This window comes from Flaviflagellibacter deserti, from assembly GCF_042652085.1.
In the GTDB taxonomy this organism is placed as follows: Bacteria; Pseudomonadota; Alphaproteobacteria; order Rhizobiales; family Methylopilaceae; genus Flaviflagellibacter; species Flaviflagellibacter deserti.
Window position 1 is genome coordinate 256,411 of record NZ_JBHSJF010000008.1, and the last position, 55,897, is coordinate 312,307.

Sequence of the window (55,897 nt, forward strand, 5' to 3'; positions counted from 1 at the left end):
ACATAGACGACGGCGTTCTTGTACGAGGGATCGATCTTCACGGCCGTATGAACCCGGCTTGTCGTGGCTCCGCCGATCAGGAGCGGCAGGTCCATGCCGAGCCGCTGCATCTCCGAGGCGACATAGACCATCTCGTCGAGCGAGGGGGTGATCAGGCCCGAGAGGCCGATCACGTCGCACTTCTCGGTCTTGGCGGTTTCGAGAATCTTCGCCGCGGGCACCATGACCCCAAGATCGACGACGTCGTAATTGTTGCACTGCAGAACGACGCCGACGATGTTCTTGCCGATGTCGTGCACGTCGCCCTTCACGGTGGCCATCAGGATTTTGCCCTTGGCCTGCTGCTCCTCGCCGGAGTTCAGCTTCTCCTCCTCGATGAACGGCAGCAGATAGCCGACCGCCTTCTTCATCACGCGCGCCGACTTCACCACCTGCGGCAGGAACATCTTGCCCGCGCCGAACAGGTCGCCGACGACGTTCATGCCGTCCATCAGCGGACCTTCAATGACGTCGAGTGGCCGGGGCGAAAGCTTCCGAGCTTCCTCGGTGTCCTCATCGATGAATTCGGTGATGCCGTGGACCAGTGCATGGCTGATGCGCTCGCGAACCGGCTTTTCGCGCCAGGAGAGATCGACCGTATCCTTCGCCGCGCCCGCCTTGAACTGGTCGGCGGCTTCGAGCAGGCGGTCGGTCGCGTCAGGACGGCGGTTCAGGACGACGTCCTCGACCAGTTCGCGCAGATTGGCCGGGATATCGTCGTAAGGCGTCAGGGCACCGGCGTTGACGATGCCCATGTCCATGCCGGCGCGGATCGCGTGATAGAGGAACACGCTGTGAATCGCGGCGCGGAGCGGTTCGTTGCCCCGGAACGAGAACGAGACGTTCGAGACGCCGCCCGAGACATGGGCGTAGGGCAGAAGCTGGCGGATGCGCCGCGTGCCCTCGATGAACTCGATCGCGTAATTGTTGTGCTCCTCGATGCCGGTCGCGATCGCGAAGATATTGGGATCGAAGATGATGTCTTCCGGCGGAAAGCCGACGACGTCGGTCAGCAGCTTGTAGGAGCGTTCGCAGATCTCGACCTTGCGGTTGGCGATGTCTGCCTGCCCCTGCTCGTCGAAGGCCATGACCACGACCGCCGCGCCATAGCGCAGGATCTTGCGGGCATGTTCGAGGAATATCTCCTCGCCTTCCTTGAGGCTGATCGAATTGACGATCGACTTGCCCTGGACGCATTTCAGGCCGGCCTCGATGACCGACCATTTGGATGAGTCGATCATCACCGGCACGCGGCTGATGTCCGGCTCGGCGGCGAGCAGGTTCAGGAAGCGGACCATCGCCGCCTCCGAATCCAGCATCGCCTCGTCCATGTTGATGTCGATGACCTGCGCGCCGCTCTCCACCTGCTGGCGGGCGACCTGCAGCGCGGCGTCGAAATCGCCGTTCAGGATCAGCTTCTTGAACCTCGCCGAGCCGGTGACGTTGGTCCGCTCGCCGATATTGATGAAACTCGCGGTCTGCTCGCTCACGCCTGGGCCTCGAATGCTTCCAGTCCGGACAGGCGAAGCTTTTTGTCACGCACCGGGATTTCGCGCGGCGACAGGCCATGGACGCGCTCGGCGATGGCGCGGATATGGCCGGGCGTCGTGCCGCAGCAGCCGCCGACGATATTGACGAGGCCGTCCTTGCCCCAATTGTGCAGATGGCCGCCGGTCGTCTCCGGCTCCTCGTCGTACTGGCCGAATTCGTTCGGTAGGCCGGCGTTCGGATAGGCCGAGACCAGCGTGTCGGCGACGCGGGACAGCTCTGCCACGTAAGGCCGCATCTGGTCCGCTCCGAAGGCGCAGTTCAGGCCGATCGAAAACGGCTTCACATGCTTCACGGAATTCCAGAATGCTTCCGTCGTCTGGCCGGAAAGTGTGCGCCCGGAGAGGTCGGTGATCGTGCCGGAGATCATAATCGGCAATTCGACACCGAGCTCGTCGAACAATTCCTGCACGCCGAACAAGCCGGCCTTGGCGTTCAGCGTGTCGAAGATCGTTTCGACGATGAGGATGTCCGAGCCGCCTTCGATGAGGCCTCGCGCAGCCTCTCGATAGGCTTCGCGCAGCTCGTCGAACGTGACGTTGCGATATCCGGGATTGTTGACGTCGGGCGAGATCGAGGCAGTGCGGCTGGTCGGGCCGATCGCGCCGGCAACGAAGCGCGGAGAGCCGGTCTCTTCCGCCACCTCGTCTGCGGCCTCGCGGGCCAGGCGCGCGCCTTCGAAGTTCAGCTCGTAGGCGAGGTGTTCGAGCTTGTATTCGGCCTGCGAGATTGTGGTCGAGTTGAAGGTGTTGGTCTCGATGATATCGGCGCCGGCTTCGAGATACTGGCGGTGGATGCCCTTGATGACGTCCGGCCGGGTGATCGTCAGCAGGTCGTTATTACCCTGCAGATCGATCTCATGATCGACGAAGCGTGTGCCGCGGAAATCCTTCTCGGTCAGCTTGTGTCGCTGGATCATCGTGCCCATCGCGCCATCGAGAATGATCACGCGGGTGCGGGCCAGTTCGTCCAGAAGGGCTCGGCGCTGTTCACGTAAAGACATAAAGATTTCCGCATATGCTGCGACGCGAGGCCGCAAAATGGCGTTTCTTCGCCTGTGCCGCAAGGGTTTGGCCTCAATAAGTCCGAGGATCAAGTCCGGCGGGCCGATTAACGCGGCGTTTGCATCTGTGGCGAAATTGTGAATTCTTGGGCCTGACGGTTCCCTTCGGGGATCAATAGGGAATGCGGTGTGGGTTCGCCCGAAGCCGCGGCTGCCCCCGCAACTGTAAGCGGCTGGGTCTCGCCACATGCCACTGGGCTCGCCCGGGAAGGCGGCGCGATCTTTCAACCCGCGAGCCAGGAGACCTGCCGTCAGCATGGTCATGCGCGAGAGCGTCGGACGGGGTGTGCCGATGGTTGTCTGACCGCTTCCGCTCGTTCGAGCGGCGGCCCAGGCTTCGCTCGCGGTGATGCACCATTTGGCGCCGCCGCCCGAGGTCTTGATGTCCCGCGTTGTCCTGCTTGCATCCGTCGCCTGTCTTGCGACCGTTTCTGCCGTTTCCGCACAAACGATTCCCGAACCCGCGAAGCCGATCGAGCTCGAGCCGATCGTCGTCACGGCGAACCGAACGGACACGCCTGCCAAAGAGGTGGGTAGTGCGGTTACTGTGATCACGCGCGAGGAGTTGGAGCAGAAGCAGATCCGCCTTGTGTCGGACGCGCTCAGAAGCATGCCGGGCGTCGCGGTGAATCGGGTCGGACCGGCTGGCGGACTGACACAGGTCCGCATACGCGGCTCGGAAGGCAATCAGACCCTCGTCCTGATCGACGGCATGGAGGTCAACGATCCGGCTGGCGGCAGCGAGTTCAACTTCGCCCATCTTTTGGCCCAGGACATCGATCGCATCGAAGTCCTGCGTGGCCCGCAAAGCGCACTCTATGGTTCGGATGCGATCGGCGGCGTTATCAACATCATCACCCGTCGGGGCGACGGTCCACCGCGCGGTTCGGTCTTCGTCGAAGCCGGCAGCCGGGGCACGGTCGAGGGCGGCGGCTCGATCAGCGGCAGCACCGACCGGGTCGATTATCTGATCGGCGGCGTCGGCCTGCGCACCGACGGCTTCTCGGCCGCTTCCGAATGGCGGGGCAATACCGAGAAGGATGGTTACGATAACGGGACCGTTTTCGGGAAGTTCGGCTTTCAGGCGACCGACAATCTCCGGTTCGACGTGGTCGGCCGCGCCGTCGATTATTACTCCGAAGGCGACGACGAGGCGTTCGGCAGCGGCGCCTACGACTTCAAGAACGATGTCGACGGCGATGAATTCTACGGCCGGGCGCAGGCGAAGCTCGATCTGTTCGAAGGACGCTGGCAGCAGATCGTCGGCGCGCTCCGTACCGGTCATAGCTACGACTATCTGTACGACAGCTTCCCGCCGACGAAGTTCGACGGCTTGAAGACCAAGTTCGACTACCAGAGCAACGTCTTTGCCGAGACGGGCGAGCTTTCGCACACCTTCACCTTCGCCGCCGATCACGAGAAGGACGAGGCGACGACCGAGAGCAGCTTTTCGAGCTTCGACAAGTCGCTGGAGCAGACCGGCCTCGTCGGTGAATACAAGCTCGGCGCATGGGACCAGTTCTTCGTCACCGGCAGCGTCCGTCACGACTTCAACGACGGCTTTGAGGATGCGACCACCTTCCGCATCACCAGCGCCTATATCGTCGAACAAACGGGGACAAAGCTCCGCGCTTCCTACGGAACCGGCGTCAAGAACCCGACCCTGTTCGAACTCTACGGCCAGACGCCGACCTTCATCCCCAATCCGAATCTGAAGCCGGAGGGCGCGAAGGGCTGGGATGTCGGCTTCGACCAGCCGGTGTTCGGCAACGACCTTGTCGTCAACGTGACCTATTTCGACCAGCGGATCGACGATCTGATCCAGCTTCAGGGCCTCACCGTCGTCAATCTGCCGGGTGAATCAAAGATTCACGGCGTAGAGTTCGGCCTGTCGGCAACGCCGATCGACAATCTCACGCTGCGCGCGTCGTACACCTGGCTTCAGGGCGAGGACGCCCAGGGCGTGGAACTGATCCGCCGCCCGTCCAACTCGGCGAGCTTCGATGCGAACTACGCCTTCCTCGATGGTCGCGCGAACGTCAATTTGGGTGTCGTCTACAACGGCACGCAGGACGACCTGCCGTTCTGGCGTCCGGTCGTAGAACTCGACGACTTCGTCCTCGTGAATCTGCGTGGTGGCTACAAAATCGACGAGCACACGGAGGTCTATGCCCGGGTCGAGAACTTGCTCGATGAGGAATACGAGGAGGTCTACACGTTCGGTGGGACTGGCCGCACCGCGATTGCCGGCGTGAGGGTCAGCTTCTGACGCCGCGACGATGGGTCCGATGCCGCGAATCCTGTCGTCGGTGTCACTTCGAAAGGCGAGGCGGACGGTTCCGGGCTGCGATACAGTCCGGAACGCCGCCTCGGCCCCAGTGTGCGTAAGAGCGTGAAATGAAGATTTATACGAAGGGTGGCGACGCCGGACAGACGTCGCTGTTCTCCGGCCGGAGGGCGGGGAAGGACGATCCGCTGGTCGCCGCCGTCGGAGATCTCGACGAATTGTCGTCGAGCATCGGACTGGCGGTTCTGGCGAACCCGGAAATGCGGCCGAAGCTGCGGGCGATGCAGAAGGCGCTCTATACGATCAGCGCCATCCTGAGCTCGGAAGGCACCCGCTCCAATCTGTCTCTCGATCCCGCCGAGACCTTCGCGCTCGAGAAATATATCGACGAGCTGTCCGAGCGCCTGCCGCCTCTGCACGACTTCATCTATCCCGGCGATTCCGAAGCCAGCGCGCGACTGCACATGGCCCGCGCCGTTGCCCGGCGCGCCGAGCGGGCCGTCAGCGTCCTGCAGGATCCGGCGGCGCCCGGCGATGTGCTGGCCTATCTGAACCGGATGAGCGATGCTTTGTTCGTGATGGCGCGCTGGGCTGATTTCGCCGGCGGCCTCGAAGACCTGATGTTCAAGTCGCCTGACGCGGAGAAGTAGATGTCGATCGAGCACTGGCTGGCATTCGTCGCGGCAGCCTCGGTGCTTCTCGTCATCCCGGGTCCGACGATCCTGCTGGTGATCTCCTATGCGCTCGGCCATGGCCGCAAGGTCGCCGCCGCGAGCGTGGCCGGCGTGGCTTTGGGCGACTTCACCGCGATGACCGCCTCGATGCTGGGTCTCGGCGCATTGCTCGCGACCTCGGCGACGATCTTCACCGTCCTCAAATGGATCGGTGGCGCCTATCTCGTCTTTCTCGGGATCAGGCTGTGGCGCACTCCGGTCGCCGACTCGTCTGCGGGAGGCGTGCCGGAAACGCCGGCCGAGAAGCCGCTCCGCATCTTCCTGCATACTTACGTCGTCACAGCGCTGAACCCGAAGAGCATCCTGTTCTTCGTGGCGTTCCTGCCTCAGTTCCTAAACCTGACGAAGCCGATCGTCGTGCAGATGGCGATCTTCGAGACGACGTTCCTCGTCCTCGCTACGCTGAATGCGGCGCTCTATGCCCTGCTTGCCTCGAAGGCGCGCCACGCCATCCGCAAGCCCTCCGTCCAGCGCGCGGTCAACCGGACCGGCGGTTCGCTGATGATCGGCGCGGGCATTCTCGCCGCCGGATGGAAAAAGGCGGCCGCCTGACGAACAGGCGACCGCCTCTTGGTCCCCACCCCCCGTGGAGATCAGTGAAGGATCTGGCTGAGGAACAGCTTGGTCCGCTCGTGCTGCGGGTTCGAGAAGAATTCCTTCGGCTCGTTCTGCTCGACGATCTGGCCGCGGTCCATGAAGATGACGCGATGCGCGACCTGACGCGCGAAGCCCATCTCGTGGGTCACGCAGAGCATGGTCATCCCGGACTCGGCCAGGCTGATCATGACATCCAGCACTTCCTTGACCATTTCCGGATCGAGAGCCGACGTTGGCTCGTCGAACAGCATGATCTTCGGGTTCATGCAGAGCGAGCGGGCGATCGCGACGCGCTGCTGCTGACCGCCGGAGAGCTGGCCCGGATATTTGTTCGCCTGCTCGGGAATGCGGACCTTGCGGAGATACTCCATCGCGATGTCCTCGGCCTCCTTCTTGGGTATTTTCTTCACCCAGATCGGAGCGAGCGTGCAGTTCTCGAGGATGGTCAGGTGCGGGAAGAGGTTAAAGTGCTGGAACACCATTCCGACCTCGCGGCGCACCTCTTCGATCATCTTCAGGTCGCGAGTCAGCTCGATGCCGTCGACGAAGATGTTGCCGACCTGATGTTCTTCGAGCCGGTTGATGCAGCGGATCATCGTCGATTTGCCGGAACCCGACGGCCCGCAGATGACGATGCGTTCGCCGCGCGTCACTTCGAGGTTGATGTCACGCAGCACGTGGAACTCGCCATACCATTTGCCGACGCCGACCAGTTCGACGGCGAGGCCGGCCCGGCGGGGTTCGATCTGTGCTGCTGCGGCAGGCATTGCGTTCATACTCTTGGCTCCGTGACCGTCAGCGGTGGCCGGTGTTCAGCCGGCGCTCCATGAAAACCGAATAGCGGGACATCGAAAAACAGAAGACCCAGTAGATCGCGGCGGCGAAGGCAAAGCCCGTCGCCGGCGTGACCGGGGTCGCCCAGTTCGGGTCCGAGAAGTTCTGCTGGATGATGCCGAGCAGGTCGAACAGGCCGATGATCAGGACCAGACTGGTGTCCTTGAACAGGCTGATGAACGAGTTGACGATGCCCGGAATCACGATGCGCAGCGCCTGCGGCAGAATGATCAGCCGCATGGCCGGCCAATAGGTCAGGCCCATCGCCGCGGCACCCTCATACTGGCCCTTCGGGATCGCCTGCAGGCCGCCGCGAATGACCTCGGCCATGTACGCGGCCGAGAACAATGCGACACCGATCAGCGCGCGCATCAGCTTGTCGAAGTTGACGCCGGCCGGCAGGAACAGCGGCAGCATCACGCTCGCCATGAACAACACGGTGATTAGCGGCACGCCGCGCCAGAATTCGATGAAAGCGATTGAGAGCGTCTTCACCACGGGCAGGTCCGACTTTCGGCCGAGCGCGAGAAGGATGCCGAGCGGCAGCGACGCGACGATGCCGACGACAGCGATCACCATGGTCAGCATCAGGCCGCCCCAGAGCGGGGTCTCGACATGAGCAAGGCCGAAATCGATGGTGACGATCGCATAGGCGATCAGCATCGCCGCCGGGATGGTCAGCACGGTACCGATCATGCCCCATCCGCCGGCGCTGGCGTTCCTCATCGTCGAAATGACACCGAGCACGACGGCGGCTATCGAGGCCAATGCCAGAGCGAGCGAGCCAAGCGGGAATTCGCGCGGGCCGCTGCCGAGGTCCATGCGTATGGCAGGCGTCGGGATGATGAACGACGCGATGATGCCGAGGATGAACAGGGCGACGCCGACAAGGAGAATCTTCAGGGCAAGACTCGACAAACCCGTCAGCCCGGCGGGCGAACGAGTGGCGATCGACAGCAAGAGCGCGCCGGCGAGGAAGGCGGCCAAGATCGAGTTCGTCGTGCGCGAGAAATCGAGATCGCCGCCTGTCAGCAGGACAAGCGTAAGGATCGGGAATATCCCGAGCAGGAAGAGGGCGTTCGCACGCTTGTAGGGCACCTTCGGGATCGCGAGCGGGATCAGTCCCGCGGCGAACAGGAAGAAGACGAGGTCGACACGCCACCGTTCGTCGAGGGGATAGCGCCCATAGATGAACTGGCCGAGCTTCGCCTTGACGAATGCCCAGCAGGCGGCGCCATGACCCCCGCCCGGAACGAGGCAGGCGTCACGATTCGTGCCTTCCCAGACGGCGTCGAAGAACAGCCAATTGACGAGCGGCGGCACCGCCCAGGCAACGAAGATCATCGCCGTGATGGTGATGAGCGAATTCATCGGCGTCGAGAACAGGTTGTTACGGATCCAGGCCGCAGCGCCGACCGCCTGGTTCGGCGGTGGCGAGGGCGGGATCTCGGCCTGGCTGACGTAAGCGAGGGGTTGAGCCATGGATTACCGCTCCACCAAAGCCATGCGGAGATTGAACCAGTTCATCAGCGCTGAGGTCAGCAGGCTCATCGTCAGGTAGACGAGCATGGTGATGGCGATGACCTCAATCGCCTGGCCGGTCTGATTGAGGACAGTTCCGGCGAACACCGCGACGAGATCCGGATAACCTATCGCAACCGCGAGCGAGGAGTTCTTGGTCAGGTTGAGATATTGGTTGGTCAGCGGCGGAATGATCACGCGCATCGCCTGCGGAACGATCACGAGCCTGAGCATCTGTGTGCGGGTCAGGCCGAGTGAACCGGCGGCTTCGGTCTGGCCCTTGCTGACAGCCAGGATGCCGCCGCGGACGATCTCGGCGATAAAGGCGCCGGTATAGACGGAGAGGCCGAGCAGCAGCGCCATGAATTCCGGAGCAACAACCATGCCGCCGCGAAAATTGAAGCCCTGAAGGACGGGCACATCCATCGTGAACGGCCCGCCCATGATCACGAAGGCGAGACATGGCAGGCCGAAGAGAAGGGCGAGAACGACCTTTACCGTCGGGAAGGTTGCACCTGTCAGGACACGCCGCTGCGTCGCCCAGCGGCTTACGAAGATCGCAGCAATGATCGCCAGCACGGCGGCCGCGAAGACTATGCCGGCTCCGGCTTCGGCTACTGGCTTGGGCAGGATGAGGCCGCGATTGTTGAGGAAGATGTCGCCCGGCAGGACGAAACCCGCGCGCGGGCTCGGCAGCAGAGCCAGGACCGCCTTGTACCAGAACAGCAGCTGGAGCAGCGGCGGGATGTTGCGGAAGAACTCGACGTAGATGGTCGCGATCGAGCGCAGGAGGAAGTTCGGCGACAGGCGGGCGATGCCGACCGTGAAGCCGATGATGGTCGCCAGGATGATGCCGATCACCGACACATACGCCGTGTTGAGAAGGCCGACGAAGAAGGCGCGGCCATAGCTCTCATTGGCGCTGAACGGGATCAGCGAGAACAGGATCTCGAAACCAGCCCGGCCAGACAGGAAGTCGAAGCCGGAGGCGATGTTCGCCCGGCGCAGGTTTTCGATGACGTTTCCGGTGATCCACCAGCCGAACGCAATGACGAAAATGGCAAGGACCAGCTGGTAGCCGATCGCGCGGACTTTCGGGTCGTTCAGGGCGGATGGCTGTGTTGGACCGGCCAGTCTGGCGGTCTCCGATGGCGTATGGGTAACGATGCCCGTGTCAGCCGTCATATCGCGATGTCTCTAAAAACTAGGTGAGGCCAGGCGGGAGTCGCCTGGCCTCCTTTGTGCGATCAGCGAATCGGCGGGGAGTATTGCAGGCCGCCCTTGCTCCAGAGCGCGTTGAGGCCACGCTCGATCTTGAGCGGCGAACCGGCGCCGACGTTACGGTCGAAGATTTCGCCGTAATTGCCCATCTGCTTGATGAGCGTATAGGCCCAGGTGTTCGGGACGCCCATCGCCTCGCCGAACTTGCTGTCGTCGGCGGCGAGGATGCGCTTCACGTTCGGATTGGTCGACGACTTCTTGAGCTCGTCGACGTTCTTCGAGGTGATGCCGTACTCCTCGGCCTCGAGCAGCGCGTCATGCGTCCACTTGACGATGTTGAGCCACTGCACGTCGCCGGCACGGACCACCGGGCCGAGCGGCTCCTTCGAGATGATCTCCGGTAGGACGATATGGGCGTCGGGCTGCTGGAAGGTGAGACGATAGGCGTAGAGGCCAGACGCGTCGGTCGTCATCGCGTCGCAGCGACCGGCTTCGTAAGCGGCGTTCACTTCGTCGACCTTCTCGAAGACGACCGGAGTGAACTTGATGTTGTTCCCCGCGAAGTAGTCGGCGAGGTTGAGTTCCGTCGTGGTGCCGGACTGCACGCAGATCGAGGCGCCGTCGAGCTTGAGGGCGGAGTCGACCCCAAGGGCCTTCTTCACGATGAAGCCCTGGCCGTCATAATAGTTCACGCCCGCGAAGGTCAGTCCCATCTGGGTGTCGCGCGACATCGTCCAGGTGGTGTTACGCGAGAGCATGTCGATCTCGCCCGACTGGAGCGCGGTGAAGCGGTCCTTCGCCGAGAGCGGGGTGAACTTCACCTTTGTGGAATCGCCGAATACGACTGCGGCGACTGCCTTGCAGTAGTCGACGTCAAGGCCGGTCCAATTGCCCTTGTCATCCGGAGCGGCGAAGCCTGGAAGCCCGGTGTTCACGCCGCACTGCACGAAACCTTTAGCCTTGACGCTGTCGAGCGTCGCAGCGCTCGCTACGCCGGCCGTCATCGCTGCGCCAGCCAATCCCAGGATTACGGGAAGGAGATGTTTTTTCATTGTTCGCCTCTGCATGGGTACGCATGTCGCCCGAAAGCGCACGAGTCATTGCCGTGCCCCGTTACGTTTCGGGGCGACCCGCGGTGACGATTACAGGCCGGGCCATCGGCGGCGTCAAGAAAGATTGCATTCACTACGCAAATTCGACAGAAACGTCGCCGCGAATGCTCTCGAAAAGCTCATTTGAACATTTCGCAGACAGCGAACCCCCCAAAAATTGTGCAGTATATGTACCGATTTATCCGTGAAACAACTCTGAAACACGGTAAATGCCGAGCGGTCTGCCCGCGACCTCTTTCCGGGTTGATCAGTCGCCTTCGGATGCCCGACAGTTGGTCGATGACCCCGCCGAGCGCCTCATCTTTCCATGACTGACGGAACATCCTGGCGCGTGGGCGTGCTGTTTTCCCAGACCGGCGTCACATCGGGCGTCGAGATCGCGCAATTGCGCTCGACCTTGCTTGCGATCGACGAGATCAACACGGGCGGTGGCGTGCTCGGCCGGCCCGTCGAGGCGGTGGTCTACGATCCGGCGTCGGATCCGAAACAGTTTCGTCAATATGCAACCGAGCTGCTGACGCGGGACGGCGTGCGGCTGATCTTCGGCTGCTACATGTCGAGCACCCGCAAGACGGTGCTGCCCGTCGTCGAGGAGCGCGGCGGACTGCTGTTCTACCCGACTCTCTACGAGGGCTTCGAGTATTCCGCCTCCTGCATCTACACCGGCGCGGCGCCGAACCAGAACTCGCTGCAGCTCGCGAAATATCTGCTTGCGACCTACGGCAATCGCTTCCTGCTCGTCGGCTCCAACTACGTCTATCCTTATTCCTCGAACCGCATCATGAGCGATCTGCTCGTTCAGTCTGGCGGGTCGGTCGTCGACGAGCTCTATGTGCCGCTCGATGCAGACGGCGAGCACTTCGACCGCGCGATCAAGACAATGGCGAGGAATAAGCCGGACGTCGTCTTCTCCACGGTCGTGGGTCGATCCACAGCGCGCTTCTACGAGGCCTATCGCAAGGCCGGCTTCGACTCGGCGGTCATGCCAATCGCGAGCCTCACGACGAGCGAGGCGGAACTCGTCGAAATGAGCGCCGAAATATCGGAGGGGCACATCACCGCCGCCCCGTTCTTCGAGACCCTGAACACCGCGGCGGCCCGCCGCTTCGTTCAGGCTTTCAAGGAAAGATATGGCGACGACGCTCCGGTGCCTGCGGCTGCCGAGGCCGCGTACTTCCAGGTCCATGCGGCGGCCGATGCATTGGGGCGCGCTGGCTCCGACGAACCGCAGGCATTGCTGCCGGAATTGCGCGAAAGGGAGTTCGAGGCCCCGCAGGGACGAGTCCGGATCAGCGGCGAGAACAATCACACCCATCTCTGGCCGCGCGTGGCCAAAGTCGACGCGCAAGGGCGGTTTCAGACGGTTTGGAACCCCGGTGTACGCGTCAGGCCGGATCCGTTCGGCATGATCCAGGCGCTCGACGACTGGTCGGCCGACGGCCTGTCGGTCGCGCAGTAGGCCGCGCGATGGCGATCCAGATACTCAAAGACCTGCGCGGGCTGAAGGTCACCGTCATCCATCCGCACGATGCGGAAGGCGTCGATCTTATCGAACATCTGAAGCGCATCGGCTGCACGGTCGAGGCGCTGTGGCCGATACCCGCCGCATTTCCGGCCGCCGCGGATGTCGTCATCCTGGCGATCGACCACGAGAACCGTGAGACGCTGCAAAAGCTGCTCAAGGAACAGGACGAGCGCGGGCCGACGTTGATTGCGGTCGTCGGCTACGAGGATCCCGCGACGCTGCAAATTGTCATCGAGAGCGGCGCACTTGCCATCGTTCAGCGGCCGATCCGGCCCTTTGGACTGCTGACCAACCTTCTTCTCGCGCGCAGCCTATGGCTCGAGCGCAGCGAGGCGGAACGGAAGATCCGCAAGCTCGAGCGCAAGATCGGCGGGATGCAGAAGACGCAGAAGGCGAAGACCATCTTGATGTCGAGTCAGGGCCTGACCGAGGACGCCGCTTACGAGACGATGCGCCGACAGGCAATGTCCAAGAGAGTATCGGTCGAGGAAATCGCGGTGGCGATCATCAACGCCTACGAACTCTTGAACGGTCCGGTCAAAGGTGCTTAGACTATAGGCATGCCTGCGGATTGAGCATGTCTCCCGCGGCGCCGCCGTGCCACCGATGATGCTGGCCCGGCCCCAGGCGATGAAGCCCGAACGGTTCCGACAGGACCGCGCGGGTTTTTTTATGCCTCCGCCTGCCGACAGGGCTGTCGGCAAATCCCTGAAATCGCGCTCCACGGCTCAGGCCAGCGGAGCTTTGCGTCCGGAGACACTCAATGCTGCATGGCGACATTTCTTCCAGCAACGACACCGTCGGCGTGGCGGTCGTGAACTACAAGATGCCGAGTCTTCACACGAAGGCGGAGGTCATCGCGAATGCCAAGGCCATCGCCAAGATGATGGTCGGCATGAAGCGCGGCCTGCCGGGCATGGACCTCTGCATCTTCCCGGAATATTCGACCCACGGGATCATGTACGATTCCGCCGAGATGTACGCGACGGCCTCGACGATCCCCGGCGAGGAGACCGAGATCTTCGCGGAAGCATGCCGCGAGGCGAAGTGCTGGGGCGTGTTCTCGCTGACCGGTGAGCAGCACGAAGAGCACCCGAATAAGGCGCCCTACAACACGCTGATCCTGATGAACGACAAGGGCGAGATCGTTCAGAAGTACCGCAAGATCATGCCGTGGGTGCCGATCGAGGGCTGGTATCCGGGCAATTGCACCTACGTCTCGGAAGGCCCGAAGGGGCTCAAGGTCAGCCTCATCATCTGCGACGACGGCAATTACCCGGAAATCTGGCGCGACTGCGCGATGAAGGGTGCCGAGCTGATCGTCCGCTGCCAGGGTTACATGTACCCGGCCAAGGAGCAGCAGATCATCATGGCCAAGGCCATGGCGTTCGCGAACAATTCCTACGTAGCGGTATCGAATGCGACCGGCTTCGACGGCGTCTATTCGTATTTCGGCCACTCGGCGATCATCGGCTTCGACGGCCGCACGCTCGGCGAATGCGGCGAGGAGGAGATGGGCGTGCAGTATGCCGCGCTGTCGAAGAGCCTCATCCGCGATGCTCGCCGCAACATGCAGTCGGAAAACCACCTCTTCAAACTGCTCCATCGTGGCTACACCGGGATGATCAATTCCGGCGATGGCGACCGCGGCGAGATGGCCTGCCCGTACGATTTCTACTCGAAGTGGATCAAGGATCCGGAGGGCGCGCGCGAGATGGTGGAATCGTTCACCCGCACGACGGTCGGCACGGATGAATGCGCCATCGAGGGTATTCCGAACCAGTCGACGGTACATCGCTGACACACGCGACCCTCATGCCCGGGCTCGACCCGGGCATCCAGGGGCAAGCAAAGGCGCTGCTGCTGGATTGCCGGGTCAAGCCCGGCAATGAGGGAGTGTGTAGTGGGGGAGCCGGATTACCGCCTCGCCAGCCTGAAATAGAGATCGGAGAGCCGGCGCGGCAGGTCCGCGACCCGGCTCACCGGCATGTGGCGGGCGCGGCCGAATACTGCGTCGCCCGAATCCTCGCCGGCGCCCTGCAGCGTGACGCCGAACACGTCGATTCCCTTCAGTTTCAACCCCTTGATCGCGTGCCGCGCGTCGGCGACGAGGTCGAGCGGGTCGGGAACGTCGATGTCGGATGGCTCGCCATCGGTCAAGACGAGGAGCAGCTTCCGGTGCGTGCGGAGCGGCGCGAGTTCCATGCCGGCATGGCGGATCGCGGCGCCGAGACGCGTCGACAGGCCGGGTGTCAGGCCGGCGAGACGCGCCTTTACCGTCGGATCGTAGTTCTCGCCGAAACCCTTCATCCGCGTGACGCGGACATCATCGCGGCCGGAGGAGGTGAAGGCCTGCATCGCGAACGGGTCGCCGAGGCGGCTCAGCGCGTCGGCGAGAAGACCGAGCGCGAGGCGCTCGACATCGAGCACGGAGACGGTGCTGTTCGGGAGGCGGTCGGCGGTTGAGCGCGACACGTCGATCAGGACCATGACGCCGAGATCGCGCTGCACCTGCTCGGTTCGCCGGAAGACACGGTCGTCGGGAAGAAGGCCGCCGCGCAGCGAGATGCCGGCGTCGATCGCGGCCTCGGCGTCGAGTTCCGGGCCATCGTTCTGACGGCGAAGACGGCTGGGGCGGCCTAGCTTCGACGCGCGGACGAGGCGGGAGATCCGGGAGCGCAGCGCCCCTTCGCGGTCGATCTGGCGGTCGACCAGCGACGGGTCGCCGAGGACAGGCGTGATCTCGCGCACGGAGGTCCAGTCCGGACGCTCGATGGAGGCGATACGATCCCATTCGGGATAGGTCGCGACGATCGGATCGGATTGGGGAGCAACGACAGAGTGGGCTCGTACGGTCGGTTCTGTCTCCGGGTCGGGCTCGTTCCGCTGGTCGCCATCCGTCTGTTCAGCTTCGGTGACGTGCGCGGCGTCGACTTCCATCTCAACGCTTTCTCCCTGCTGGGACTGCCAGTCGCCGAAATCCCAGAGGCCGAGATTGTTGTCGCGATAGATCGGCTCGACGACATAGTCCTTGGCGTTGAATTGGATGCGCATCTGCCCGAGATCGTTGCCGAGTCGGTTGCCGATATCGCGGCTGATCGCGGGATCGTGGATGCGGTCGGCGGCTTCGCGGAAGAGGCGCAACCCCTTCTGGATCCAGCCGTCAGGATCCTCGAAAGTCTCGTCGAACAGCGCGCGGGCGAGGCGAGCCATCAGCGATGGTGCGGTCGCGGCTCCGGCTGAACGTGCGATGTGAAACTGGCCCCACACATGACGCAGCCCCGGCAGTTCGCGCATCGCCAAAGTCTCGACGCGCGCATCTTCGACCAGCGAGACGAGGGCGATCTGGAGTGGCTTGAGCTGACCGATCGGGAAGCGACCCTTACCATATCGACGATGTGCTCCGGCATGGGCCAGCGTGGCGCGATAGAGGAGCGGTGCGGTCTCGCGCGGGACGCCGGCATAGATTTCCGGGACGCGGGTCATCGGGCCCGAGAGGGCGGTGCGGCGGAAGGGCGGATCGCCACCCGTCGGGACCGCGCGGACATCCTGCGGAGGAGTCCAGAGGGCGGTGGCGAATGCGCGGCTGGCGCGCTCGACGTCAGAGAAGGTGATCGCTCCGGAAGACCGGGCGAGAAGCTGCCCAGCTCTCGGATCTTCGAGGGAAAAGAAGGCTGCCTGGCGAGAGGCCTGGCCGCCGCTTGCTCGGAGACCGGCGGCGACGAACTCTCCGAAGCTGGCGATGGCCGTTCCGGCGAGGATGCGCGGCGTGTTCTCGGCCGCGAGGACGACGCTTTTCGGCGCCTGGACCGCAAGAGATAGAAGGGCTTCCAGCCAGGTGATCAAACCCTGGGCACGGGCGGCGATCGGAATTTGGGCAGTGACGGCGATTGCGGCTTTGGAGCCGGATTCGCGGCAGATCTTGGCGAGAAGATAGCCTGCTGCACTCATCTCCGATGTGCCCTGGGATGAGAACGATTGTGCACTCATGCGCCAGTATGTGCCCATCACTTCCGCGCCCGCGTTCACGGCGATGAGCGCCAGCCCGGCTTCGGCCCAGTCGTCGAGCTCGGCAGGAGTCGAACGGGGTGCGAGGACCGCGATGGTCTGGCGAAGGACGGGCGATAGGCCGCGCTGGGCGGCATAGCGCTCCAGCGATTTGAGCGGTTCTTCCTCGGCGCGGGCCAGCATCACGGCAGGCAGGCCGCGACGGCTCCGGTCAGGGCGTCGCGCATTTCGAGGTCGTCGGTGATCGGCAGGACGATGCTCGACTGGGTGGCGGACCTGATGTCCACGCCGGCCGCGACGAGGCGGCCGGCGTGAATCAGCATGCGCGTCGAGGCGCCTTCCTCGAGGCCGTGGCCGCGAAGGTTTCGGGATCGCTCGCCGATGGCGACGAGGAGGCTCGCCGTCTTCTCGTCGACGCCCGCTTCCCTGACGACGATCGCCGCTTCGGTCGCGGCGTCGGGATAGGAGAATTCGATCGCGACGAAACGCTGCTTGGTCGATTCCTTCAGGTCCTTCACGGCGCTCTGGTAGCCGGGATTGTAGGAGATGGTCAGCGCGAAATCGGGATGCGCAGGGACGAGCTCGTTCTTCTTGTCGAGCGGCAGGATGCGGCGGGCATCTGTCAGAGGGTGGATGACGACGGTCGTGTCCTGACGAGCCTCGACGATCTCGTCGAGATAGCAGATCGCGCCTTGGCGGACGGCCATGGTCAGCGGCCCGTCGTGCCAGACGGTGCCTTCCGGAGCGAGAAGGAAGCGGCCGGCGAGATCAGATGCCGTCATATCCTCGTGGCAGGCGACGGTGATCAGCGCGCGGCCGAGCTTCCACGCCATGTGCTCGACGAAGCGGGTCTTTCCGCATCCGGTCGGGCCCTTGAGCATGACCGGCAGACGATCGCTATAGGCTGCCGCAAACAGCTCGATCTCGTTGCCGACCGGCCGGTAATACGGCTCGTCGGCGATGCGGTAAGCATCGAGGTTCATCACCAATTTCCCTGGGCTGAAAACAAAAAAGGACGCCGCGCCCCCATCGAGGGGTGCCGGGCGTCCTTGCCGGGTTCGGTCGTCGGCGACATTGGCGCGACCGGGGAGCTGTCAGGCTCTTTGTTATTCAGCCGCAAGAGGAGCGGCGGCGCAAGCCCATGGCCCGCGCCGCCGTAACATCACGCTTCGGAAGCGGGTGCCGAGACCGGCGGAGCTTCCGGCTCGATTTTCGGCGCGCGGGTGCCACGGACCCAAGCGACGGCCTGGCCGATCAGCGGCATGAACAGGACCAGGAGGGCTATGATCGTGATCGTGCCGACGAGTCCGTTCGAGAAGAACACAGTCATGCTGCCGCGCGCCCCGATCATCGCCTGCCGGAATGCGTCTTCGGCCTTGTCACCGAGGACCAAAGCCAGCGTTAGGGGAGCCAGCGGGTAGCCGAGCTTCTTGAAGACGTAACCAACAACGCCGAACGCCAGCATGAGCCAGATGTCGAAGACGGCATTCTGGACCGCGAAGGCACCGACGGCGCATGAGACCAGGATCATCGGCGCGATGGTCGGGAACGGGACGCGCAGCACCGAGGCGAACAGCGGCACGGTTGCGAGCACGACGATGAGGCCGACGATATTGCCGAGATACATCGAGGCGATCAGGCCCCAGACGAAGTCCTTCTGCTCGACGAACAGGAGCGGGCCCGGCTGGAGACCCCACACCATCAGGCCACCAAGGAGGACGGCCGCGGTGCCCGAGCCCGGAATGCCGAGCGCGAGCATCGGCAGCAGAGCGGACGTGCCGGCGGCGTGGGCGGCGGTCTCGGGCGCGAGCACGCCGTCGATGCGGCCCTGGCCGAAGCTTTCCTTATCCTTCGCGACGCGCTTGGCGATGTTGTAGCCCATGAAGGACGCGGCGATCGCGCCGCCCGGCGTGATGCCGAGCCAGCAGCCGATGGCGGACGAGCGGAGCAGCGTCAGCCAGTATTTCGGCAGCGTCGCCCAGGTGCGGAAGACGACAGTCGGGCTGATCACGGCCTTCTTGCCCCGGAACGCGAAGCTCTCCTCCATCGTCAGCAGGATCTCGCCGACACCGAACAGGCCGATGACCGCGACGAGGAAGTCAAAGCCGCGCAGAAGCTCGACCGAGCCGAAGGTCATGCGGAGCTGGCCGGACACCGTGTCCATGCCGACGGCGGTCAGAAGGAAGCCGATGACCAGCGAGATGACGATCTTGTGCTTGTCCTCACGGCCGAGGCCGACGAAGGAGCAGAAGGTCAGAAGATAGACCGCGAAGAATTCCGGAGGTCCGAACCTGATGGCGAAACCCGCGACGAGCGGCGCCAGGAAGGTGATGAGGACGACGGCGAGAAACGAGCCGACGAACGATGCCGTGAATGCGGCCGTCAGCGCTTCGGCCGCCTGGCCCTTCTGGGCCATCGGATAACCGTCGAACGTGGTCGCGACCGACCACGCCTCACCTGGAATGTTGAACAGGATCGCGGTGATCGCGCCACCGAACAGCGCGCCCCAATAGATGCACGACAACAGCACGATGGCCGAGGTCGGATCCATGCTGAAGGTCAGCGGCAGGAGGATTGCGACGCCGTTCGGACCGCCGAGGCCAGGCAGCACGCCGACGAAGATGCCGAGCACGATGCCGAACAGCATCAATGCCATGTTCTGCCAGGTGAGGAGAACGTCGAAGCCGTGAATGAGCGAGCTGAGTGCTTCCATGACGCTGACTCTTCCTCAGTAAAGCAGTGCGCGTTCGATCGGGCCTTTCGGCAGCAGCACGGTGAACTGCTTTTCGAACACGTAGAACATGAAGACGACGAAGATCACGGGCGTCACGAGAGACGCCAGGATCGAGCTCTTGCCGAGGAAGCGCATGAAGCCGGCGATGAGCAGGAAGCTCGAGACGTAGATGCCGAGCCACTGGATGCCGGCGACGAAGGCGAGCGACGGGATCGCGACCTGCAGCACGCGCTTGAACTGGTCGCGCCCGACGAAGCTCGCATCCGAGCGCGAGATCACGCCCTTCACGATGCCGATCAGGCTGGCGATGCCGAGCAGCACGCAGAGATAGAACGGGAAATAGCCCGCCTCCGGTCCGTCCGGCGCCCAGCCGGCTCCGATCTGCCAATTGGTCCAGCCGAGAATGATCGAGGCCAGGAACAGCAATACGGAGACGACGAGGTCGACGGATCGGTAGGAGACGACCGAGCGATCCTCGGTTTCTTCGTCTTGTATGCTCATTGCAGCCTCACGAACAAAAAGCCGCCCCGGCGATGGGCGCACCGGGGCGGAGTGGGGGGCAAAAAATGGGTTACTTGGCCAGGAAGCCGGCGTCGCCCATCAACTTCTTGTGCAGCGCCTCATCTTCAGTGAGGAACTTGGTCATGTCGTCGCCCGAGATGAACACGGCCTTCAGGGCCTGCGATTCCGCATAGGCCTTGAACTCCGGCGTGTCAGTGATCTTCTTGAACAGGTCCTGGTAGTAGGCGACCTGGTCCGGCGTGACACCCGACGGCAGGAAGATGCCGCGCAGCATGGTGTAGTCGAAGTCGATGCCTTCGCTGCGGCAGGTCGGGATGTCGGCCCAGGACTGATCGGCCGTGACCTTGGTCGTGTAGGTGCTCTTCTCCTTGTCGAAGATGCAGAGCGCACGGACCTGGCCGGCGCGCCAGACGGCGACGTTCTCGGACGGGTTGTTGACGTTCGCCTCGGTGTGCTTGCCGACGAGCTGGGTCGCGGCCTCGCCGCCCGACTTGTATGGAATGTAGGCGAATTTGGTGCCGCCGACCTTCTCGACCGCGGCCGAGATGATGTGGTCTTCGCGCTTGGAGCCCGTGCCGCCCATGCGGAAGCCCTGCTCGCCGGCCGCTTTTGCGGCGGTCATGAAGTCCTTCGCCGTCTTGTAGGGCGCTTCCGAATTCACCCAGAGGACGAATTCGTCCATCGCGATGATTGCGACGGGGGTCATGTCCTTCCAGTTGAACGGCAGATTGGTGGAGAAGGGCAGGGTGTAGATCGACGACTGCGCGATGATGAACTTGTTGGCGTTGCCAGGGCTGGCCTTCATGTCCATGAGGCCTTCGCCGCCCGAGGCGCCGCCCTTGAGGAGGACTGCCGTCGGCTGCTTCATCAGATTGTGTTTCTGAATGACCGACTGGAGCATGCGGGCCATCTGGTCGGTCGCGCCGCCGGCACCGGCCGGAACCACGATTTCGACCGGCTGCGTCGGCTCCCATGCGGCATTGGCGGCGCCGGCAAGGCACATCATGGCGACGCCGGCGAGAGCCGCGGCTTGCTTCGGCATACTAAACCTCCCTTGAACCCTGCTATTGCCGCATGGCTGCTATCGGCAATTTGCATTCATTATTCATTTTTCGTCGAAGGTGACAAGACGCGAACTGAACCTCTTTTGAGCAAAATCAATATGTCGCGACTTGCGACAGACCTATTACGTCAGATCACGCAGCCGCGCGCATCCACAGGCCAGACATGCTCGACGCGGCCGTTGCGGACTGCGACCATCCAGTCGAACTGGTTGACGGTCGGATCGCAGTGGGAGGGGACGAGGAGGAGCCGTTCGCCGAGCTTCGGAGCCTGCCCCTTGGTCGCGATTTCAACGCGGCCCTGTTCGTCGCTGGCCTTCGTAAAAGCGAGGTCCGTCCGCTCGTGGACGCCGGGCATGCCGCTGTCGAGATTGAGCGATTTGACGCCGGCATCGACGTAGACGACCCGCTTTTCGGGGACACGGATGACCGAGGCCAGCACGAACAGGCTCTGCCGGAAAACTTCGCTTGGGCCGTCTTCGTTGCGGCCGTAATCCATGTCCATGAAGACGTAGGAGCCGGGCTGGATCTCGGTGAAGGCCTGCTCCGAGAGATCGTAGTCGAACGAGCCGGTACCGCCCCCGGTGATCGTCTCGCAGGAGAGCCCGAGCGCGAGGATAGCATCGCGCGCCTCCAGCGCGATCTCGGCGGAAGCGAGCGCCGCGTCGGCGCGCTCTTCGGGGTCGCGGATGTGCTGGAACGGGCCGGTATACGCCTGTAGCCCGCGGAACCTGAGCCCCGGTGCCTTGTCGATTGCCTGCGCCAGCGGGCCGACCTGGTTGAGGTTCTGCAGGCCCATGCGGGCGTCGCCGGCGTCGATCTCGATCAGGATCTCGATCTCGGCGCCGTTCCTCGCCGCGGCTTGGGAGAGCATGGCGACATGCGCGGCGTCGGAAGTCAGCGTGGTGACGCGAACGTGCTTCGCGATCCCGCAGAGGCGGTCGAGCTTCGCTTCCCCAAGGATGTGGTTGGAGATGAGGACGTCCTTCACACCGGAGCCCAACAGGGCTTCGGCCTCGGAGACCTTCTGGGCGCAGATGCCGATCGCGCCGGCTGCGAGTTGAAGCTTCGCGATCTCGGCCGATTTGTGCGTCTTGGCGTGTGGGCGGAGCGCCATGCCGCCCGCCTTGGCGCGCGAAGCCATGGCGGCAATGTTCGCTTCCAGCGCATCGAGATCGACGACGAGCGCCGGCGTCTCGACACGGTCCAGCGTGTCGCCGGGAGATGCGGGCCTCGGCGCGGTCAAGACTATTCGGCTGCCTTGTCCGAGGTCTCGAGCGATTCATGGACCATCGCCGCCTTGTGACGGAGATGCACCTTCAACAGGCCTGACAGCTTGGCGCCGTCGCGCTTTTCGAGGGCGTCCATCATCTCGACATGGTCGGCGACGGCCTCGTCCCAGCGCGCTTCCGACTTCTTGGCGGTGAAGCGCACGGCGTGAGTGCGGACCATCAGCGTGTGATAGAGCTGGGTCAGTTCGTTATTGCCGGCGGCGGCGAAGATCGCCTCGTGGATGTCGCGGTTGAGCTTGAGGTATTTGGAGGCTTCCTTGCGCTCGTAATGGCGCAGCATCGCCTCGTGGAGCTTGCGGATCTGGGCGACGGACGCGTCGGTGATGCGGGCGCAGGCGAGTTCGCCTGCGAGCGCCTCAAGCGCTCCCATGATCGGGAACAGCTCGTTGACCTCTTCCGGCGAGATGCGCGCGACGCTCGCGCCCCTGTTCGGCGACAGGATGACGAGACCGCCCGAGGCGAGGACTTTCAGCGCTTCGCGGAGCGGGGTGCGGGACACGCCGAACCGGGCGCAGAGCGCCTGTTCGTTGATCTTGTCGCCGGGGCGGAGCTCGCCTTCGAGCACCATGTCGTGAAGCAGGTCGACGAGTTCGCCGTGAAGACTTCTGCGCGAAATCAGGCCTTGTTCCGACACGGTGCTCTCCTTGAGCGGAGCGCTACTCCGCCGCGATTCTCGCTTCATTACGTGCCTGGCCGACGAGGAAGTCCATCGCCGCCTGCACGCCGCCCTTACGATGTGGAATACCGCTCAATTCCAGGCCCATTTCAACACCCGTGAGCGCGCCGAGGATCGTCAGGTCGTTGGTGTCCCCAAGATGGCCGATGCGGAACACCTTGCCGGTGAGCTTGGTGAGGCCGGTTCCGAGAGACATATCAAAGGCTTCGAGCGTCTTGGCGCGGAAGTCGTCGGCGTTGAAGCCCTCGGGCACCATGACCGCCGTCAGCGACGACGAATAGTGCTCCGGAACCCGGCAGAGGATTTCGAGGCCCCAGGCGCGGACGGCACGGCGGGTCGCCTCGGCATGGCGGTCGTGGCGGGCGAAGACGTTATCGAGCCCTTCCTCGTTGAGCATGTCGATCGCGGCGTCGAGGCCGTAAAGGAGGTTCGTGCCCGGCGTATAGGGGAAGAAGCCCTTGTCGTTGTGCGGGATCATCTCCTCCCACGACCAGAACAGCTTCGGCGTCTTCGCGTTCTTCGACGCGGCGAGCGCTTTGTCGCTGACGGCGTTGAACGAGAGGCCCGGCGGCAGCATCAGGCCCTTCTGCGAGCCCGAGACCGTGACGTCGACGCCCCACTCGTCGTGATGGAAGTCGATCGAGGCAAGCGAGGAGATGGTGTCGACGAGGAAGAGGGCCGGGTGGCCGGCATCGTCGATGGCCTTGCGGACGGCGGCGATCGGCGAGACGCAACCGGTCGAGGTCTCGTTATGGACGACGCAGACCGCCTTGATCTCGTGGTTCTTGTCCTCGCGCAGACGCGCGCCGATGGCCTCCGGCTCGGCACCCGTGCGCCAGTCGGACGCGATGAATTCCGGCTCGAGGCCGAGCTTGATCGCCATGTTCTTCCAGAGCGTGGCAAAATGCCCCGTCTCGAACATCAGCACCTTGTCGCCCGGCGAGAGCACATTGGCGAGCGCGGCTTCCCAGGCGCCGGTACCCGACGCCGGATAGATGAACACGCGGTTCTTGGTCTTGAACACGCCCTTGATGTTCTCGAGAACGCGGCGGCCGAGACGCTGGAATTCCGGACCGCGATGGTCGAGGACCGGCATGTCCATGGCGCGGAGAATCCGGTCCGGAACGGGGGTCGGACCTGGAATCTGAAGGAAGTGTCGGCCCGCGACTCGGGCGGCGTTAGTGCGCATCAATGAACTCCGGGCTGCCGGGGCGACATGCCCCAAATCTGCTTTCCTTGTTGCAGAACTGAATTATGAATGCAAAATCCAGTCAAGGCACCGGGCGGGATTTTGAGGTCGGATGGCGGGTTCAGCGCGTAGTTCTTTCGAGGACAGACTGAGGTCAGAGGTTACTGGCGATGTGTGGTTCGACGCCTTCAATCGCGGCCGTTATGCCACCGACGCCTCTGTCTACCAGCAGATGCCGGCGGCCGTCGTCGTGCCGAAAACGGTCGACGAGGCCGAGCGCGCGATCGCGCTCGCGCGCCAGGAAGGCGTGCCGGTCACCGCTCGGGGCGGCGGTACGTCGCAGTGCGGCCAGACCATCAATACCGGGCTGATCGTCGACTGCTCAAGGCATCTGAACAGAATCCTCGAACTCGATGTCGCCGGCGGACGGGCGTTGGTCGAACCGGGCATCGTGCTCGACGAACTGAACCGGCAGCTCAAGCCGCACGGCGTCTGGTTCCCGGTCGACGTGTCGACGGCATCGCGTTGCACGATCGGCGGGATGACCGGCAACAACAGCTGCGGCGGGCGTTCGCTCCGCTACGGCACGATGCGGGACAATGTGTTTTCGGTCGATGCGGTGCTGGCCAGTGGCGACAAGGCGCATTTCGGACCCGTCTCCGCCGATCTCTCCGATGTCTCAAATGATTCGCCGCTGAAGCCGCTGGCACGCCGGCTGTTCGCCATCGGCGATCGCGAGGCGGACGAGATCGAGGCGCGTTTCCCGAAGGTGCAGCGGCGCGTCGGCGGCTACAATCTCGATGCGCTCGTGCCGCGCGCGACGAACGATCTGAACCTCGCTCACATCCTCGTCGGCTCGGAGGGCACGCTCGGCTTTTCCACCCAGGTCGAGATCAAGCTCTGGCCGCTTCTCGGCAAGAAGGCGATCGGCGCCTGCCATTTCGGCAGCTTCTACGAGGCGATGGATGCCTCGCAGCATCTGGTGAAGCTTGGTCCGATCGCGGTCGAGCTGGTCGATTCCACATTGCTGAAGCTCGCTCGCGAAATCCCGATGTTCCGGCCGACGCTCGACCAGTTCGTACAGGGCGATCCGGACGCGATCCTGCTCGTCGAATTCGCCGAGGAGCCGGACGAGAACGTCCGCCGCATGGCGATGCTGCACGACCTGATGGGCGAGCTCGGCTTCGGCTGGGACAAGAGCGGCGCCAAATGGGGCGGCGTGGTCGACATCCACGAGCCCGGCCTGCAGGCGGCGATCGCCGATGTGCGGACCTCTGGCCTCAACATCATGATGTCGATGAAGGACCAAGGTAAGCCGATCTCCTTCGTCGAGGACTGTGCGGTGCCGTTGGAGCACCTCGCCGACTACACGGCGCGGCTGACGCAGGTGTTTGAGAAGCACGGCACGCGCGGCACCTGGTACGCGCACGCCTCCGTCGGCTGCCTCCATGTCCGGCCGGTGCTGAATCTTCGGCAGGACCTCGATGTCAGGAAGATGCGCGCGATCGCTGAGGAGGCGTTCGCGATGGTGCGCGAATACAAGGGCTCGCATTCCGGCGAGCACGGCGACGGCATCGTCCGCTCGGAATTCCACGAACAGATGTTCGGAACCCGCCTCGTCCGTGCCTTCGAGGAGGTGAAGGACATCTTCGATCCGAAGGGCACCTACAATCCCGGCAAGATCGTCCGCGCGCCGAAATTCGACGACAAGAACCTGTTCCGCTACGGACCGCATTACCAGCCAATCGAGGTCGACGCGAAACTCGACTGGTCGGCCTTCACCGGGAAGGGCCGCGGCCTGCAGGGCGCGGTCGAGATGTGCAACAACAACGGCGCCTGCCGGAAACTGGCCGGCGGCACGATGTGCCCGTCCTACCGCGTCACCCGCGAGGAGAAGGACGTCACCCGCGGCCGCGCCAACACGCTGCGCCTCGCGATCTCAGGCCAGCTCGGTCCGGATGCGCTGACCTCCGACGAGATGATGGAGACGCTGAAGCTCTGCGTTTCCTGCAAGGGCTGTCGCCGCGAATGCCCGACCGGCGTCGACATGGCGCGAATGAAGATCGAAGTGCTGGCGGCGCGGGCGAAGAAGTACGGCCATTCGCTGCGCGACCGGCTGGTCGGCTGGCTGCCGCGCTATGCGCCCTATGCCGCCAAGGTGCCGTGGCTGCTCAATCTGCGCGACAAGCTGCCGGGAGCGGCCAAGCTCGCCGAGGGAGTGACCGGGTTCAGCGCCGCGCGGACTTTGCCGAAATGGCGCGGCGACGTGTTCTCGGACGACGTCCCGGCGTTCGGGCCGAAAGAAGGCTCGCCGGTCGTCCTCTTCGTCGACACCTTCAACCGCTATTTCGAGCGCGAGACGGTCGATGCGGCGATCGAGGTCCTGGTTGCCGGTGGCTATCGCGTCCATATCGCGGTGCCGAACGACGGCGATGACCGCCCCCTCTGCTGCGGCCGCACCTTCCTGTCGGTGGGCCGTGTCGACGAAGCGAAACGCGAGGCCGAACGTGCGCTCGATGCGCTGTCTCCCTATATCGACGCCGAAGTGCCGATGCTGGGCCTTGAGCCGAGCTGTCTGTTCTCCTTCCGCGACGAGGTTCCCGCGATGATCGGCGATCCGCGCGCGGCCAGACTCGCAAAGAGCGCAATGATGATTGAGGAATTCATCGCCAAGGAAGCGGCCGCGGGGCGGCTCGATCTCCCGCTTGCGCCTGTCGGCGGCAAGGCGTTGCTGCATGGTCATTGCCATCAGAAGAGTTTCGCGGCGATGGGAGCGGTCGAGAAGACGCTACGCCTCGTGCCAGGCCTCGAAGTCTCGGTGGTCGAATCGAGCTGCTGCGGCATGGCCGGCGCGTTCGGCTACGGGACGGACACCATCCAAGTGTCTAAGGCGATGGGAGAATTATCGCTCTTGCCTGCGGTGCGCGCAGCGGAACAGGATACGATCATCGTCGCCGACGGCACGTCCTGCCGTCATCAGATCCACGACGGCGCAAGCCGCGAGGCCATGCATGTCATGCGGGTCCTCGCCGCGAGCGTCGCAAAGGCGCAAACTGGTACGTCTAGTCCACTGCGCGAAGCCGCAGAGTAATGAGGGGGAAGCGAACAATGCTGATCGACACGATTGCTGAAGCGATCTGGAGCGAGCACGCCAAGCAGAGCGGGCAAACCGCTTCTCCATGGAACGAGGTCGACGGCGCGACGCACGAGCGCTTCACCGGCTATGCGAGGGCGGCGCTTGAGGCGATCTCGCATCCGACGCCGGAAATGCTGAGCATGGGCAACCGCGCGCTGCAGGCCTGGGACGATTCCGAGCACTATCGCAGTCCCATCACCGGCATCTACCGCGCCATGATCGGCGCCGAATTGCCTGCGGAGCCGGCCAAGGGGCCACGCGACAGTTTCGACGAGCTCTGAGGGGGCTCCTCCCCAGCATGGGGAGGGCGGACTCGCGCAGCGAGCCGGGTGGGGTCTCAGCCCATCCAAGCGTGAGTGCACTTCGAGGATTGTGACCCCACCCCGGTTCGCGCTGGCGCGCGACTCGGCCCTCCCCGTGCCGGGGAGGGAGGGCACCCCATTTCTCGCTTAGCCATCTAGCCGAATAGGGTTTCGATGTCGGAGATGCGGTCGAGCACCGCATCCGGTGCGCAGGCGGCGAGGACGGCCGGCGAGGCGTAACCCCAGTTGACGGCGGCGAAGCGGAGACCGGCCTTCCGGGCCGCCGCGGCATCGCGGGTCTCGTCGCCGATATAGATTGCCTCGCTGGCGGGAATCTCCGTTGCGCGGATCACCTCGCGAAGTTTGCCTGCTTTACCGAACAGGGATGCGCCGCAGCGATAGTGGCTGATGAATCGTGCCGTCTCGCCGAGCGCTCGGCGGATGCTGTCCTCATTGTCGGAACTGACGATCGCAAGCGTAGTGTCACGCCGGTGCAGCACCTCCAGCATGGCGGCCGCGCCGTCGAAGAGGCCGAGCCCGGCATTCAGCTTCATCGCCCGCATGTCGCGCGCAATCGCCGGCACTTTCCAGATCGGCACTTCGAGGTCGCGGAGGATACCTCGCGTGTCGAGGCCGCGCATCCGCTCGATGTCGGCCGCGGTCTCGATCTTGCGGAAGTCGTGGCGTTCGGCGACCTCGTTCAGGACCGAGCAGAACCAGCCGAAACTGTCGACGAGAGTGCCGTCGATGTCGAAAATCGCAAGACGAAAACGCACGCTCAGCCCTCGACGATCTTGAGCCGATCCTGGGCGGAAGCGTCCAGCTCGGCCCAATCGAGCTCCTCTTCGAGACGATAGAACGCCTCGTCGGAAATCTCGCCCTTCTGGCGTATGTCGAGGAGCACTTTGCGCTGGGCGGCGATGGCGCGAAGCCGAAGCTGGTCCTGTTCGGTGACGCCCTGCGGGTCGTCCGGATCCTGGGCGATCTTGCGCTTGGCCTGATATTCGTGGCGGACCGCTTCGGCGGAAGGGCCGGCCTTCCCGTCGAGAGCCCGCAGCGCCGCATCGAGCATGAGGACGCGGCCTCGCGAGACATCGACCGAAGTGTCGTCGCCCGCGAGCCCCAGTTTGCGGATCAGGAAGTCGACCGTCAGGCCCTGGATGACAAGGGTCCCGATGACGACGGTGAAGGCAGTCAGCACGATCAAGTCGCGCCCGGGGAAATTGTCGGGCAGCGCGAAGGCGGTGGCGAGTGTGACGAGGCCGCGCATGCCGCACCAGCCGATGAGCACGCTTTCGCGCTTGGAGGAGACCGCGAAGTCCTGGGCGCCGTCGTCGATCCGGGCGACGAGCCAGCGGATGGTGAGCACCCAGACGAGGCGGACGATAATGATGACGGCCAGAATGAGTAGCGCAAAGCCGACGGCGTTCCAGAATTCCGAATGCGGCAGGCGCTCGAAGATGGTGCGCGCCTGCAGGCCCATCAGCATGAAGGCCAGGACGTTGAGGATGAAGACCGCCGCATCCCAGACCGAATAGGCGAGGATGCGGTCGCGCGTCCGTGCCAGCCGGGGTGCGGTATGGGCTAGCGTCATCGCGTATGCGACGACGGCGAGAATAGCTGACAGGTGCAGCCGTTCGGCGATAAGCCAGACGGCGAAGGTCGTGCTGAATTGAAGGATCGTCGCGCCGAGCGTCCCTGCCGTGAATGGTGCGAGACGCAGGTAGATGCGGGCGACGAGCACGCCGAAGATGACGCCGCCGGGCACCGAGATCAGCAGCGTCGGAACCAGGCTGACCGGGCTTTCCGGCGTCGCGGCGGCAAAGGCGAGGGCGGCATTGAAGATCAGCAGCGCCGAGGCGTCGTTCAGCAGGCTCTCGCCGCGCAGGATCGTGAGGACGCGGTGCGGCAGATCTAGCTTGCCGAAGATCGCGGCGGCCGCTGCCGCATCGGGCGGCGAGACGATGGCGCCGAGCGCGATGGCCGCGGCGATTGGCAGGCCGGCAAGGCTCCAGCCGATGACCGCAACGACGGCCGTGGTCAGCAGCACGGCGATGAAGGCCAGCGAGAACAAGGGACGCCAGTTGCGGACGAGATCGCGCGGCGACTGATCGAAGGCAGCACTGAGGAGTGCGGGCGCGATGAAGAGGGCGAGCGCGAGATGCGGCTCGATCGTGACCTGCGGCGTGCCGGGAACGGCCGCGACCGCCGCGCCCGTGACCGCGAGCATGGTCGCGTAGGGAACGTTCATCCAGCGCGCGACCTGGAGCAGCGCGACGGCGATCAGAAGAAGGATGATGGTGCTCTCGAAGAGAGCCATGCGGCGGGGGTCCAGCGGTCGTTAGAGACGTATAAAGTGGTCCTCACCCGAATTGCGAGCCTCTTCCTATGTTGACTCCGGCAACATAGACCATATCCTCCGCCCGCTTTTCGGAGTGGAATGATGGAAGCGGTCGAGGAAGTCCGGCAATTCAACCGATTCTATACCAAGCTGGTCGGTTTGCTCGACGAGCATCTCGTGGAGAGCGAATACACCCTGGCCGAGGCGCGCGTTCTCTATGAGCTTGCCCGGCAGGATGCTCGGACGGCGGCCGATCTTTCGCGCGAGCTCGGCGTGGACAAGGCGCACCTCAGCCGGCTGCTTGGCCGTTTGCGCGCGGCGGGGTTGGTCGAGACCGAGACGAGCCCGCGGCATGCCAAGCACCAGCTGCTTTCGCTGACCCGTGCCGGAAGGAGCGCATTCGCATCGCTCGAACGGAGAACGGTGTCGCAGATCGAGGCATTGCTCGCGCCGCTCGACGATGCGGGACGCGAGCGGCTGACGGCTTCGATGAGGACAGTGCGCGGTCTGCTCGGCGCGGAGCCGCCGACGAAAGGCGAGGTCGCGCTGCACCCTCCGGAGCCGGGCGATTTCGGCTGGATCATCCATCGCCAGACCCTTCTTTACGCTGGAGAGCAGGGATGGGACGGAAGTTACGAGACGCTGGTCGCCGGGATCATCGGCGGGTTCGACCCTTCGGCGGATCGTGCCTGGATCGCCGAATGCCGAGGCGAGATCGTCGGTTCCATCTTCCTAATGCGCGGCGACGAACCGGGGGTGGCGAAGCTTCGTCTTCTATATGTCGAGCCGTGGGCGCGCGGGCTCGGCGTCGGTTCGCGACTGGTCGCGACCTGCATGGAGGAGGCACGGCAGCTTGGATACCGGACGTTGACGCTCTGGACGGTAAGCCTCTTGACCTCGGCCCGACGGATCTATGAGGCAAAGGGCTTCCGCCTGGTGGCGGAGGAGACACGGTCGCGTTTCGGCACGCTCCTGACCGAGCAGACCTGGACGCTCGATCTATGATGCCTATTTGTCCGGCCCCCTGAAGAAGCCCAGCATGCGAAGGAACATATAGGTCAGCGCCGAGGCCCCGATCGCGACAAAGCACGCGGCCATCGTGCCTTCGATGGAATTCGCGAACGGCAGGCCGCCGGTGTTCATGCCGAAAATGCCGGTGACGAGCGTCGCCGGCAGCAGCAAGGTCGTCATGATCGACAGGACGTAGAGGTTCTGATTGGTGCGCTGGTTGGCGCGGAGATCCAGTTCGTCGCGCAATAGCTGTGTCTGACCCTTCACCTGCATCACGTCGGCTTCGAGCGAGGCGGCGCGCTGGACGAGACGGCCGATGATCGGCTGCAACGGTTCGGGCAGGTCCTCGTCCTCGTCCAGACGGGTGAAGACGCTGTGCAGGCCATGCAGGTGGCGGCCGGCCTGGACGGCGCGGCGGCGCATCAGCGGCAGCGTGCGCGCGGCGGGCTCGCGGTCCTCCTCAAGCAGCGCGTCCTCGATCGCCTGATGCTGCCGGACGAGGTCTCGGATGACGCCGGAGACGATCTCGAATACCGCCGATGCCATGAGATTGAGGGCGGAAGAGGCAGATTTCGGCGCGTCGCCGGCATCGATGCGGGCCTTGATGACGTCGGCGCAGCGGACCGGGTGGGTGCGCGCGGTGATCATCAGGGACGGGGTCAGCGCGAAATGGATCGCGCCGGTGTGGGCGGTCTCGGGATCTTCGAACTCGCGGGTGAAATCGTGGATGACGCAGGCGATGGCACCCTGGTCGGCCCATGCGCGCTGGTCGTCGTCGCGGGAGAGCAGGATGTCGCGAGCGGTGTCAGGCAGCGGCATCGCGGCGATCAGGCGGCGGGCGCGCTCGTCGGCGAGCGAGACATGGAGCCAGCGGAAGCCGCCCGGCGGAATTTCAATCGAGGCGACGCCGCTGATGTGCGAGACCCGCCCATCGACGACGTCGATACCCCAGATCAGGCCAGACCAGATGTCGGTCGTGACTTGGTCCACTTGTGCCCACCCGCACTCCGAAAGATCGAGAACACATAATGGAGAACTGCCGCGCGCGCCATGGACGCCGGCAGGAGGAGAGCGGAAGCGATTCCGCATTCGTGCAGGGTGCCCAAAACGTAAGTACAAAAATCGTTGGAAAATCAACGTCTAGAAACATGTTTATTGCAGTTTTATGACAGCCAACTTATAGCCAGCGCCTCCCTGTTGGCCGATCTGGATTTCCGTACATGCTGGGCTGGTTCCGAAAGCTGATGCCGAAGGAGGATCGCTTCTTCGAGCTGTTCACACAGCATTCGCTGATCCTTGTTTCGGGCGCCGAGGCCCTGCAGGGCATGCTGCTCGGCGGCGAAAAGGTGCCGCACTATTCGCGGATCATCATCGAGCGCGAGGACGAGGCCGACGAGATCACCCGGGAGGTGATGATTGCCGTTCGCCGGAGCTTCATCACTCCATTCGACCGCAGCGATATCCAGAGTCTGATCCAGTCGATGGATGACGCGATCGACCAGATGAAGAAGACCGTGAAGGCGACGCAGCTCTTCGAGGTCACCGAGTTCGACCCGATGATGGCAGCGATGGGCGATACGATCGCCGAAGCAGCCCGGTTGACGGCCAAGGCCGTTCCGTTGCTGAACCATGTCGGCGCCAATGCCGCCCAATTGAACCACCTCGCTGAGCAGGTGACGATCATCGAGGGCCGCGCCGACGATCTGCATGAGGAGGGGCTGAAGGCGCTCTTCCTCGCCCATCGCGACGGCAATGCGATGCCCTACGTCATAGGTTCCGAGATCTACGGCAATCTCGAACGGGTAATGGACCGGTTCGAGGACGTGGCCAACGAGATCAGCGCCATCGTCATCGAGAACGTCTAGCGGATGGGCGATATCATTCTCGCCACGCCGGTGCTTTTCGCGCTGATCGGCGTCGCGCTTCTCTTCGACTTCCTGAACGGCCTGCACGACGCCGCGAACTCGATCGCGACGATCGTCTCCACCCGGGTGCTGCGGCCCCGATACGCGGTGTTCTGGGCGGCGTTCTTCAACTTCATTGCCTTCCTGTTCTTCGGCCTGCATGTCGCGCAGACGCTCGGCACCGGCATCATCGATCCCGGCATCGTCGATCCGGCGGTGATCTTCGCGGCGTTGGTCGGTGCGATCGTCTGGAATGTCGTGACCTGGCTGCTCGGCATTCCCTCGTCGAGCTCGCATGCGCTGATCGGAGGATTGGTCGGCGCGGGCGTGGCGAAAGCGGGTGGTGGGGCCGTCGTCGCCGCCGGGCTCCTGAAGACGAGCTTCGCCATCGTGCTGTCGCCGATGACGGGCTTCGTGCTTGCACTGGCGCTGGTCCTGATCGTTTCCTGGATATTCGTCCGGCAAACCCCATATGCGGTCGACAGTACGTTCCGCGTCCTGCAATTCGTCTCGGCCTCGCTCTATTCGCTGGGGCACGGTGGCAACGACGCCCAGAAGACGATGGGCATCATCGCCGTGCTGCTCTATTCGCAGGGGCAACTCGGCTCGGAGTTCCATGTGCCACTGTGGGTCGTCCTGACTTGCCAGGCGGCGATGGCGCTCGGCACGCTCTGCGGCGGCTGGCGCATCGTTCATACGATGGGATCGAAGATCACCCGGCTGACGCCGATGCAGGGGTTCTGCGCCGAAACCGGCGGCGCGATCACTTTGTTCATGGCTACGGGACTCGGTATTCCCGTATCGACAACCCATACGATTACCGGCGCTATCATCGGTGTGGGCGCCGCCAGGCGAATGACTGCGGTCCGCTGGGGCGTGGCGCGCCATATTGTTGTGGCTTGGGTGCTGACACTACCGGCGGCGGCTGTGATCGCTGCCGGGTCGTATATTATAGTAGACAAATTGAGTTGAACCGCTCTCGGCGATTCGTCTGCGTGCCATGTTTTTGAGGTGACCCGCCAATTGATGCCTGAGCCTACCCCCGAACCGCTGCACCAGATCGGTGCGCTGCCCATCCAGAAGGAGGGCGGGCGCATTCGCGTGCTCCTCGTCACGACGCGGACGACCCGGCGGTGGACCATCCCGAAGGGCTGGCCGATGAAGGGGCTCAAGGATCACGAGGCGGCCGCGCAGGAAGCGCTGGAAGAGGCCGGCATCGAGGGCAGGATCGAGAAGGATGCGCTCGGTACCTACCTCTACTGGAAGAGGCGCGAGACGCATTTCGATCTCTGTCAGGTCACCGTGTATCTGATGAAGGTCGAGAAGGACCTCAACAATTATCGGGAGCAGGACGAGCGGGAGAAGCGCTGGTTCGAGATCGAGGAGGCCGCGCTTCTCGTCGAGCCCGAGCTTTCGAGCCTGATCCTCGGCCTGTCGGGAAAATAGCAAGCGCGTGGCCGAAGCCGCGCGCTTGCTATTGCGAGGCTGGTTCAGCCCGCCGGGATCGCGCTCTCGTCCATGTAGAAGACCTCCCAGGAATGACCGTCGAGATCCTGGAACGAGTGCTGGTACATGAAGCCGTAATCCTTGGGCTCCGCATAAAGCGAGCCGCCGGCCGCGACGGCCTTCTTCACGATCTCGTCGACCTGCTCCCGGCTGTCGAACGATAGCGCGGTCAGCACCTCGGTTGCTTTCGACGTGTCGCAGATCTCCTTCGGCGTGAACTGCTTGAACTTCTCGTGGGTGAGGAGCATCGCGTAGATATCGTCCGAGATGACGAGGCACGCTGCGGTCTCGTCGGTGAACTGGAGGTTGAACGACCAGCCCAGCGCCTTGAAGAAGTCCATCGACTTCGAGAGGTCCTTCACCGGCAGGTTCACGAAAATCTTCATCGGCATGCGTTTCTCCTGGTCTGACTGCGGTTGGATAGCTGAGGGAAATGGCGCGGCTAGGACAGCGCGCGGAGATCATCGCGAAGCAATTCAGGGTCACCACCCGGAAGCTCCGATTCAACGGCCGCATGGGTCGCTTGCCAGATCGGCACCGCGCGCGCGAGCAGCGCTTGGCCGGCCTCGGTCAGCCTGAGAAGCCGGCCGCGCTTGTCCTTGGGATCGACCGAAATCGTAAGAAGCCCTCGGCGCTCCAGCGGCTTGAGCGCCGCCGTCAGCGTGGTGCGGTCCATTGCGAGCAACTCCGCGACCGGCGCCATGGAGGGCGGATGAGGGCGGTTCAAGGACATCAGCAGCGAGAACTGGCCGTTGGTGAGTCCGACCGGCTTGAGCGCGACGTCGAACCGCCTGCCCAGCGCCCGCGCCGCCCGCTGGACGTGCAGGCACAGGCAACAATCTCTTACGAGGAGCGTTGTTTCGAACGGAACCGTGCCCGCGTGTCCGGATGCCTCGGCCGGACGGGTGTGTTTTGACATACCATAAATATGTTGGTATCAACCTATTTAGTCAAGCAGCACCGCATCGAAGCGGCGCCTTAATCACAGGAGAGGGCGTGATGGCGATCAAAGACGGCACCTTCATCTGGCACGAGCTGATGACGACCGATACCGCGGCAGCGCAGAAGTTTTATGGCGATGTCGTCGGCTGGACGTTCAAGAGTCCGCCGCCCGGAATGGGCATGCCAGACGTTCCCTATACGCTCATCTCGACAAACGGTCAGGACGTGGGCGGGATGATGGCCCAGTCCGACACCTGCGGCGGTGGCGAGGCCAAGCCCGGCTGGCTCGGCTCGGTAAAGGTCGATGATGTCGATGCGACCGCCGCGAAGGTGAAGGACCTCGGTGGCATGATCTATTACGAGCCGACCGACATTCCTGGTGTCGGCCGGTTCGCGATCGCCGGCGATCCCGGCGGCGGCACGATCTGCCTGCTCAAGATCGATGGCATGCCTGACAAGGATCCGGACCCGAACGGCCAGATGGCGATCGGCCATACCGGCTGGAACGAGCTGCATTCCACCGATTGGGAGAAGTCGTTCGGCTTTTTCCAGAAGATGTTCGGCTGGACGAAAAGCACGGCGATGGATATGGGCCCGATGGGCACCTACCAGCTGTTTGCGACCGACGGCAAAACCGGCGACGACGCCCGGGCCGTGGGCGGCATGATGACCAAGATGCCGGAAATCCCGATGCCGGGCTGGCTTTTCTACTTCAATGTCGATGCGATCGACGCCGCGATCGACCGGGTCAAGGCGGGCGGCGGTGAGGTCCTGATGGGTCCGCACGAAGTGCCCGGCGGCGCCTGGATCATCCAGGGTCGCGATCCCCAGGGCGCGATGTTCGCGCTCGTTTCGACAAAGCGCTGAGGAAGACAATTCGACAGGGAGGACCGTGATGAACCATCAGATCGTTTCCCGCGAAGACTGGCTCACGGCACGTAGGGCGCTCCTCGCCCGCGAGAAGGAAGCGACGCATCTGCGTGATGCGATCAATGCCGAGCGGCTGGCGTTGCCATGGGTCAAGGTCGACAAGAACTATTCGTTCGAAACGCCGGCCGGCCGGAAAAGCCTGGCCGAGCTGTTCGACGGGCGTAGCCAGCTCGTCGTCTACCACTTCATGTACGGACCGGATTGGGAGGCGGGCTGCCCCGGCTGCTCGTTCCTGGCCGACCATCTCGACGGCACGTTGCCGCATCTGAACCATCACGACGTGACTTTGGTCGCGGTCTCGCGCGCGCCGTTGCCGAAAATCGAAGCCTACAAGAAGCGTATGGACTGGCACTTCCCGTGGGTGTCGTCGGTCGGCTCCGACTTCAACCACGATTTCCACGTCTCGTTCAGCGACGACGAGATGAAAGGCGATCAGGTCTCATACAATTTCACGAGGATCCCGGTGAAGGACGCCGCTCCGGAGCTGCCGGGCCTGAGTTCCTTCTACCGCGACGAGAAAGGACAAGTGTTCCACACCTATTCCAGCTATGCGCGCGGGCCGGAGGAATTGATCGGTACGTACATGGTGCTCGATCGCGCTCCGAAGGGCCGGAACGAGGAAGAGGTCATGGACTGGATGCGCAGGCACGATGAATACGAAGAGGCGCCGAAGGCGCAGTCCTGCTGCGCCTGAACTTTTACTGTTCCCCGGACAAATGTGCATATCGCGCGCCGATCCGGGGCCCAGCGCATGAGCGCGCCGCAGGCGCTCTTTGGAGAGACAGTGCGGCGTCGCCGCCAATGAACGCTGGATCCCGGTTCTCGTGACGCGCTGCGCACTCACGGACCGGGATACGGTTCCCGCTGATCAGCTTCACGCAAGGGTGGCCGGGTTTCTTGTAGCCAACACAGGTGGCTTCAGGAGAAGCGGCAATGAGTCTTTACGGCGTACTGCGGACGGGTGTTTCGGGCATGAATGCGCAGGGCAACAAGCTCGCGACGACGGCCGACAACATCGCGAACACCAACACCCCCGGCTATAAAAGGGCGTCGACCGAGTTCTCGACCCTGGTGATCGGCAACAGCAAGGTCGGCAATTACATGCCGAGCGGCGTGTCGACCCAGACCCGCTACGCGATCAGCGAATCCGGCCAGATCATGCCGACGAGCAACGGCTACGACCTTGCGATCGGCGGCTCGGGCTTCTTCATCGTCCAGAACGCGGCCGGCACGCCTTATCTGACCCGCGCCGGTTCGTTCCGCCCGCAGCCGGATGGCTCGCTGCTCAATGCCGGCGGCTATCAGCTGATGGGCTACGACCTGGCGAACGGCCCGCCGACCCCGGTGGCCAACAGCCTCGCCGGTCTCGTTCCGGTGAACATCTACGCCGCGGGCATGACCGCGACGCCGACGACGGAAGGCGCGCTCGGCGCCGCCAACCTGAATTCGAACGCCGCGATCGTCGATCCGGCAACGGCGGACACGGCGGGCGAAAACACCGCCGCCTCGCAGTACACCAACAAGACCTCGTTGAGCGTCTACGACAATCTCGGCAACGAGGTGCTGCTCGACGTCTACTTCACGAAGACGGCGGCGAACACCTGGGAAGTCTCGGTCTACGACCGCGCGACGGCGACCGCCGGCGGCTTCCCCTACGGCGCGGCCGGTTCCGCCGCCCTGTACGAGGGTGCGATCACCTTCTCGGGCACGGACGGACAGTTCACCGGCATTCTCCCGGTGCCGGTCAGCCTTACCGTTCCGAACGGTCAGGTGATGACCATGGACTTCACCGAGATGACCCAGCTCGCCAGCGCTGACTTCGTTCCGGATCCGGACGTCAACGGCAACAAGCCGCAGTCGGTCGAGGCCATCGAGATCAGCAATGACGGCGTGGTCTTCGCTGTGTTCGAGGACGGCACGCGTCTCGCGACCTACCAGCTCGCGATGGCCGACGTGCCGAGCCCGGACAACCTCACCCCGGTCGCCGGCAACGCCTATGCGATCTCGCTGGAATCGGGCGATCCGTCCATCGGCTTCCCGAACTCGGCCGGCTTCGGCGTCATCAAGTCGGGCGCGCTCGAACAGTCGAACGTCGACATGGCGGCCGAGCTGACCGCGATGATCGAGGCGCAGCGCGGCTACACCGCCAACTCCAAGGTCTTCCAGACCGGCTCCGATCTTCTCGACGTTCTCGTCAACCTGAAGCGCTGATCGGGCCTTCCAAAACCGGGTAACAGGTCATGTCTCTCTCTCTCGCACTCAACGTCGCAAAATCCTCGCTCCAGGCGACGGGCGTGCAGACGGCGACCTCCTCGCGCAACATCGCGAACGGGAGCGAGAGTTATTATTCGCGCAAATCGGCGGTGGTCATCACCGGCGAGGGCGGCACCGTACAGGTCGTCTCGATCCAGCGCGCGACCGATGCGGCCCTGTACAAGACCATGCTGAAATCGACGTCTGCCGCCGCCGGGCAGCAGGCTCTCCTAGACGGGTTGACCAAGCTTTCCGAAACGGTCGGCGATCCCGAACTCGACCAGAGCGTCGCGGCGAAGCTTGGCAGCCTGACCAACAAGCTGCAGCAGTATGCCGCCGCTCCGGACAATTCGATCCTGGCGCAGGCGGTGCTCGGGGCGGCTCGCGAGATGGCCGTCGCGCTGAACGATGCCACCACGACCGTTCAGGCGACGCGAGCGCTCGCCGATGCGGACATGGCGGCTTCCGTGGACCGGATCAACGGTCTGCTCGCCCAGTTCGAGGCCGCCAACACCGCCGTCGTCAAAGGTACGGTGTTGGGCGCCGACGTCACCGACAATCTCGACACCCGCGACCATATCCTGGCGCAGCTCTCGGAAGAGATCGGGATTTCGGTCGTGGTACGCGAGAACAACGACATCGCGCTCTATACCGATGGTGGCGTCACCCTGTTCGAGAAGTCGCCGCGCGAGGTCAGCTTCCAGCCGACCAACGTCTATGGTGCGACGACGGTCGGCAATGCGGTTTATGTCGACGGCGTTCCGGTCGTCGGCGGTTCATCGACCATGGCGAGCCAGACCGGCCGACTTTACGGCCTTGCGACGCTTCGCGACGAGACGACAGTCACCTATCAGAGCCAACTCGACGAGGTCGCGCGCGGCTTGATTGAGGTGTTCGCGGAAAGCGATCCACTTGGCGTGGGCCCGGATGTGCCTGGCATATTCGACTGGCCGACCGGCGGCACGCTCACGACCGGCGTCATCGAACCCGGCCTTGCAGGCACGATCTTCGTCAATCCGGCGATCGATCCGGAGCAGGGCGGCGACCTCGACGCGATCCGCGACGGCATCACCTACAATTACAATACCGAAGCCGTCGCCGGCTTCGCCGACCGCCTCAACGACATCGTTGGCGAACTCGGTCAGTCGCGCGGCTTCGATCCGGCCTCCGGCGCCGATCCGTCGAATACGCTCGCGGACTACGCGGCATCCTCGGTCAGCTGGCTCGAATTCAACCGCCAGCAGGTCGACAACGAATCCACGTTCCAGACGACCAAGCTCGAACGCGCCTCCGAGGCGCTGTCGAACGCGACGGGCGTCAACCTCGACGACGAGCTCGCGCAGCAGCTTCAAATCGAACGGACCTACGCCGCCTCGGCCAAATTGATCGCCGCGGTGGACGAGATGCTGCAAGCCCTTCTCGACGCAGCCTGAACCAGGTGACAGCCATGAAGACCACATTCATCTCCACCCAGGCCGTTTCGAGCGCGACAAGGCTCTCGATCATGAAGATGCAGGCCGAGCTTGCGAAGAACAGCAAGGAGCTCGGCTCCGGCCGCTGGGCCGATGTCGGCCTCGAACTCGGCAACAAGACGGGTCGCACGGTCTCGCTCCGCCAGGACTTCGCGCGGCTCGATAGCATCAAGGATACGAACGGCCTCGTGATGTCTCGCCTCGACGGCAGCCAGGCGGCGCTCGAAGGCATGCTGAAAATGGCGCAGGACTTCTCCGCCTCGCTGATCGGCGTTCGCACCGGCGACACCGGCGCGGACGTTATCCAGGACGACGCCAAGAACAATCTCCAGGCGCTGATCGCCTCGCTGAACACATCGATCGACGGCGAATATCTCTTCGCCGGCATCGACACCGACGTTCGCCCTGTGACCGATTACTACGCGACGCCGGTCGTTCCGGGCACCGGCCCGAAGGCCGCGGTCGACGACGCCTTCCTCACCGCGTTCGGCATGGCGCAGAACGATCCGGCGGTGATCAACATCACCCCGGCGGCAATGGATGCGTTCCTCAACGGCGCCTTCGCGGCGATGTTCGATCCGGCCGCCTGGACCGACCCGACCACTGGCTGGTCCTCGGCATCAGACCAGAACGTCCGCAGCCGTATCTCGACCTCAGAACTGGTCGACACCTCGGCCAATGCCAACGAGGCGGCGTTTCGCAAGATTGCCATGGCCTACACGATGGTGACCGAATTCGCCTCGTCGAACCTGTCCGAGGGCGCCTATCAGACTGTCATCGACAAGGCGGCGGAAATCGTCGGCGAGGCGATCTCCAGCACGACGGTCGTCATGGCCCGTCTCGGCACTGCGCAGGAGCGGGTCAAGAACGCCAATGACCGGATGGATGTTCAGATGAAGATCCTGAACACGCACATCAACGATCTCGAACTGGTCGACCCCTACGAGGCGCAGACTCGGGTGACCGCACTCGAGACGCAGCTCGACATGGCCTACGCGCTGACCGCGCGTGCGCAGCAGCTGAGCCTTCTGAATTACCTCTGACGCGAACCCGCGAGCCGGATGACCGGCTCGTCCCGACCTTAACCGAGTGGTGTTTCATGCATCAGTTTTCGTATGCCGACATCGTCGGAGACGCAGTAAGCCTCTCCCGCCAGCACGAGGCGATGGCCATGGACCGTGCCGTCGAGCTTCTCGAACTGGCCAAGACCAAGGGTTCCAAGTCGCGCGAGGCGATCGACGCCGTTCTCTATCTGCGCCGGTTGTGGAGCTACCTGATCGAGGACCTGGCGCAGCCTGAGAACGACCTTCCGGAAGCGCTCCGCGCCGACCTGATCTCGATCGGCCTCTGGATCATCAAGGAAGCCGAACAGATCCGCCGCCACGAATCGGAGAACTTCGACGGGCTCATCGAGATCAACGGAATCATCCGGGCAGGTCTGGCATGAACCGCTCCATGCATCTCGGCCTGCGCGCCGGCGAACGCCTCTACGTCAACGGCGCGGTCCTCCGCGTCGACCGCAAGGTGTCGATCGAACTCCTGAACGACGTCAGTTTCCTGCTCGAGGCGCATGTGATGCAGCCCGAGGAAACGACGACGCCGCTTCGCCAGCTCTACTTCGCGATCCAGCTGATGCTGATCGACAAGCCGAACTCGGAGAATGCGGGCCGGATCGTCGAGGGACTGCTCGCCTCGCTCAACCGCACCCTGGACAACGAGGACATCATCGCGGGTCTCGGCACCGTCGAAACGCAGATCGGCAACGACCGCCTGTTCGACGCGCTGAAGACGATCCGCGCGATGTTTCCCGTCGAAGAACGGGTGCTCGCAGGCGAGCGCAGCTTTCCCCGCGCAGAAACCCACGCAGCGGCGCCGACGGCGGCCGCCTGACTAGGAGACGACGATCATGCAGGTCTCGACCAACAGCGCCTCAACGGCGCAAACGCAAAGCCAGTCCACTTCGACCGAAACCGGTGCGTCTATGGACTACGACTCGTTCCTCAAGCTCCTGATGGCGGAGATGAAGAACCAGGATCCGACCGCGCCGACCGACGCGTCGCAATATGTCGCCCAGTTCGCCACGTTCTCGCAGGTCGAGCAGGCGATGCAGACGAACGCGAAGCTCGACAGCATGCTGTCATCGATCGCGCTATCGCAGGCCGACGGCATCATCGGCCGCACGCTGACGTCGGAAGACGGCACGATCACCGGCGAGGTGAAGGCGGTTCGCATCGTCAACAACGGTGCGGTGGCCGAGCTCGACAACGGCAAGTCGATCATCCTCGGACCCGGCGTCGTCATCACCTGATGAACGAGGTTGATGCACTCGACATCGTCCGCGATGCGATCTGGACGGTCATCGTCGGCTCGGGCCCCGCGGTCCTGGTCGCGATGTTCGTCGGCATCAGCATCGCGCTGCTCCAGGCGCTGACCCAGGTGCAGGAAATGACGCTGACCTTCATCCCGAAGATCGTCGCGATCCTGCTCGTCATCATCGCCACCGGGCCGTTCATCGGCGCGCAGATGCTGACATTCACCCAGATGGTCTACGGCCGGATCGAAACCGGCTTCTAAGGGACAGAGAACGCGATCATGGCCGACGCAACGATTAGCGCGACGCAAAGCCCCGCGACCGGAGGCGGCGCACGCGATATCGGCTTTGCCGTCGGCATCGTCATCATCCTGACGATCCTGTTCCTGCCGATCCCCCCGATCATGATCGATGCGGGACTGGCGATTTCGATCGCGCTTTCTGTGCTGATCCTGATGGTCGCGCTATGGATTCAGCGGCCGCTCGAATTCTCGTCATTCCCGACGATCCTGCTGATCGCGACGCTCTTGCGACTGGCGCTGAACGTCGCGACGACGCGCCAGATCCTGGCCGGCGGCCATGCCGGCGATGGCGCGGCAGGTCACATCATCCAGGGCTTCGCGAAATTCGTGATGAGCGGCGACTTCGTCATCGGTCTCGTCATCTTCGGCATCCTCATCACCGTCAATTTCGTCGTCATCACCAAGGGCGCGACGCGTATCGCCGAAGTCGGGGCGCGCTTCACCCTCGACGCGATCCCCGGCAAGCAGATGGCGATCGACGCCGATCTGTCCGCCGGCCTGATCAGCGACAAGCAGGCCCAGGAACGGCGCCGCGAGCTGGAGGAGGAGAGCGCGTTCTTCGGTTCGATGGACGGCGCATCGAAATTCGTCCGCGGCGACGCGATCGCTGGTCTGATCATCACCGCCGTCAACATCTTCGGCGGCATCGTCATCGGCGCGACGCGCCATGGCATGGAACTCGGCGACGCGGCCGACGTGTTCGTGAAGCTCGCCGTCGGCGACGGTCTCGTCACCCAGATCCCGGCGCTCGTCGTTTCGCTCGCCGCGGGTCTCCTCGTGTCGAAGGGCGGCACGCGCGGCTCGGCCGAGCAGGCCGTCATGGGTCAGCTCGGCGGTTATCCGAAGGCACTGTCCGTCGCGGCGTTCCTGCTGCTGGCGCTGTCGCTCGTGCCGGGCCTGCCGTTCCTGCCGTTCGCCATTCCAGCCGGTCTGATGGGCTTCATCGCGCATTCGATCCCGCGCAAGCGGGCAGAGCGGCTGGCGTTCGCGGAAGCCGAGAAGATCGAGAAGGAACTCGCGACCAAGGTCGACACCAAGGACTCGGTCAAGGAATCGCTGAAGACCAACGAGATCGAACTCTGCCTCGGCAAACAGCTCTCGACGCAGATGATGAACGCGCATGGCGAACTGGCGCACCGCGTCAGCAAGATGCGTCGCAAGTTCGCGCAGCAATACGGCTTCGTCGTGCCGGATATCAAACTGGCCGACAGCGTCGCGGTGCCCCAAAAGGAATACCGCATCAAGATCCACGGCACCGTCATCGCGGCGCAGGAATTGCGCATCGGCGAGGTCATGGTCATCACCGGCGATGCCGGCGCCCCCGACGTGCCCGGCGACGATACACGCGAGCCCGCCTTCGGGATGAAGGCGATGTGGATCTCGCAGAACTATGTGAACGAGATCACCCGCGACGGCTTCACGCCCATCGACAACATGTCGGTGATGCTGACCCACCTCAGCGAGGTGATCCGCAACAACCTCCCGCAGCTCCTGTCCTATAAGGACATGCGTACGCTGATCGACCGGCTCGACCCCGAATACAAGCGCTTGGTCGAGGATATCTGCCCGTCGCAGATTTCTTATTCCGGCCTCCAGGCGGTGTTGAAGCTCCTGCTCGCCGAGCGCGTCTCGATCCGCAACCTGCATCTCATCCTCGAAGCGGTCGCCGAGATCGCCCCGCATGTCCGCCGCTCCGAGCAGATCGTCGAGCACGTGCGCATGCGCATCGCCCAGCAGATCTGCGGCGACCTCGCCGAGGGCGGCGTGCTGAAGGTGCTGCGTCTCGGCAATCGCTGGGACCTCGCCTTCCACCAGGGCCTGAAGCGCGACAACAAGGGCGAAGTCGTCGAGTTCGACATCGATCCGCGCCTGATCGAGCAGTTCGGCAACGAGGCGACGGAAGCGGTGCGTGCGCGGATCGCCCAGGGCCACACGTTTACAGTGGTCACGGCGCCGGAAGCTCGCCCGTATGTGCGCCTGATCATCGAACGTCTGTTCCCGGCAATGCCGGTGCTCTCGCACGTCGAGATCGCGCGCGGCGTCGAGGTCGAGGCGTTGGGTACGATTTCATGATCGGGATCGGCTCGGACACGATCCTGGCCGTCTTCGTCATCTTCTGCCGCATCGGCGGCTGCCTGATGCTGATGGCGGGTGTTTCAAGCCCGCGTGTTCCGATGCAGATCCGGCTTTTCCTGGCGGTCGCGATCACCCTCGCCGTGGCGCCGCTGATGGTGGATTCGGTGAAGGCCTCGATCCCGAACGACGAGCCGCTGACGCTCGTCCAGGTCATCGGCACCGAGACCCTGATCGGCGTGATGATCGGCTTTCTCGGCCGCATCTTCTTCCTCGCTCTGCAGACGCTCGCTCATGCAATGGCCACGACGATCGGCTATTCCATGCCGGGCACGCCGATCGAGGATTTTGAAGGCGTGCCGACGATGACGACGCTCGTCATGATGACAGCCACATTGCTGTTCTTCATGACCGACCAGCATCTGATGGTGCTGCGGGCGACGATGAATTCCTATTCGGCGCTGCCGATCAATGGCGGCTTCGATCCGCAATCGGGCCTGATCCAGATCACCGACACGCTCGGCACCGCTTTCATGCTGGCGCTCCGCCTCGCGAGCCCGTTCATCATATATGGCCTGATCGTCAATTTCGCGCTCGGCCTCCTGAACAAGATGACGCCGACCATCCCGGTCTATTTCGTCTCGATGCCGTTCGTGCTGATGGGCGGGCTGCTGCTGTTCTACTTCACGGCGGGCGAATTCCAGCAGCTCTTCGTGATGGGTTTCGCGGACTGGCTGGCCAACGAATGACGGCCGACGCGAAACGCCTCCGCTCGATCCGCCGGATCGCTGACCTCCGTCATCAGCTGAAACGCATCGAGGAGATCAGGCTGGCGCACCTGCACGCCGAGGAAGCCGAGCTCAACAACAAGCGCCAGGTGCTCATCACCGCGCTGAACGACGACGACGCGCTGCACGGCCTGTTCGTTGATGACATGGCCGGGCGGCTCAAACGCGTCAATGAACGACAACAGGCATTGCAGCCGATCAAGGCGTTCCAGACCCAGCGCGTACTGGTGCAGGCGCGTCACGCGAAATTCGCGGAGACCATGATCGACAAGGTCTCGAGAGAAGTCGACGCGGTCCAGGGCAAGCGCGAGCTCGAAGGGTTGATCGAACAATTCCTCGCCCGGAAGCCCGACACCAGCCTGCCGTAAGCTAGAGCCTCTACGCTCTCCGGATATCAGGTTCCCGGAGTTCGCTGATGGCGATCAAACCCCCGTCGGACATCATCCTCGAGGTCTCGCAAGCCGCGAACCCCGAAAAGCTGAGGGTCGCGACCGCCAAGCTGCAGAAGCTCGGCGAGACCGCGAACACGCAGTTCGCCGATGTGATGGAAAAGGTCGAAGGAGCGAAGCCGAAGATCGAGAAGGCTCTCGATCAGGCGAAGACGCACCTCGCCTCGGCCAAGCAGGTTCCCTACAGCTACGAGCCGTCCATGCCGTTCGACGTCAACCGCGCCCGGCTGAAGATGCGCAACGACACCGCCACGACCACGCGCGTCGCCGACGCCGGTCCGTCCGGCGCCGATCGCCGTACCAAGGCGATGCAGGATTTCGAGGCGATGGTTCTGCAGAGCTTCATCGGCTCGATGCTGCCGCAGAACGCCGAGCAGGTTTACGGCGAGGGCACCGCCGGCGACATCTGGAAATCCATGCTGGCCGAGCAGCTCGGCAAGCAGATGGCGCGCTCCGGCGGCATCGGCATCGCCGATCGGCTGCTGAACAAGGACGCGCAGATGCCGGATCGCCAGCCGCCCGTTTCCCAGCCGGCACAGCTGGCCGCGATGCACGCCAACATTTCCCGTTTCTGATTTCCCGTTCGAGCTTCGGAGTAACATGACATGAACGAACCGCGCCTCACCTTGGCAGTTTCCAATGATGCGGCCTCCGGCTCGGATGCGATGCCGGTGCTGACTGCTCCCGATGTCGACTGGGAGGGTACGGAAGAGGCGACCCCGATCGAGGTGCTTGCGCTGTTCAAGGCGATCGGCCGGCTGGAAGAGGTCGTCGATCAGGAGACCGACGCGCTTCGCACCGGCAAGACGGCGTCGTTCGATGATTTCAACTATCGCAAGAGCCACGGCCTGCTCGAACTGACCCGCGCCGTGCGCTCGATCGATCCGACGAATATCGGCGAAGAGGTCCGCAACCGCCTCGAGGATTTGCGCGACCGGCTGGAGCGCAACCGCACCATGCTGAAGACGCATCTCGATGCGACGCGCGAGATCTCTTCCATTCTGACCGAGGCGATCCGCGCGGCTGAGTCCGACGGCACCTATTCGGCGCCGGCCGGGCATCATGGTGCGTCGCAATGAGCCGGATCGTCATCACCGGAATCTGGGTCTGCGCCGTGACGCTCCTGTCCGGTTATCTGACGGCCTATTGGCTGATTGGTGGCGGCAAGGAGATGATGGAGACTTCCGAATGGGAGGGTCTCCAGTACGAGAAGACGCAGCCGATCAACGTGCCGATGATCCGCGAAGGCAAGCTGAACGGCTATACCGTCGTGCAGCTCGTCTACACCGCCGACAGCGCGCGCCTGAAGGAGGCGATAGTGCCGCCGGGCCTCCTCGTCACCGACGAGACGTTCCGGGCGCTTTATGGCGACGACAACATCGATCTCGACCACATCGAGCGCTACGACCTCAAGGAGCTGACGAAGTCGGTTCGCGAGAAGGTCAATGTGCGGCTGAACGCGGATATCGTGCAGGACGTCCTGGTCGAGCAGATCAACTATTTCTCACGTGAGGCGCTGCGCCAGTAAGAGCGTCGCCGAATTGGCAAGAAGGCCGCGCATAGCGCGGCCTTTTTTGTTGCCCCGATCAGGCTGCCTGCGGTGGTCCCTGCAGCATTTCCGCGAGTTCGCGGAAGGCGTCGCGGCTCGTCGGATCCGACGGGCTCTGGCGGAGCGCGTCGTAGATCTTCGGCACGATGGTGACGGCCTGGTCGAGCTCTCCGTCATGGCCGGGCTGGTAGCCGCCCATCAGGCGCAGGTCGCGCGTGTCCTCGAAGCGCGAGATCAGGTTGCGGAGACGCAGGATCAAAGCGCGTTCCTCGTCGCTCCAGACGTGCTGGGCGAGACGCGAGATCGAGGACAGGACGTTCACCGCCGGATAGCGGCCCTGATCGGCGATCGTGCGGTCGAGCACGATATGGCCGTCGAGCGTGCCGCGGATATTATCGGCGACGGGGTCGTTGTGGTCGTCGCCGTCGACGAGGACGGCGAAGATGCCGGTGATCGTGCCGCCGCCTTCTTCCTCGCCGGGGCCGGCGCGTTCGAGAAGTTCGGGCAGGCTGGTGAAGACGCTCGGCGCATAGCCACGCGCGACGGCCGGTTCGCCGGCCGCCAGCGCGACGTCGCGCGCGGCATGGGCGAAGCGGGTGACGGAATCGACGATCAGCAGGACCGACTCGCCGCGGTCGCGGAAATATTCGGCGATCGCCATTGCGGTCTTCGGCGCCATGCGGCGCATCATCGGGCTTTCGTCGCCGGTGGAGACCACGGTGACGGAGCGGGCACGGTTGTCGCCGAGCGCGTCGTCGAGAAATTCGCGGACCTCGCGGCCGCGCTCGCCGACAAGAGCGATGACGACGGTGTCGAAATCCTGCGAGCGGGCGATCATCGAAAGCGTCGTCGACTTGCCGACGCCCGAGCCCGCGAAGATGCCGATGCGCTGGCCGGCGCAAATCGGGGTGAAGAGGTCGAACGATCGGACGCCGGTCTTGAGCGGCTGCTTCACGCGGGCGCGCTTCAGCGGGTTCGGCGGGCGGCCGTCGATCGGCACCGGGATGTCGCCCGGAACGAGATCGCCGAGGCCGTCGATGGGTTTCGCCATCGAGTCGATGACACGGCCCTTCCAGCTCGGATGCGGACAGAGCGCGACCGCGCCGGCGCGATAGGCGAAGGCGCCGAGGCCCGCTTCGATGCGGGTGCCGAACGGCTTCACCGTGACGCCCATGCCGTCGATGCGGAGCACCTCGCCGGTCTGCGAGCCGTGCGCGGCATCGAGTTCGATGCGATCACCGAGCTTCACGTGCTGTGATAGGCCGGTGATGCGATAGGCCTCGGGCGAGACCTGCGAAACGGTGCCGCCGAAACGAACGCGTGGAACTTCCTGCGCGGCGAGGCCGACGGTGTTCGCGAGCTTGTGGAGGTTGTTCATCGAAGGGTCGGGTTACGAGACCTGGCCGAGCTTCTGGATCGCGTCCTGAAGCGACTTCTCCGAATTCTCGATCGACTGCGTGACCTGCTCGAACGAGCGCGTCACCTCGATCAGTCGCGTCATCTCCATGATCGGATTGACGTTCGATTCCTCGACATAGCCTTGCTTGATGCCTTCGCCGACGAAGTCGATCACCGCCGTGGCCGGACGATCGGGCACGACGCCGGAATTGTCGCGGCGGGCAAGATTGGCGTTGTCGCCGATATGGAAGAGGCCGATCGCTCCGACCACATTGCCGCCCTGGCTGATCATGCCGTCGCGGGCGATCGAGATGCGACCCGCGTCGGGATCGACGATGATCGCGGCGCCTCCGGGATCCAGGATCGCATTGCCGGTCACGCTCTGCAGCACGCCGTCGGCCGAAACCTGCATGCGGCCGTCGCGGGTATAGGCGAGGCCCGCCGGGGTCTGCACCGCGAGCCAGCCCTCGCCGTCGACCGCGACGTCAAGGTCGTTGCCGGTCTGCTTCAGGGCGCCCTTGTCGCGGGAGATGTAGGTCTTGCCGGTCGACGCGAAGTTCACCGGATCGTTGGCCGCGCGCGACAGGAAGGTGTCGAATTTGATCTCGTCGGCGCGATAGCCGGCGGTGCCGGCATTGGCGACGTTGCCGGCCAGAGTGGTCAGCCGGTTCTCGAGCGCGACCTGCGCGGAGAGCGAGACGTAAAGTGCGCTTTGCATGGATCAGTTTCCTCCGAGCCTGAGGCCCTGAAGGCTCATCAGCGTGTCGACGCTCATGAGCTGGCCTGGCTGGCCGGACAAAAGATTTGGAACGGATTGCGGAGCGGATGGATGGGCGACTTCCCACATCGCGGTGAAGCGAGTGAGGAACTTCTTGAGTTCATCTGGCTCGGCGAGATTTTCGATGTCGATCCTGCTGGCGATGTAATTCGCCTGCACGTCGATGTCGGCCGAGCCGGCCTGTTCGGATAGGCCGAGCGTGGTTTGGACAACCTGCATCAACGCTTTGTCGGCGAGGATCGAATAGGCGCTCACGATCGTCGGCGCCTTGCGTTCGAAATAGAGCGCGAGTCGGACGCCTTCATTGTCCCGGCCGGCGTTCACCTCGACGGTCTGGCGCAGATAGTTCTGCACCGTCTTGTCGACGGTCGCCGACTGCTGGACGGTGACGTTGCCCTCGGCGCCGAAGTTGAACGCCTTTGCGAATTCGGCCCAATTCGGGTTGGTCTGACGGGCGGCGAAGCTGTCCTCGTCACTTGGATCGCTGGTCAGGATCTGCCGAAGGAAGTTCTTTTCGGCCACGATGGTGCGGCCCGGGGCATCCAGCTTGAACGCGGTCAGCGCGTAATCGACGAGATGGTCGTTCTTCAGGAAGTCGTCGACCGAAGTCACCCGGTCCATACCCTGCTCGTAGGCTGCTGTTTCGAGCCGGATCAGGGCGTCGCCGAAGTCGAATTCTTCCTTCGATACTTCGGCATATCTGGTCTCGATATCGATGAACGACGCATCGCTCTGGGGAACGGGTTTCGCGAACCCGTACGCCTTGGCGAACTCCTGGTAGCGGGTGTCGACCAACTTGTTCGCGAAGCTGTTCGGGTCGGCGAGATCGCTCTCCAGAACCTTCCGCATGAACGCCTTGGCGTAGATCATGTCGTCGAGGCCATAGGCCTTCATTGCGTAATTGTAGAGCTGGGGATCGGCGAAGAACTCGTCGAGGCTCGACACCTTGGTGATGTTCTCGCGGTAATATTCGGTCGCGCGCTTCACGTCGGGCTGGTTGGCCGTCCTGTTCAGCGTGGCGTTCATGTCCCGCGTGATCATCTGAAAGCTGACTGGCGTCGACAGCATTTCTTGCTCTCCTGCTTCACGCGGGAAGAGTGATCCCTGAACCTTGCACGGGGCTGTTTCGAACCGGCCAAGCCTCACGCAAGCCTCGGTTTCTAGCCTGCTCTCGTTCCATCGGGGCAAAAGGGAGCCGGGACCTTGGGCAGTTTGATCGGTTTTGTGATTACGTTCGGCTCGATGCTCGGCGGTTACGCCGCGCTCGGCGGACATATCAGCGTTCTCTGGCAGCCCTGGGAACTCGTCATCATCTGTGGTGCCGCGATCGGCATCTATCTCGTCGGCAATTCGCTGAAGACGGTGAAGGATACCGGCAAGGCGCTGGTCGAGGCCATCACCGGCGCGATCCCCAAGCGCGCCGACTATCTGAGCGTGCTCGAAGTGCTCTACGCGCTGATGCGCGAACTGCGCAGCAAGGGCCGCAACGACGTCGAGAAGCATATCGAGGATCCGGAATCCTCCGAGATCTTCCAGCGCGTGCCGAAGGTCGCCAACAACCCGGAAATGCGCGCGTTCATCTGCGACTATTTCCGCCTGATCATCGTCGGCAACGCCCGCACCCATGAGGTCGAGGCGCTGATGGACGAGGAAATCCAGACCATCGCCCGCGAGCGGCTCAAGCCCTACCTCGCGCTCTACTCGATCGCCGAGGCGTTCCCGGCGCTCGGCATCGTCGCGGCGGTCCTCGGCGTCATCAAGGCGATGGGAGCGATCGACCAGTCGCCGCAGATTCTCGGCGGCCTGATCGGCGCCGCTCTCGTCGGTACCTTCGCCGGCATCTTCATCTCCTACGGCATCGTCAATCCGATGGCTCAGAAGATCAAATCAGTCCGCGAGCGCCAGCTCGCCCCCTACGTCATCATCAAGCAGTCGCTGCTTGCGTTCATGAACGGCGCCGTTCCGCAGATCGCGCTGGAATACGGCCGCAAGACCATTCCATCGTCCGAGCGTCCGACGATCGACGAGGTCGAGAACGAGGTCATCTCGATGGCCACGTCCTCCTCGTCGGCCAAGCCGGCAGCTGAACGCGTGCGGGGTGCCGCGTGATGGTCGCGACGCATACCGACAGCCGGACGATCTCCGACAAGCTTCTCGACGCCGGCGGCATTTCCGTCGACCGCCTGCCGATGCTGCACGTGGCTTTCGACCGTATGGCCACGCATTGCGCCGACAGCCTGCGCCAGATGTCCGCTTCGCCCGCCTACTTCTCGCTCTCGAACATCGAAAGCGCCCGTATCGGCGACGTCCTGGAAGACTATGAGGCGAACGCGATCGCGGCGGTGTTCCACGCGCCGGAATGGGATTCGCGTATCCTCGTCGGCTTCGACCGCGACTTCATCTTCAGCATGGTCGAGGTCCTGTTCGGTGCCGACGGCGCCGAGCCGCCGATCGACGAGGAACGGCCGTTCTCGAACATCGAAATCAACATCGCTCAGGCGATCTTCGAACGCATCGCCAAGGTTCTGCAGGTGTCGTTCGGCTCGCAGTCCGAAAGCGCGTTCAAGTTTGAGCGCATCGAGACGCGCATGGACTTCGCGATCATCGGCCGCCGCAACAACCTTTCGGTCGTCGCCAAGTTCCTGCTGCAGGCACTGAACCGCGGCGGCGAGATGTTCATCATCATCCCGCAATCGGCGCTCAGCCCGGTTCGCGAGACGCTCTCGCACGCAATGTCGGGCGATGCCTCGCCACGCGATCCGCGCTGGGCACGCCAGATCCAGAGCGAGATCCAGCGTACCGAGATGCAGGTCCGCGCGATCCTCGAAGAGCGTCTGATCGATCTCCGCGACGTGACCGAATTCAAAGTCGGCCAGGTGCTGGAACTGCAGGCCACGCCGCGCAGCCGCGTGAAGCTCGAATGCCGCGGCCAGCCGCTGTTCTGGTGCCAGCTCGGACAGAGCGACGGCTCCTACACCGTCAAGGTCGACGATTACATCGATGAGGACCAGGAGTTTATCGATGACATCCTATCTCGTTGAAGGCGCCCTTCTGGTCGCGCTCGTCGCGACCATCGCGGGTCTGATCATCATGCGCCGCGAACTCAAGCAGCTGAAGGCCGACCAGGCCGGCTACGCCCATGCTCTCGATGAGACCGGCGCGGCCCTGATCACGGTCGGCAGCGCGATCCGCGACATCAACATGCAGGGTCTGACCACGCTGCAGCGCCTGGTCGCCCAGATCGACGCCGCCCGGTCCGTGCTCGACGAACTCGAGCGCGCCAATGCCGAGGCAGGCGCCGCCAAGAAAACCGAGCTTCGCGCCATCGCGCGGGGCTGAGCTCAACCAATCCAGACACACGCAAGGGTCGCAGCCCTTAATGCGCGCACCCGACTGAAAAGGAACAGGGACCATGGCGAGAAGCTCGAAGGCCCAGCGCTCGATCGACGAGATCATGGCTGAAGTGGAATCGGACACCCCGACCGACGTGCTCGAGGCTGTTGCCGTCGAGGCGACCGCGAAGGTGAGCGCGTCCGCGACCGCCTCGACCGCCGCTCCGGAGGCGAACCCGGGTCCGACTCTGGAGGAGAGCCTCGGCTCGATCGGCAATCTCGATGCGGTCATGCGCATCCCGGTGACGATCCAGGTCGTGCTCGGCTCGGCGGTCATGCCGGTCGCGAATCTGATGAAGCTCCGCCGCGGTGCGGCGATCCCGCTCGATCACCGTGTGGGTGAGCCGGTCGACGTCGTCGTCAACGGCCGCACCGTCGCACGCGGCGAGGTCGTGGTCGTCGAGGACGACACTTCGCGCTTCGGCATTTCGCTGACCGAGATCATCGGCGGCGGCTCGACCGCCAACGCCTGAACGGGTCCGGGGTAGTTAGCCATGGCAGCCACGGCGGCGGCAAAGAATCAGGTGGCGGAACGCACGCTGCAGGGACCCGAGAAGGCGGCGGCATTGCTTCTGGCGATGGGTCAGCCGCTGTCCGGTCGTCTGCTGGCGCATTTCGATACGACCGAGATCAAGCAGGTCACGCGTTCGATTGCCGATCTCGGCTCGATCACCGCGAAGCAGATCGAGCAGCTGGTCGAGGAGTTCGCCTCAAAGTTCTCGGGTGGCAACCTGCTCGGCAGCGCGAGCGACGTCGAGAAGCTTCTGACCGGCATCCTGCCGGCCGACGAGGTCTCCGACATCATGTCGGACGTGCTGGGCTATGCGAACCGATCGATCTGGGATCGCATCTCCGGCGTCTCCGAAAACATCTTCGCGAACTACCTGCTGAAGGAACATCCGCAGACCGCGGCGCTGATACTGTCGAAGGTCCGGCCTGCTTTCGCCGCCCGCACCATGGGCCATCTGCCGCCGCCGACGCGGCACGAGCTGATGCGCCGGATGCTCAATCTGAAGCCCATCGTCGAGGACACCGCCGGCATCGTCGAGAAGACGCTGCACGAGGACTTCATGCTGAACTTCGCCCGCAATATGGGCGCGGACACGCATGCCCGCATGGCCGACATCCTCAACAAGATGGAGCGCAACGACATGGAAGACGCGCTCGAGGGCATCCAGAAGGTGAAGCCGGAATCGGCGGAGATGCTGAAAGGCCTTCTCTTCACTTTCGACGACATCATCAACCTCACGCCGCGTGCGCGTCAGTCGATCTTCGACCAGATCCCGACCGAGCGCGTGGTGTTGGCCCTCAAGGGCACCGACATGGACTTCCGCGACATCATCCTGTCCTCGCTCGCGACCCGCGCGCGCCGCATCGTCGAGCACGAGCTCGATTCGGGCGAGCCGATCTCGCAGCGCGATGTCGTGGAGGCTCGCCGCATGATCACCGACCTTGCTCTCGACATGGCGGGCCGCGGCGAGATCGAGCTGAATTCCGGTCAGGATGACGACACCTACGTTCGCTGAGGTCGGACATGAGCGACGACACGGACCAGGAGAGCAAAACAGAAGAAGCCACGCCGAAGAAAACGCAGGATGCGATCGACAAGGGCAATATCCCGTCGTCGCGCGAGCTTCCGATACTGTTCTCATTGGGAGCGATGCTGATCGTGCTGGTCTGGGTGATCGGAAATGGAACCGCTCGCCTCGTCCTCATGCTTCGGGGCTTCCTCGATAATCCGGGAGGAGTGCGACTTGACCAGGGACGGGATGCCGTACAGTTGCTTCACGCGGTCGGCCTCGAAATCGGTCGCTTCCTCGTGCCGATCATCGTCGTGTTCACCGTCGCCGGCCTTGCCGGCTCGATGGTTCAGAACGCTCCGAATCTCGTCTTCGACCGCATCCAGCCGGAACTCAACCGGCTATCGATCCGCAAGGGCTGGGAGCGCACGTTCGGCATGCAGGGCGCGATCGAATTCGCCAAGGCCCTGTTCAAGTTTCTCGGCCTGGCGATCGTCGTCTGGATCATCCTCAAATCCGAACAGTTCCGGGTCGTGAACGCGATGTTTTCCGATCCCGGCACGATTGTCGACAACACCGTCTTCGTCGCGATCCGGCTGCTTTCGGCCGTCTGCATCGCGACGATTCTGCTGGTTGCGGCCGACCTAGTCTGGGCGCGCATGCAATGGCGTCGCAACCTGCGAATGACGAAGCAGGAGGTGAAGGACGAGCACAAGCAGACCGAGGGCGATCCGCTGGTCAAATCCCGCATGCGCTCACTCGCCCGCGACCGCATCCGCAACCGGATGATGGGCAACGTCCCGAAGGCGACGCTCGTCCTCGCCAACCCGACGCATTACGCCATCGCGCTTCGCTACGTGTACGAAGAAGGCGGTGCACCGCTCGTTATCGCCAAAGGTCAGGATCTGATCGCGCTGAAGATCAGGGAGATCGCAGAAGAAAATAACATTCCTGTGATCGAGGATAAATTGCTGACCCGCGCCATGTACGATAAAGTAGACGTCGACAGAATGATCCCTGTCGACTTCTATAAAGCAGTTGCTGAAGTGATATACTTCATCCAACAGCGCGAACATAATTCAAAGTTGCCGGTAGTTGTTAATAATCGCTGATGACGAAGATACGTAACGACCATCGCTCTCTCGCAAGGGAGAAGGCGCTCGCCGACGGTGTCAAGGACGTCGCCGCCGAACTGCGCCTGATCGACGTCGTCAATCTCGTTGTGTACATACACCTCGAAAAGCACGGAAACCTGGAGGACATCGTCTCCTCCTCGGTCGAGCTCTACTTCAAGCCCGATACCCTGCGGTACGGCTGGCGCTCCAAGGTGGACATCACCTGGGGCGGGCCGACGACGGTTTGCCTCGACATGGAATTCCGCCACCAGGGCGTGACCGTATTCTTCACGCTGGCGCTCGGAGCGCTGCATGCGAGCGTCGACATCCACTACATCGCCTTCGACGGCTCTTCGAACGATCCCGGAGAGAACACCGCCCGTCTCGTCGCGGCCATCGCAGACGCCAGGATCAAGCCTCTCCAGTAAAATAAGACACCCCGAACGGCACGCCAGCCTCGGG

General features: G+C 63.6%; 54 protein-coding genes, 1 pseudogene and 1 riboswitch (1 of these 56 cut by a window edge). Of the genes and pseudogenes, 34 read left to right on the top strand and 21 right to left on the bottom strand.

Going from position 1 to position 55,897, the window contains the following annotated elements; all coding sequences use genetic code 11:
- A pseudogene (gene metH, locus ACFPFW_RS16935) lies at positions 1-2,590 on the bottom strand (methionine synthase) (it extends 1,144 nt beyond the left edge of the window).
- A gap of 139 nt (positions 2,591-2,729) precedes the next feature.
- Positions 2,730-2,917, top strand: a riboswitch (cobalamin riboswitch).
- Positions 2,918-3,032: 115 nt separating this feature from the next.
- Between metH and ACFPFW_RS16940 the strand changes: the two are divergent.
- From ACFPFW_RS16940 to ACFPFW_RS16950, 3 genes are all read left to right on the top strand, one after another.
- The gene (locus ACFPFW_RS16940; RefSeq protein ID WP_379771657.1) at positions 3,033-4,919 is read left to right on the top strand and encodes a TonB-dependent receptor plug domain-containing protein; all 1,887 of its coding nucleotides are present in this window, start codon (positions 3,033-3,035) and stop codon (positions 4,917-4,919) included.
- Positions 4,920-5,047: 128 nt separating this feature from the next.
- Positions 5,048-5,587 (top strand): cob(I)yrinic acid a,c-diamide adenosyltransferase, encoded by a 540-nt coding sequence (locus ACFPFW_RS16945; RefSeq protein WP_114956279.1) that lies wholly within the window; start codon positions 5,048-5,050, stop codon positions 5,585-5,587.
- Positions 5,588-6,223: a LysE family translocator gene (locus ACFPFW_RS16950; protein WP_114956278.1), complete on the top strand. Its 636-nt coding sequence runs from the start codon at positions 5,588-5,590 to the stop codon at positions 6,221-6,223.
- A gap of 41 nt (positions 6,224-6,264) precedes the next feature.
- Here the strand turns inward: ACFPFW_RS16950 and ACFPFW_RS16955 are convergent, their stop codons facing one another.
- The 4 genes from ACFPFW_RS16955 to ACFPFW_RS16970 all read right to left on the bottom strand — a co-directional run bounded on the left by ACFPFW_RS16955 (position 6,265) and on the right by ACFPFW_RS16970 (position 10,896).
- Complete coding sequence (locus tag ACFPFW_RS16955) at positions 6,265-7,035, bottom strand: amino acid ABC transporter ATP-binding protein (protein ID WP_114956438.1); 771 nt, start codon at positions 7,033-7,035, stop codon at positions 6,265-6,267.
- A 28-nt stretch (positions 7,036-7,063) separates the two neighbouring features.
- The gene (locus ACFPFW_RS16960) at positions 7,064-8,584 is read right to left on the bottom strand and encodes an amino acid ABC transporter permease (RefSeq protein ID WP_114956277.1); all 1,521 of its coding nucleotides are present in this window, start codon (positions 8,582-8,584) and stop codon (positions 7,064-7,066) included.
- Between the two features lie 3 nt (positions 8,585-8,587).
- On the bottom strand, positions 8,588-9,808 hold the full coding sequence (locus tag ACFPFW_RS16965) for an amino acid ABC transporter permease (RefSeq protein WP_114956276.1): 1,221 nt from the start codon (positions 9,806-9,808) through the stop codon (positions 8,588-8,590).
- Between the two features lie 62 nt (positions 9,809-9,870).
- Positions 9,871-10,896 (bottom strand): amino acid ABC transporter substrate-binding protein, encoded by a 1,026-nt coding sequence (locus ACFPFW_RS16970; RefSeq protein WP_114956275.1) that lies wholly within the window; start codon positions 10,894-10,896, stop codon positions 9,871-9,873.
- Between the two features lie 367 nt (positions 10,897-11,263).
- Between ACFPFW_RS16970 and ACFPFW_RS16975 the strand changes: the two genes are divergently transcribed.
- The 3 genes from ACFPFW_RS16975 to ACFPFW_RS16985 all read left to right on the top strand — a co-directional run bounded on the left by ACFPFW_RS16975 (position 11,264) and on the right by ACFPFW_RS16985 (position 14,282).
- A complete protein-coding gene (locus ACFPFW_RS16975; protein ID WP_114956274.1) occupies positions 11,264-12,415 on the top strand; it encodes a transporter substrate-binding domain-containing protein in 1,152 nt (383 codons plus the stop codon).
- Positions 12,416-12,423: 8 nt separating this feature from the next.
- Positions 12,424-13,032, top strand: coding sequence for an ANTAR domain-containing response regulator (locus ACFPFW_RS16980; RefSeq protein WP_114956273.1), 609 nt, complete (start codon positions 12,424-12,426; stop codon positions 13,030-13,032).
- Positions 13,033-13,244: 212 nt separating this feature from the next.
- Entirely contained in the window at positions 13,245-14,282 is a 1,038-nt protein-coding gene (locus tag ACFPFW_RS16985; RefSeq protein ID WP_114956272.1) for an aliphatic amidase, read from the top strand.
- Positions 14,283-14,398: 116 nt separating this feature from the next.
- Here the strand turns inward: ACFPFW_RS16985 and ACFPFW_RS16990 are convergent, their stop codons facing one another.
- The 8 genes from ACFPFW_RS16990 to ACFPFW_RS17025 all read right to left on the bottom strand — a co-directional run bounded on the left by ACFPFW_RS16990 (position 14,399) and on the right by ACFPFW_RS17025 (position 23,963).
- On the bottom strand, positions 14,399-16,672 hold the full coding sequence (locus tag ACFPFW_RS16990) for a nitric oxide reductase activation protein NorD (RefSeq protein WP_114956271.1): 2,274 nt from the start codon (positions 16,670-16,672) through the stop codon (positions 14,399-14,401).
- The gene (locus ACFPFW_RS16995) at positions 16,672-17,472 is read right to left on the bottom strand and encodes a CbbQ/NirQ/NorQ/GpvN family protein (protein ID WP_114956270.1); all 801 of its coding nucleotides are present in this window, start codon (positions 17,470-17,472) and stop codon (positions 16,672-16,674) included. Before ACFPFW_RS16995 ends, ACFPFW_RS16990 begins: the two co-directional genes overlap by 1 nt.
- Positions 17,473-17,651: 179 nt before the next feature.
- The gene (locus tag ACFPFW_RS17000; protein WP_114956269.1) at positions 17,652-19,202 is read right to left on the bottom strand and encodes a tripartite tricarboxylate transporter permease; all 1,551 of its coding nucleotides are present in this window, start codon (positions 19,200-19,202) and stop codon (positions 17,652-17,654) included.
- Positions 19,203-19,217: 15 nt separating this feature from the next.
- Positions 19,218-19,724, bottom strand: a complete 507-nt coding sequence (locus ACFPFW_RS17005; RefSeq protein WP_114956268.1) for a tripartite tricarboxylate transporter TctB family protein — start codon at positions 19,722-19,724, stop codon at positions 19,218-19,220.
- Between the two features lie 70 nt (positions 19,725-19,794).
- Complete coding sequence (locus ACFPFW_RS17010; RefSeq protein ID WP_114956267.1) at positions 19,795-20,787, bottom strand: Bug family tripartite tricarboxylate transporter substrate binding protein; 993 nt, start codon at positions 20,785-20,787, stop codon at positions 19,795-19,797.
- 149 nt (positions 20,788-20,936) lie between these two features.
- Positions 20,937-22,052 (bottom strand): DSD1 family PLP-dependent enzyme, encoded by a 1,116-nt coding sequence (locus ACFPFW_RS17015; RefSeq protein ID WP_379771663.1) that lies wholly within the window; start codon positions 22,050-22,052, stop codon positions 20,937-20,939.
- Between the two features lie 2 nt (positions 22,053-22,054).
- Positions 22,055-22,732: a GntR family transcriptional regulator gene (locus tag ACFPFW_RS17020; protein ID WP_379771665.1), complete on the bottom strand. Its 678-nt coding sequence runs from the start codon at positions 22,730-22,732 to the stop codon at positions 22,055-22,057.
- Positions 22,733-22,754: 22 nt separating this feature from the next.
- Entirely contained in the window at positions 22,755-23,963 is a 1,209-nt protein-coding gene (locus ACFPFW_RS17025; RefSeq protein WP_114956265.1) for a pyridoxal-phosphate-dependent aminotransferase family protein, read from the bottom strand.
- A gap of 112 nt (positions 23,964-24,075) precedes the next feature.
- Between ACFPFW_RS17025 and ACFPFW_RS17030 the strand changes: the two genes are divergently transcribed.
- Both ACFPFW_RS17030 and ACFPFW_RS17035 read left to right on the top strand, forming a co-directional pair.
- Positions 24,076-27,054 (top strand): FAD-binding and (Fe-S)-binding domain-containing protein, encoded by a 2,979-nt coding sequence (locus ACFPFW_RS17030; protein WP_114956264.1) that lies wholly within the window; start codon positions 24,076-24,078, stop codon positions 27,052-27,054.
- A gap of 17 nt (positions 27,055-27,071) precedes the next feature.
- The gene (locus ACFPFW_RS17035) at positions 27,072-27,380 is read left to right on the top strand and encodes a hypothetical protein (RefSeq protein WP_114956263.1); all 309 of its coding nucleotides are present in this window, start codon (positions 27,072-27,074) and stop codon (positions 27,378-27,380) included.
- A gap of 176 nt (positions 27,381-27,556) precedes the next feature.
- Here ACFPFW_RS17035 and ACFPFW_RS17040 read toward each other — a convergent pair whose 3' ends face one another.
- Together ACFPFW_RS17040 and ACFPFW_RS17045 are read right to left on the bottom strand one after the other, a co-directional pair.
- Positions 27,557-28,177, bottom strand: a complete 621-nt coding sequence (locus tag ACFPFW_RS17040; RefSeq protein WP_379771667.1) for an HAD hydrolase-like protein — start codon at positions 28,175-28,177, stop codon at positions 27,557-27,559.
- Between the two features lie 2 nt (positions 28,178-28,179).
- Positions 28,180-29,721 (bottom strand): cation:proton antiporter, encoded by a 1,542-nt coding sequence (locus ACFPFW_RS17045; RefSeq protein ID WP_114956262.1) that lies wholly within the window; start codon positions 29,719-29,721, stop codon positions 28,180-28,182.
- A gap of 120 nt (positions 29,722-29,841) precedes the next feature.
- Here ACFPFW_RS17045 and ACFPFW_RS17050 point away from each other — a divergent pair, with 120 nt between their 5' ends.
- Positions 29,842-30,747 (top strand): bifunctional helix-turn-helix transcriptional regulator/GNAT family N-acetyltransferase, encoded by a 906-nt coding sequence (locus ACFPFW_RS17050; protein WP_379771669.1) that lies wholly within the window; start codon positions 29,842-29,844, stop codon positions 30,745-30,747.
- A gap of 3 nt (positions 30,748-30,750) precedes the next feature.
- Here the strand turns inward: ACFPFW_RS17050 and ACFPFW_RS17055 are convergent, their stop codons facing one another.
- Entirely contained in the window at positions 30,751-31,743 is a 993-nt protein-coding gene (locus ACFPFW_RS17055) for a CorA family divalent cation transporter (RefSeq protein WP_379771671.1), read from the bottom strand.
- A gap of 230 nt (positions 31,744-31,973) precedes the next feature.
- Here ACFPFW_RS17055 and ACFPFW_RS17060 point away from each other — a divergent pair, with 230 nt between their 5' ends.
- The 3 genes from ACFPFW_RS17060 to ACFPFW_RS17070 are packed head-to-tail and all read left to right on the top strand — an operon-like array spanning position 31,974 to position 34,103.
- Positions 31,974-32,618 carry a DUF47 domain-containing protein gene (locus ACFPFW_RS17060; protein ID WP_114956259.1) on the top strand — a complete coding sequence of 215 codons (645 nt, stop codon included), beginning with the start codon at positions 31,974-31,976 and terminating at the stop codon, positions 32,616-32,618.
- A 3-nt stretch (positions 32,619-32,621) separates the two neighbouring features.
- Positions 32,622-33,629 (top strand): inorganic phosphate transporter, encoded by a 1,008-nt coding sequence (locus ACFPFW_RS17065; protein ID WP_114956258.1) that lies wholly within the window; start codon positions 32,622-32,624, stop codon positions 33,627-33,629.
- Between the two features lie 54 nt (positions 33,630-33,683).
- Complete coding sequence (locus ACFPFW_RS17070) at positions 33,684-34,103, top strand: NUDIX hydrolase (protein ID WP_114956257.1); 420 nt, start codon at positions 33,684-33,686, stop codon at positions 34,101-34,103.
- Between the two features lie 44 nt (positions 34,104-34,147).
- On the opposite strand, the gene ACFPFW_RS17075 is transcribed toward ACFPFW_RS17070, so the two are convergent.
- Both ACFPFW_RS17075 and ACFPFW_RS17080 read right to left on the bottom strand, forming a co-directional pair.
- Complete coding sequence (locus ACFPFW_RS17075) at positions 34,148-34,555, bottom strand: VOC family protein (protein ID WP_114956256.1); 408 nt, start codon at positions 34,553-34,555, stop codon at positions 34,148-34,150.
- A 50-nt stretch (positions 34,556-34,605) separates the two neighbouring features.
- Entirely contained in the window at positions 34,606-35,082 is a 477-nt protein-coding gene (locus ACFPFW_RS17080; protein WP_114956255.1) for a MarR family winged helix-turn-helix transcriptional regulator, read from the bottom strand.
- Positions 35,083-35,162: 80 nt separating this feature from the next.
- Between ACFPFW_RS17080 and ACFPFW_RS17085 the strand changes: the two genes are divergently transcribed.
- From ACFPFW_RS17085 to ACFPFW_RS17155, 15 genes are all read left to right on the top strand, one after another.
- Complete coding sequence (locus ACFPFW_RS17085; RefSeq protein WP_114956254.1) at positions 35,163-35,972, top strand: VOC family protein; 810 nt, start codon at positions 35,163-35,165, stop codon at positions 35,970-35,972.
- Positions 35,973-36,000: 28 nt separating this feature from the next.
- A complete protein-coding gene (locus tag ACFPFW_RS17090) occupies positions 36,001-36,729 on the top strand; it encodes a DUF899 domain-containing protein (protein WP_114956253.1) in 729 nt (242 codons plus the stop codon).
- Positions 36,730-36,968: 239 nt separating this feature from the next.
- Positions 36,969-38,246, top strand: coding sequence for a flagellar hook protein FlgE (locus tag ACFPFW_RS17095; RefSeq protein WP_114956252.1), 1,278 nt, complete (start codon positions 36,969-36,971; stop codon positions 38,244-38,246).
- Between the two features lie 29 nt (positions 38,247-38,275).
- Positions 38,276-39,721: a flagellar hook-associated protein FlgK gene (flgK, locus tag ACFPFW_RS17100; RefSeq protein ID WP_114956251.1), complete on the top strand. Its 1,446-nt coding sequence runs from the start codon at positions 38,276-38,278 to the stop codon at positions 39,719-39,721.
- A 14-nt stretch (positions 39,722-39,735) separates the two neighbouring features.
- A complete protein-coding gene (locus ACFPFW_RS17105) occupies positions 39,736-40,803 on the top strand; it encodes a flagellar hook-associated family protein (RefSeq protein ID WP_114956250.1) in 1,068 nt (355 codons plus the stop codon).
- Between the two features lie 56 nt (positions 40,804-40,859).
- Positions 40,860-41,207 (top strand): flagellar biosynthesis regulator FlaF, encoded by a 348-nt coding sequence (gene flaF, locus ACFPFW_RS17110; RefSeq protein WP_114956249.1) that lies wholly within the window; start codon positions 40,860-40,862, stop codon positions 41,205-41,207.
- Positions 41,204-41,650 (top strand): flagellar biosynthesis repressor FlbT, encoded by a 447-nt coding sequence (gene flbT / locus ACFPFW_RS17115; protein WP_379771677.1) that lies wholly within the window; start codon positions 41,204-41,206, stop codon positions 41,648-41,650. Before flaF ends, flbT begins: the two co-directional genes overlap by 4 nt.
- Positions 41,651-41,666: 16 nt before the next feature.
- Entirely contained in the window at positions 41,667-42,068 is a 402-nt protein-coding gene (gene flgD / locus ACFPFW_RS17120) for a flagellar hook assembly protein FlgD (RefSeq protein ID WP_114956248.1), read from the top strand.
- On the top strand, positions 42,068-42,334 hold the full coding sequence (gene fliQ / locus ACFPFW_RS17125; protein WP_114956247.1) for a flagellar biosynthesis protein FliQ: 267 nt from the start codon (positions 42,068-42,070) through the stop codon (positions 42,332-42,334). The genes flgD and fliQ overlap by 1 nt, the downstream gene beginning before the upstream one ends.
- Positions 42,335-42,352: 18 nt before the next feature.
- Positions 42,353-44,446, top strand: coding sequence for a flagellar biosynthesis protein FlhA (flhA, locus tag ACFPFW_RS17130; RefSeq protein ID WP_114956246.1), 2,094 nt, complete (start codon positions 42,353-42,355; stop codon positions 44,444-44,446).
- Complete coding sequence (gene fliR / locus ACFPFW_RS17135; RefSeq protein ID WP_114956245.1) at positions 44,443-45,195, top strand: flagellar biosynthesis protein FliR; 753 nt, start codon at positions 44,443-44,445, stop codon at positions 45,193-45,195. Before flhA ends, fliR begins: the two co-directional genes overlap by 4 nt.
- Entirely contained in the window at positions 45,192-45,602 is a 411-nt protein-coding gene (locus ACFPFW_RS17140; protein ID WP_114956244.1) for a hypothetical protein, read from the top strand. Before fliR ends, ACFPFW_RS17140 begins: the two co-directional genes overlap by 4 nt.
- Before the next feature lie 47 nt (positions 45,603-45,649).
- Entirely contained in the window at positions 45,650-46,258 is a 609-nt protein-coding gene (locus ACFPFW_RS17145) for a rod-binding protein (protein WP_114956243.1), read from the top strand.
- A gap of 30 nt (positions 46,259-46,288) precedes the next feature.
- Complete coding sequence (locus tag ACFPFW_RS17150; RefSeq protein WP_114956242.1) at positions 46,289-46,762, top strand: magnesium transporter CorA family protein; 474 nt, start codon at positions 46,289-46,291, stop codon at positions 46,760-46,762.
- The gene (locus tag ACFPFW_RS17155; protein ID WP_114956241.1) at positions 46,759-47,211 is read left to right on the top strand and encodes a hypothetical protein; all 453 of its coding nucleotides are present in this window, start codon (positions 46,759-46,761) and stop codon (positions 47,209-47,211) included. Before ACFPFW_RS17150 ends, ACFPFW_RS17155 begins: the two co-directional genes overlap by 4 nt.
- A gap of 58 nt (positions 47,212-47,269) precedes the next feature.
- Here the strand turns inward: ACFPFW_RS17155 and fliI are convergent, their stop codons facing one another.
- Genes fliI through ACFPFW_RS17170 form a run of 3 tightly spaced genes read right to left on the bottom strand, consistent with a single transcriptional unit; the run spans position 47,270 to position 50,476 of the window.
- Positions 47,270-48,610, bottom strand: coding sequence for a flagellar protein export ATPase FliI (gene fliI / locus ACFPFW_RS17160; protein WP_114956240.1), 1,341 nt, complete (start codon positions 48,608-48,610; stop codon positions 47,270-47,272).
- Positions 48,611-48,622: 12 nt separating this feature from the next.
- Entirely contained in the window at positions 48,623-49,348 is a 726-nt protein-coding gene (gene flgF / locus ACFPFW_RS17165; protein WP_114956239.1) for a flagellar basal-body rod protein FlgF, read from the bottom strand.
- A 3-nt stretch (positions 49,349-49,351) separates the two neighbouring features.
- Positions 49,352-50,476 carry a DUF1217 domain-containing protein gene (locus ACFPFW_RS17170; RefSeq protein ID WP_162799616.1) on the bottom strand — a complete coding sequence of 375 codons (1,125 nt, stop codon included), beginning with the start codon at positions 50,474-50,476 and terminating at the stop codon, positions 49,352-49,354.
- 135 nt (positions 50,477-50,611) lie between these two features.
- Here ACFPFW_RS17170 and motA point away from each other — a divergent pair, with 135 nt between their 5' ends.
- The 7 genes from motA to ACFPFW_RS17205 all read left to right on the top strand — a co-directional run bounded on the left by motA (position 50,612) and on the right by ACFPFW_RS17205 (position 55,863).
- A complete protein-coding gene (gene motA, locus ACFPFW_RS17175; protein ID WP_114956238.1) occupies positions 50,612-51,517 on the top strand; it encodes a flagellar motor stator protein MotA in 906 nt (301 codons plus the stop codon).
- Complete coding sequence (locus ACFPFW_RS17180) at positions 51,517-52,449, top strand: flagellar motor switch protein FliM (protein WP_114956237.1); 933 nt, start codon at positions 51,517-51,519, stop codon at positions 52,447-52,449. The genes motA and ACFPFW_RS17180 overlap by 1 nt, the downstream gene beginning before the upstream one ends.
- Positions 52,430-52,747, top strand: coding sequence for a hypothetical protein (locus tag ACFPFW_RS17185; protein ID WP_114956236.1), 318 nt, complete (start codon positions 52,430-52,432; stop codon positions 52,745-52,747). Before ACFPFW_RS17180 ends, ACFPFW_RS17185 begins: the two co-directional genes overlap by 20 nt.
- A gap of 73 nt (positions 52,748-52,820) precedes the next feature.
- Positions 52,821-53,273 (top strand): flagellar motor switch protein FliN, encoded by a 453-nt coding sequence (gene fliN / locus ACFPFW_RS17190; RefSeq protein WP_379771683.1) that lies wholly within the window; start codon positions 52,821-52,823, stop codon positions 53,271-53,273.
- 21 nt (positions 53,274-53,294) lie between these two features.
- Complete coding sequence (locus ACFPFW_RS17195) at positions 53,295-54,326, top strand: flagellar motor switch protein FliG (protein ID WP_114956235.1); 1,032 nt, start codon at positions 53,295-53,297, stop codon at positions 54,324-54,326.
- Positions 54,327-54,334: 8 nt separating this feature from the next.
- Positions 54,335-55,432 carry a flagellar biosynthesis protein FlhB gene (gene flhB, locus ACFPFW_RS17200; protein ID WP_114956234.1) on the top strand — a complete coding sequence of 366 codons (1,098 nt, stop codon included), beginning with the start codon at positions 54,335-54,337 and terminating at the stop codon, positions 55,430-55,432.
- A complete protein-coding gene (locus tag ACFPFW_RS17205) occupies positions 55,432-55,863 on the top strand; it encodes a hypothetical protein (protein WP_114956233.1) in 432 nt (143 codons plus the stop codon). The genes flhB and ACFPFW_RS17205 overlap by 1 nt, the downstream gene beginning before the upstream one ends.
- Positions 55,864-55,897 lie beyond the last annotated feature (34 nt).

Bases quoted from the DNA above. Each gene is read 5' to 3' on its own strand.
- ACFPFW_RS16940 (WP_379771657.1), top strand. From the start codon at position 3,033: ATGTCCCGCGTTGTCCTGCTTGCATCCGTCGCCTGTCTTGCGACCGTT.
- ACFPFW_RS16945 (WP_114956279.1), top strand. From the start codon at position 5,048: ATGAAGATTTATACGAAGGGTGGCGACGCCGGACAGACGTCGCTGTTC.
- ACFPFW_RS16950 (WP_114956278.1), top strand. From the start codon at position 5,588: ATGTCGATCGAGCACTGGCTGGCATTCGTCGCGGCAGCCTCGGTGCTT.
- ACFPFW_RS16955 (WP_114956438.1), bottom strand. From the start codon at position 7,035: ATGCCTGCCGCAGCAGCACAGATCGAACCCCGCCGGGCCGGCCTCGCC.
- ACFPFW_RS16960 (WP_114956277.1), bottom strand. From the start codon at position 8,584: ATGGCTCAACCCCTCGCTTACGTCAGCCAGGCCGAGATCCCGCCCTCG.
- ACFPFW_RS16965 (WP_114956276.1), bottom strand. From the start codon at position 9,808: ATGACGGCTGACACGGGCATCGTTACCCATACGCCATCGGAGACCGCC.
- ACFPFW_RS16970 (WP_114956275.1), bottom strand. From the start codon at position 10,896: ATGAAAAAACATCTCCTTCCCGTAATCCTGGGATTGGCTGGCGCAGCG.
- ACFPFW_RS16975 (WP_114956274.1), top strand. From the start codon at position 11,264: ATGACTGACGGAACATCCTGGCGCGTGGGCGTGCTGTTTTCCCAGACC.
- ACFPFW_RS16980 (WP_114956273.1), top strand. From the start codon at position 12,424: ATGGCGATCCAGATACTCAAAGACCTGCGCGGGCTGAAGGTCACCGTC.
- ACFPFW_RS16985 (WP_114956272.1), top strand. From the start codon at position 13,245: ATGCTGCATGGCGACATTTCTTCCAGCAACGACACCGTCGGCGTGGCG.
- ACFPFW_RS16990 (WP_114956271.1), bottom strand. From the start codon at position 16,672: ATGCTGGCCCGCGCCGAGGAAGAACCGCTCAAATCGCTGGAGCGCTAT.
- ACFPFW_RS16995 (WP_114956270.1), bottom strand. From the start codon at position 17,472: ATGAACCTCGATGCTTACCGCATCGCCGACGAGCCGTATTACCGGCCG.
- ACFPFW_RS17000 (WP_114956269.1), bottom strand. From the start codon at position 19,202: ATGGAAGCACTCAGCTCGCTCATTCACGGCTTCGACGTTCTCCTCACC.
- ACFPFW_RS17005 (WP_114956268.1), bottom strand. From the start codon at position 19,724: ATGAGCATACAAGACGAAGAAACCGAGGATCGCTCGGTCGTCTCCTAC.
- ACFPFW_RS17010 (WP_114956267.1), bottom strand. From the start codon at position 20,787: ATGCCGAAGCAAGCCGCGGCTCTCGCCGGCGTCGCCATGATGTGCCTT.
- ACFPFW_RS17025 (WP_114956265.1), bottom strand. From the start codon at position 23,963: ATGCGCACTAACGCCGCCCGAGTCGCGGGCCGACACTTCCTTCAGATT.
- ACFPFW_RS17030 (WP_114956264.1), top strand. From the start codon at position 24,076: ATGGCGGGTTCAGCGCGTAGTTCTTTCGAGGACAGACTGAGGTCAGAG.
- ACFPFW_RS17035 (WP_114956263.1), top strand. From the start codon at position 27,072: ATGCTGATCGACACGATTGCTGAAGCGATCTGGAGCGAGCACGCCAAG.
- ACFPFW_RS17045 (WP_114956262.1), bottom strand. From the start codon at position 29,721: ATGGCTCTCTTCGAGAGCACCATCATCCTTCTTCTGATCGCCGTCGCG.
- ACFPFW_RS17050 (WP_379771669.1), top strand. From the start codon at position 29,842: ATGATGGAAGCGGTCGAGGAAGTCCGGCAATTCAACCGATTCTATACC.
- ACFPFW_RS17060 (WP_114956259.1), top strand. From the start codon at position 31,974: ATGCTGGGCTGGTTCCGAAAGCTGATGCCGAAGGAGGATCGCTTCTTC.
- ACFPFW_RS17065 (WP_114956258.1), top strand. From the start codon at position 32,622: ATGGGCGATATCATTCTCGCCACGCCGGTGCTTTTCGCGCTGATCGGC.
- ACFPFW_RS17070 (WP_114956257.1), top strand. From the start codon at position 33,684: ATGCCTGAGCCTACCCCCGAACCGCTGCACCAGATCGGTGCGCTGCCC.
- ACFPFW_RS17075 (WP_114956256.1), bottom strand. From the start codon at position 34,555: ATGCCGATGAAGATTTTCGTGAACCTGCCGGTGAAGGACCTCTCGAAG.
- ACFPFW_RS17080 (WP_114956255.1), bottom strand. From the start codon at position 35,082: ATGTCAAAACACACCCGTCCGGCCGAGGCATCCGGACACGCGGGCACG.
- ACFPFW_RS17085 (WP_114956254.1), top strand. From the start codon at position 35,163: ATGGCGATCAAAGACGGCACCTTCATCTGGCACGAGCTGATGACGACC.
- ACFPFW_RS17090 (WP_114956253.1), top strand. From the start codon at position 36,001: ATGAACCATCAGATCGTTTCCCGCGAAGACTGGCTCACGGCACGTAGG.
- ACFPFW_RS17095 (WP_114956252.1), top strand. From the start codon at position 36,969: ATGAGTCTTTACGGCGTACTGCGGACGGGTGTTTCGGGCATGAATGCG.
- flgK (WP_114956251.1), top strand. From the start codon at position 38,276: ATGTCTCTCTCTCTCGCACTCAACGTCGCAAAATCCTCGCTCCAGGCG.
- ACFPFW_RS17105 (WP_114956250.1), top strand. From the start codon at position 39,736: ATGAAGACCACATTCATCTCCACCCAGGCCGTTTCGAGCGCGACAAGG.
- flaF (WP_114956249.1), top strand. From the start codon at position 40,860: ATGCATCAGTTTTCGTATGCCGACATCGTCGGAGACGCAGTAAGCCTC.
- flbT (WP_379771677.1), top strand. From the start codon at position 41,204: ATGAACCGCTCCATGCATCTCGGCCTGCGCGCCGGCGAACGCCTCTAC.
- flgD (WP_114956248.1), top strand. From the start codon at position 41,667: ATGCAGGTCTCGACCAACAGCGCCTCAACGGCGCAAACGCAAAGCCAG.
- fliQ (WP_114956247.1), top strand. From the start codon at position 42,068: ATGAACGAGGTTGATGCACTCGACATCGTCCGCGATGCGATCTGGACG.
- flhA (WP_114956246.1), top strand. From the start codon at position 42,353: ATGGCCGACGCAACGATTAGCGCGACGCAAAGCCCCGCGACCGGAGGC.
- fliR (WP_114956245.1), top strand. From the start codon at position 44,443: ATGATCGGGATCGGCTCGGACACGATCCTGGCCGTCTTCGTCATCTTC.
- ACFPFW_RS17140 (WP_114956244.1), top strand. From the start codon at position 45,192: ATGACGGCCGACGCGAAACGCCTCCGCTCGATCCGCCGGATCGCTGAC.
- ACFPFW_RS17145 (WP_114956243.1), top strand. From the start codon at position 45,650: ATGGCGATCAAACCCCCGTCGGACATCATCCTCGAGGTCTCGCAAGCC.
- ACFPFW_RS17150 (WP_114956242.1), top strand. From the start codon at position 46,289: ATGAACGAACCGCGCCTCACCTTGGCAGTTTCCAATGATGCGGCCTCC.
- ACFPFW_RS17155 (WP_114956241.1), top strand. From the start codon at position 46,759: ATGAGCCGGATCGTCATCACCGGAATCTGGGTCTGCGCCGTGACGCTC.
- fliI (WP_114956240.1), bottom strand. From the start codon at position 48,610: ATGAACAACCTCCACAAGCTCGCGAACACCGTCGGCCTCGCCGCGCAG.
- flgF (WP_114956239.1), bottom strand. From the start codon at position 49,348: ATGCAAAGCGCACTTTACGTCTCGCTCTCCGCGCAGGTCGCGCTCGAG.
- ACFPFW_RS17170 (WP_162799616.1), bottom strand. From the start codon at position 50,476: ATGCTGTCGACGCCAGTCAGCTTTCAGATGATCACGCGGGACATGAAC.
- ACFPFW_RS17180 (WP_114956237.1), top strand. From the start codon at position 51,517: ATGGTCGCGACGCATACCGACAGCCGGACGATCTCCGACAAGCTTCTC.
- ACFPFW_RS17185 (WP_114956236.1), top strand. From the start codon at position 52,430: ATGACATCCTATCTCGTTGAAGGCGCCCTTCTGGTCGCGCTCGTCGCG.
- fliN (WP_379771683.1), top strand. From the start codon at position 52,821: ATGGCGAGAAGCTCGAAGGCCCAGCGCTCGATCGACGAGATCATGGCT.
- ACFPFW_RS17195 (WP_114956235.1), top strand. From the start codon at position 53,295: ATGGCAGCCACGGCGGCGGCAAAGAATCAGGTGGCGGAACGCACGCTG.
- flhB (WP_114956234.1), top strand. From the start codon at position 54,335: ATGAGCGACGACACGGACCAGGAGAGCAAAACAGAAGAAGCCACGCCG.
- ACFPFW_RS17205 (WP_114956233.1), top strand. From the start codon at position 55,432: ATGACGAAGATACGTAACGACCATCGCTCTCTCGCAAGGGAGAAGGCG.